The organism is Oceanobacillus sojae, from assembly GCF_007991515.1.
Classification (GTDB): Bacteria; Bacillota; Bacilli; order Bacillales; family Amphibacillaceae; genus Oceanobacillus; species Oceanobacillus sojae.
Map to the genome: position 1 here is coordinate 115,344 of NZ_BJYM01000002.1, position 57,671 is coordinate 173,014.

Sequence of the window (57,671 nt, forward strand, 5' to 3'; positions counted from 1 at the left end):
GCGCTAAGAGTATCCCTTTCATCGTGTTGACCCCCTTTTTGGAAAGCTCATTGCAGCCACAATAATCGTTACAACACCAAAGCTGATCATATAGATAAGATAATTGGCAACATCCTCCAAGCCGCTCCCACGGAGTATTTGGATATAAGCACTCAATCCAGATCCGTTCGGCGTCAAATTACCTAAGCGCGCTATGGTTTCCGATAATTCTCCAATTGGGAAAAAGCTTCCTCCGATAAATGCTAAGATAGAGGTTACTACTCCTGAAAAAAATCCGATGATCGCATCTGATTTAAAACGGTAGCTGATAGCCGTCAATAAAACAGTAATTCCCCCTACAGCAATAGCATAAGAGATGGTAGTAATCAAAAATGTCAGAATGTCATTGAAACTAACCTGGAATACAAAATACGAAAAACAAAAGAGAAATAATAATTGAATAAAGGCAATAATCGTACCCGAAATTAAAATACTAAGGAAATACAGCCACCTTGACATATCGCCGACAATAATACGATCAAATACCTGATCCTGTCTTTCTCTGGTTGCAAAGAATCCAATTGTGGAAGCAACATATAATCCGGTAAAGACAGCCATTGCTATGGTATAATAATCGCGCGAAGAAATCGGCTCCATTTGATCAATTTGTGTTTGCTCCCCGACACTTGCTGCCGCCTGCATTTCTTCCATGTCTACATCAAGACCATTCTGCTGAAGGAAGGTCTGTGTTGTCAGATTCTCATCAAATTGTTCTAAAATTTGCGATAAGACAGATGAATAAATGCCATCCTCCTGATTGACATGCAACGTTATTTCAGGTCTTTCACCGCCTTGTTCAGAGATACTCTGCAACATATCATAGGTGAAGTTTTCCGGAACCTCGATTAGACCTGAATAGGAATCATCTGCAAGCACATCTGCTTTTTCATCTTTATGAATAACATTTAATTCGATCATTTCCTGCAAATCTTCCCCTTGAAAAATATCCTCTCTAAGCATCGTAATCATTTGCATATCTTCACTGTTACCAAAAGTCTCTGCCGGTACACCAAGCGCATCCATTTCATTAATAAATCGCTCTATCTGTTTCGATTCATCCTCATGCTCCAGCCAGGCTACTTTTAATTCAAGTTTTGGACTGCCACTTTCCATAAAGCCAGCCAATGCAATACTTAAAATAAGAATGAGTATAATCGGTAATCCCAAAAGTAAAAAAATTTGGACTGGATTACGCCATAGCAGGAGCAATTGTTTTTTAATTAATTGAAATAACATAGAAACCCCTCCTTTAATCGCGTAATGCTCTTCCAGTTAAGTGCAGGAACACATCTTCTAATGTCGGGGACTTTACATGCAGTGAGCGTAAAGCAATCCCGTATTCTTCCGTCATGGAAATAATTTCGGAAAACAGATTGACTTCCTTTGGTGTAATTAATGTAATCTCATCTTCCTCAACATGAACCTTCGTAATGGATTCATGTCCCTTTAACTGTGCAATAAACATACTGTTCCAACGATCAGCCTGAATGGAAATTGTATTTTCTGAGGAAAGAATCTGCTTAATTTCCTCTTTGGTACCAGAAGCAATTAAATTCCCCTGGTCCATAATGTAAATACGATCACACAGATAATCGACTTCTTCCATGTAATGACTTGTATAGACGACCGTCATTTGGTGCTCCTTGTTCAAACGCTTTACCGTCTCTAAAATATAGCTTCTTGATTGCGGATCAATTCCCACAGTCGGTTCATCCATAATCAGGATTTGGGGATTATGAAGCATCGCAACTCCAATGTTCAAGCGTCTTTTCATTCCACCTGAAAAAGAATCCACAAGTGCTTTTCTTTTCTCTGTTAAACCAATCAGCTCTAAAATTTCATTGACACGCTGTTTTAATTTTGATCCTTTCAATCGATAGATTCTTCCAAAGAAAAGCAGATTTTCCTCCGCTGACAGCTGCGGGTATAGCGCAATTTCCTGGGGAACAACCCCGATGGCTTTCCGTAACGGAGCAGGCTTTTGGATAACAGACTCTTTTAAAAAACGCACGTCTCCCTGTGTTGGTTCAATTAACGTAGAAAGTATAGAGATCGCCGTTGACTTTCCAGCTCCATTCGGCCCGAGCAACCCAACAATCTCCCCTTGTTCGATAAACATATTTAATGACTTTACTGCTTCTATTTTTTTAAAACGCTTTGAAATATCAACTAATTCCAGCACGATATTCCCTCCTCACGAGAATCTACTTATATTTTATAGTCTTTTGAAACAAAGAAACACTACCTCTCGTCACTAATCACTCTGAAAAAAAGTGACTCCAGTCATTTTTTTGAGATAATAGAATAGAAAAACAGCAGAGCTGAAAAATCAGTTCTGCTGTTTTAAAGTTTATAATGCTTTTTCATTCTTAAATTGCCGCTGTGACCAAACCAAAGTAATAACAGATACCAGTGCAATACTGAATAGAAAAATTAAAATCCCCATTTGCTGCTCATAAACCGGGTCGAACGGTAAAAAGCCTATATAAAATTCATCGGGCATCTGCAGGTCAACTGGAATACAGACTTTTAATGATTCCAGAAATACAGCAGGATCATTGTAAGTTTGATAAATACCTGTACTTGCTAATAATCCATAAAAACAATATGGCAGAAAAGCAGAAATTTGTATCGCCATTGCATACCATCTGACACGATTATCCAGCCAATAATAGAAAAATGCAGACCAGAAATTTAAAGCTGCTATAAATAAACCCAGCATAAAGAAATGATTCCAATATAACTCCATACGGGCAATGTCAAACATAAATGGCATATGATAGCTGTAAAAAAAGACAGTCAGTATTATAATAGCTGCTGCCGGTTTTCTGAGATAATCAAGCATTCTCTGCATCCAGCTTATTTTTTGGCTGATCCACGATTTCGGTCTCCAGCCAATAACCAGCAGCGGTGCTGCCACAAACAGCAAGCCGACAATTTGATACATATGCGCCTGCAGTGTCAGTCTGCCAATAATATTCAGCGGACTTCCTGCAGCTAAAAATAGAACAGTCATACCCAATAGGAAAGAGATTGTATGTATCGCCTTGACTTTCCCCTTGGAAGGAATCATAAAAAAGTAACAAATAATAATAAATGCACAAAATAAGAAGATTCCGCCGTTCCACAGTGTAGAAAAATGAAATTCATCTAAAAATATTTCAATCATAAATCCTTCACCAAACTTCAATTAAGATTACTTCAACCTTGAACTACTCGTTATTAAAATCTCAAAGTGTTTCAAATTTCCGATGACAATATAAGTCAACTTCATTCTCATCAGAGCTTAAGACCGGGACGAACCGCCGCAAAACAATCATTGGCAAAACACCCGGCCATCTTGTTCGCTAATACAGATGGATGAGGCGAAACCCGCTGTACCCTCAACACTGATGTTCCTTGTTTCATTATAAAATATGCAACACCTGACATCCGTAGAAAAACGTACAATTTCTTGACATTCTCTTTCAGGAAATGTCATGCGTTACTGCATAAATAGCAAGCTGTGTCCGATCTCTCTGACCTGTCTTTTGAAGAATAACAGAAATATGATTTTTAACAGTTCCTATGGATAGATACAGTTCCGCAGCGATTTCTTTATTCGTTTTTCCCTGTCCAATCCGTTTCGTAATCGCCCGCTCTCTTTCCGTAAGATCAACATGCGGGGCGGCAGCTGCTTTTTTAGATTGCTTCAATAATCTCGGCATTACTTTTGCTGTTACTTCGTCATGCAGCACTACGCCGCCCTTCATCACACTGTAAACAGCTTCAATAAGCTTTTTTCCGTCAGAGGTTTTCAATAAGAAACCGCTCGCTCCTTCGTTAAGCGCTTCCAGTGCATATTCATCATCGTTAAAGGTGGTTAAGATTAAAATAGCTGTTTCTGGCCACTGATCTTTTATTTTTCTCGTTGCTTCAATTCCATTCATATCCGGCATACGGATATCCATAAAAATAACGTCAACTCGATGAGCTGCCATCTTCTCTATAGCCTCTAATCCATTACTTGCTTCACAGCTCACACGGATTTCGTTATCCTGTTCGAGAATCATTCGCAATCCTTGCCGTACAATCTCCTGATCTTCTACAAGCATAACGTGAAACATCCATTATCATCTCCTATTACTGTATGTTATCCGGGAATCCTGCCTGATAAAACAAATTTATCCGGCAATTGAATGATCTCTAATTTACCATCTTGTTCTTCAATACGGCTCCGCATATTTGTCAGACCAAATCCCGGTTCAAAAGCCTTCACCTCATAAATTGCATTCGTTATTTCAAATTGAATTGCTCCATCTGCAGATTTGCTTAATGTCACATGGACTTCACGACTGTTTGCGTGACGCATGGCATTGGTAATCCCCTCTTGAATAACTCTGTAAAGAAGTACACTTTTGACATTCGATATTGGCACAGATAATACACCATTTTTCATTGTGAAATGTACATTCAAATGACTTTCACTTTCTAATTTTCGAATTAGATAGACTACGGTTGCTATTCCTTCCGTTTCTTCCTCTTTTAATGCTTTTACAGCGTCTCTTGTTTCCTGTAAGCTTCTATTCGCTAACCCCTTCATTTGTCCTAATTCTAAATCTGGGTACTTAATAGACAGCATCTCTATTTGCATGATTAATGCGGTTAAATGATGTCCGACAGAATCATGCATATCTCTGGCAATACGTGTTCTTTCTTCTATCTTAGCATTTTCTTCAGCTGTAAGATGAAGCCGCTTCAATTGCCGATAGGAATCACTTAACTTATCATATAAATTTTTATAATATTGATCTTTGCTCCATTGTTTATGCAGGAGAAAGCTTAACGCAAAAACAAAAACACTTCCCAGAAACAGTGCATAGGAGATGGATGGAATAAATGAAAATAACAGACAGGTAATAACGGCCCCCGATAAAAGGATATAGTATGCATTTGTATGTAGCTGTCTGGCGGCTAATAACAAAAGTAACCATACTAAACCAGTAGAAAATAAAACATTTTCAGAGAAAAAGAATCCAGCACATAATATAATAATAATATTTCCGAGTAATAGATACAGCCGTTTTGTACGGAATGACAGCAGGAAAAACGAAGCCAGGCTCAGCGCAAATAAAAAGAAATGATAAGGGATGAACTTACTGCTGAATAGGAGTAAACCAATCCATAATATTGAAAAAAGCACAAATTGCAGCCAGAATAGTTTCATTATATCTCCTCTTCGTAAGACTTTATAACATCTAAGTAATTTGTAATGACACTCCAGGATTCTATTTTTTCTTCGAACGTTTTATTATACTTCCCTGGAACAGGACTTGTGGAAGGGAGCTTGATAACATCGATTTCCTGCTGCAATAGTGGAGAGATAAACTTCTTATACATTTGATAGGCCTTCGTTCCATTGCAGGCAATAAGCTGTATGGTTGGATATTCTTCTAAAAGACCCGCAATATCATTAGGCTCTTCTTCTTCAATATGTATATCCAGGCTTCCCTGCCGGTAACAATACCCAATTGTATCCCATAATGCTATGTGATTTTTCTTAATCAAGTGTATTTTTTCAGCATAAGTTTCAGCTGGCTTATCCTCTAAAATACGATACATTATTGGCCAGAAATGGTTTCTGGGATTTCCGTAGTACTCCTGCTCCTCCAGCGATTTTATGCTTGGCATGGAACCGACAATAAGAACTCTCGGCTTATTGCCGATAACAGGCGCAAACGATTGAAGCTTAGCCATAATGACCCTCCTCACTAATCTTTGACTACAAAAGAATAAACCTGGAATTTTGCAGAACTGCTTCTACAGCTCTACACTTTTAATAAACTTAGCCGGGTTTCCACCATAAATAACATTTGCAGGTACATCCTTTGTCACGACTGAACCAGAGGCAATTATTGTGTTATCTCCAATTGTTACACCGGGATTAATTATTGCTCCGCCGCCGACCCACACATTATTGCCTATAGTCACTGCTTTTCCAAATTCTATTCCAGAATTGCGTTCCTCAGGGTGAATTGGATGAGTAGCTGTATAAATATGTACCCCTGGTGCAAGCATACAATTATCACCAATACGAATCGGACAGATATCTAACATGACACAATTAAAATTTGCGTAAAAATTCTCTCCAACATGAATATTATAGCCATAATCACAGTGAAAATCAGGCTCAATAAAAAGGGATTCTCCTGTTGATCCAAATATTTCTTTCAGACAGCTTGTGCGTCTGACAGTGTCATCCTCTGTGAGCGCATTATAATAACGCATCATTTTCCGGACATGAAGCCGATCTTTTACAAGTTCGCTGTCTGCCGGATCATATAATTCTCCTGCTTTCATTTTCTCTTTTTCTATTGACATTATATCTCCTCTTTCATCTTATTCTTATTTTGTCTCTGCTCGCGATTTTTCCACCAGCGAATTATCCTTTTTATTTTATCGGAAATAAATGTATATAGTTTTTTTAATTCAGGACCAAAGAATATCCAAAAAAGGATATACAGATATCCTAATAAAAGAAAAACACCAATACCGCTTCTTCCTCTGGCCTGCTGCCATATATAAGCTATTTCATTCATACCTTCTGGTCGATTAATACTATATAAAAAGCTCACAAGCGGCAATAAAAGAGATAAAATAATAGCTAAAACCGCTAACACTTCATAACGCCTTCTCACCCATTGAATGATACCAATCAGCAATGCTGTTAATATTATAAGTCCATAGATAAATAGTGTACCATTTGACAAATCAGTCATTCCTGCACTTCCTCCTTCATTAGTTTACATAAAAAAGATATACTTTGATTTTAGCTCAGGTTGCTCTCAAATGCTAGCAATCAAATGAACTACCTGCTTATCCTCCTTAAAAATTTTAAAGCTGCAGTTTATTAGGTGCTCCTTTTCAACCTTCCGTATCTATTTCTCACCATTTACTTTTCTAATCAATCCGATTATTTCCCATTAATAATGCATATTGATACAAGTCCCATTCATAACAATATAAAGTAGATCATTTTTTACAAGGAGGAAATAATGACCGATAATAATCAAAATCCTCAACAAAAAAGACGCATACCTGTGCGAAAAACAGCAGTATCAACAGGAAACAAGCAGCCTGTTCGTCAACCTAAGCAGCCGGATAATCCTGAATTATTATATTCACAGACGGTTGGTAAGGAAGGCCCGGTACTTGAGCAAGATAGTATTTTGCATGAATCGCTGGAAACACTTGTTCACTCGAAGATTGTGGAGCGGCCTTTACATGTGAAAGGGACAGGGGCTTTCGGTTATTTCGAAACATTGAATAGTATGAGCGAATATACCAAGCTTCCCTTTCTGCAGCAGGCTGGTACAACCGTTCCTGTCGCAGTCCGTTTTTCGCTCGGAGCGAGCAATAAAGGCACCCCAGACACGTTACGAAACGTTCGTGGATTTTCAACGAAATTCTATACAGACGATGGAATCTTTGACCTTATTTGCAACCATATCCCTATCTTTTCGTTACGCGATCCTAGACGTTTTGCAGAAAGCGTGGAAGTAATGTCGCCCTCACCAAAGAACAATTTAATGGATCCGAACCGGGTTTGGGAATTTGTCGCCACCACTCCAGAGTCCATTAATTTTTTCGTCCAGCTTTATTCTGATCATGGTACAATCAAAAGTCTGCGGCGGATTCCTGGCCACAGTGTCAGTACGTACGTATGGCGAAATGCACAGGGAAAGCGCCACTACATTAAATACCTTTGGGTTCCATTTGATGGTGTGGAATATATTACAAATGAAGAGGCAGAGAAGCTTGCAGCGATGAATCCGGACTATGCCGCTGAAGATCTCTTCCAGACAATTGCCGGAGGAGAATCCGTAGAATACGGTTTGTACGTTCAAATTTTAGACCCCGAGGATGCAGAAAAACTGCCATTTGATCCGCTTGATGATACAAAAGTGTGGGATGAGGAATTATTACCTTTCCACCCTGTCGGCAAGATGGTACTCAACCGCAATCCTGACAATTACATGGAACAAGTAGAAAAGATTGCCTTTTCACCTTCAAATTTATTAGATGGAGCGGAGTTGTCATTTGATAAGATATTACAAGGGCGGTCGAATATATATTGGGATTCCCAACGTTATCGGATTGGACCGCAATTCCGTAAAGTGCCAATAAATGATCAGAAGCATTGGCAGCCAGATGATTTGCAGACAAGTGGAGAAGGAGAATTTGTAGAAGGGAGACTCGTGCGTTCAGATATACCAAAAGCAAAACAGGATGATTTTTCTCAAGCTGGAGAGTTCTATCAATCGTTATCGCCAACAGGAAAATCTCATCTTGTCTCGAACCTTGTCGCCGCACTGACAGGAGTACGCAGAGACTTACAAACGAAGGTGATTGAATATCTATCTCTTGCTTCCCCTGAGCTGGGTAAACGTGTATCGGAAGGATTACGCCAGTAAATTAAAAAACTACTGATTCATTGAAGAAATCAGTAGTTTTTCTTATCGTTTGTACTTTTTTATTATACTTCTTTTGCCAGTTCTCCAGTTTCCGTTTTACGTCGTGGAGTCATGTTAAATATAATATTTAAAACAATTGCTGTAACACTTCCCGCTACAATACCGTTACTCGTTAAAATTTGTAACGAAGATGGCAGTATATCAAACAATTCCGGTACAACTGTAACACCGAGTCCCATGCCAACTGAACATGCAATAATCATCGAATTTTCCGTCGACTCTGAAATGACTGCACCAAGCATTTTAATCCCCTGTGCTACGACCATCCCAAACATTGCCAGCATCGCTCCGCCTAATACCGAAGTCGGAATAATTGTTGTAACAGCAGCAATTTTAGGGATGAATCCTAATACAACCAGCATAGAACCAGTGATAACAATAACACTGCGTTTTTTTACACCGGTCATCTGCATAAGACCAACGTTTTGAGAAAAAGCAGTATATTGAAATGCATTGAATATTCCTCCGAGTAAAATTGCTAAGCCCTCTGCACGATATCCTTTGGATAAATCTTTTTCTGTTAATTTTTTCTTCGTAATATCACCCAAGGCAAAATAAACACCTGTTGATTCTACGAGAGATACCATTGCTACTAAAATCATTGTAATAATCGCTGACCATTCAAATGTCGGTGTTCCAAAGTAGAAAGGGTGCACCATATGGAAATAAGAAGCTTCTGCAACGGCTGAAAAATCAACTCTTCCCATAAACCCGGCAGCAATCGTTCCAGCACCTAAACCAATTAATATAGAGATAGATTTCACAAATCCAGTTGTAAATCGATACATTAAAATGATAAATAATAATGTTCCAAATCCAAGTGCGATATTAGCAAATGAACCAAAATCCGCTGCTCCTTCTCCGCCGCCTAAATTATTAATTGCTACAGGAATCAGAGTAATTCCAATAATCGTTACAACAGATCCCGTCACTACCGGCGGGAAGAAGCGGACAAGCTTACCAAAGAATCCGCTTATTAAGAATACAAATAATCCAGATACAATAATTGCGCCATAGATAGCGGAGATACCGTACTGTCCTCCGATAGCAATCATTGGTGCAACAGCGGTAAAGGTACATCCTAATACAACCGGCAATCCAATACCAATATACTTGCTGTTCATAACCTGAAGAAGCGTGGCTATTCCGCACATTAAAATATCAATAGCTACCAGATACGTTAATTGCTCGGTAGTCAGCCCTAACTCAGCTCCGACAATAAGCGGTACTAAAATCGCTCCGGCATACATCGCTAATAGGTGCTGTAAACCCAATGCTGCCATTTTCATTACTGATGAGCCTCCTCTTTAAAAGCCACTTGCTTATTTTCCAATGACTCGATAATAGCCAATGACTCTACAGTAATTCCTTTTTCGCGAAGAGCCTGTCCGCCTTCCTGAAATCCTTTTTCTATAACAATTCCGATACCGGCAACAGTTGCTTTTGCCTGCTCAGCAATATCCAATAATCCAAGAGCTGCCTGTCCATTGGCTAAGAAATCATCAATAACCAGCAGGTTATCGCCTTCTTTAATAAAGTCATGAGAAACAGAAACCTTGCTCGTTGTCTGCTTTGTAAAGGAATAAACCTCTGCGGTCAGAAGATTATCTGTTAAAGTCAATGATTGCCGTTTTCTTGCAAAAATCACAGGAACCCCCAGCTCCAGGCCTGCCATTGTCGCAGGAGCAATTCCTGATGATTCTAACGTAAGAATTTTTGTTATTTTTTTATCCCGGAATCGATTCGCGAATTCCTTCCCAATTTCTTGCATTAATACAGGGTCTATCTGATGGTTTAAAAAAGCATCCACTTTTAATACCGCATCTGATAAGACTTTTCCTTCTGCTATAATTTTTTCCTTCAGTAATTCCATGAATGATTCCTCCTAAAATGTAAAAAAGCCCAAAAATCTACTAATGGGAAAAGTAGATTTTCGAGCGTCTTGTCGAATGATCAAGAAAGCAAGTATTGTCTAGTGACAAAACACAAGCTTTTTTTATACTTTTCCATAGTCGGTCTATTTACGGTAAACCGGTAGAAACTTGCAGGCCTTATCCCCGCGATTATATGAAAAATATTCGTTTTGGGTTGAATTAAAAATTAAAGAATGCTTTTAGTATAGCACGTACATTCACAAAAACAAGGATTAGGAAAAAATTAAAATCTTTCAAATAATTTCGATAAAATTTTTTAGTTCTTTATTTTATTTTTCCATTCCAGAAATTCAATCCTGTTACCAAATGGATCATTTATATAGAATCTTTTAGCATTGGGAAGTTTATTATCCCATTTTGTCGAAATACCTGCACCTTCTAAATATGTTTGCAATGCATCGATTCCTGATACCTCAAATGCCGGGTGTGCTTTTTTCAAAGGAGTAAACGGCTCCTCAATTCCTATATGGAGGGCTATTTCACCATTCCTGAACCAGACACCCCCATTCGGTTTTAACGTCTCCGGTTTTTCTTCTTCCTTAAAGCCTAAGATATCTCTGTAAAACCTGATTGCTGTCTCTTCAGAATCTTTTGGTGCAGATAGCTGAACATGGTCTATTCTTTCTAATTGAAATGTCATATTACTTCTCCTCCCTGAAACAGTATTCATATAATAAGCATAGCAGGGATCAGGAAGAAGGAAAAATCGTATTTTATTATCTGTTTCAATTTGTTTTAGTTATAACTGAAACAGCAACTAAAAAGAGACCTATATAAATTAAATTAAAATTTAATCATTTTTATTATGATTAACTCAACTTTCGCACCTGAGAATAAACATCTATACCTTAACTATTCCATGATCATTATTCCGCTTGTATTTTGTTAAATCATCCTTCTATGAAAATGGAAATTGTGCATAGCTCCTGCAACCAACCACTACGCTTTCCATGGGGACGGCTTCAGCTCGCCCTGTTCCCATAGGAGTCTACGTGGTTGGTCTGCGCTCAGTTAGGCTTCTACAGCGAATGAAAGGAATCATATCCAGATGGGATTGGATGAAATAATCGCTTTTTGTTTGATGAAAAGACCATTTTAGTGTTTCAAATGGTTGATTTGGCAATTTAAATGATGATACAGCATGAATAGTAAATATCGGGAATAGCTTTTATGAACAGAAAGTAATGTGACGGGACATTTTTATATGCACCACGAAAAATATGTTCTTTACTGATCTAATTTCTATTGGCTCCGTTGTATTAAACAGTATAGAACCCCCTTCTAGCGAAGACGGACCGTTTTGACTCCTGAGGGAATAGCATCATCTGAAGATCCACTTTTGCCAAGTGCTCTTCTTGGCAAAAGTTAGCTGAAGAGCATGCCCCTAGGAAAGCAAAACGGTCCGCCGCAGCGGTGCCTTATACGTTACCTTCTTTCTAGATAGAGTTTATGTTTTGTCAAGAGATAGATGAAGGAACAATCAGCACCTATCACTATGATAAGCAAGTTATTTTTAGGTGCGAAAGTTGAGTTTCTTATAAATAAAAGTCTCCCGGTATCAGGAGACTTTTCACTGCATTATATACTGGTATAGCCGCCATCAACCAGCAAGCTTGAGCCTGTAATAAAGGAAGCCTCATCACTTGCTAAGAATAAAACAGCATTTGCCACTTCCTCTGGTTTTCCAAGCCGGCCAATCGGGTGGAGATTTATCAGCTCCTGTTTTGCTTCATCCGGAGCATTCTTTAGTAACGGTGTATCAATATAGCCCGGGTTTACATTATTAACACGTATTCCTTTAGCTGCATATTCCGCTGTCGCTGTTTGCGTTAACAGCTTTACACCGCCCTTTGCAGCTGCATAGGCACTTACACCTGCTTTGCCGACAAAACCGTGAATGGAGTCATTATTTACAATTGCTCCGCCACTTTTCTGTTTTAGCATTTGTTCAATTGCATATTTGTTCGTTAAAAATACACCTGTTAAATTCACATCAATCACTTTTTGCCAGGCTTCCAGGGATAATTCATGCAGAATTGTACTATTTCCGATTCCGGCATTTGCAAATACTACATCTAACCGCCCATATTTAGAGACTGTTTCATGCACTAATTTTTTGACGTCCTCTTCGTTTGTCACATCAGTTCTGATAAAGGTAGTTTCAAATCCTTTTTGATTTAGTTTTTCTGACAGATTTTCCCCATTCTCTGACATATCAGAGAGAACTACCCTGGCCCCCTGTTCAGCAAATTTTACAGCAGTCGCCTCTCCAATACCGCTTGCAGCTCCAGTTACAATCACTATTTTTTCATCAAATCGGTTTGCCATTTCCATTACTTCCCTTCTGTTCTTCAGCTAAAATTCATTATGCAGTATTCTTCCCAACTTAGAAAAAGAATACTCATTAACATGCTTCAAACATTAAAATCCCGATAGCGGTTAACGCTATCGGGATTGAGATTAAATTATGTATACAGGCCACATTTGCCGTACCATGCAATAAAAAGTTTTAAACCACCACTTCGCAAAGTGGGTGTCCGCAGAAACCTTCCTGTCTTCCATTCCTTTATGACGGCTCGACATTTCAATTTCGATGTAAAACTCCCTATTCCAACATTAGAGGTTAAAACTTTTATTGATACGAACAATGTAGCTTGTAGTTAATATAATACGCCTTTTTTCTGAAATACGCAATGATAAGGATAGCCTAATTTTTTCTTGTTAAAAAATTAAGAAGCACTATTCCCATTCTCTCATTTCCAGATAAATTAACCGGAAATAATATTGACGTGATATTTTCTTATATAGATTGCCCTGGAGCCCCTTATCAGGATAAAAACAGCTTTGTTGATTCACGGCCTGACTTTCTTTTAGCGCCTGTCTTCGGATAACCGCGGCGTGCATTTGCTTTTGACGAGAGCCATCTTTCCAAAAAGTGTTCGGCATCTCCATCCTGCTGGGCTTCCAATGCCTTCATCAAAATGGATGCAGAAGCCTTCGCATCTTCCAATGCATGGTGGTGAATCAATGGAATATCATGATATGCAGCGACGGTATGCAAACGGTGATTTTCCAGATGTGGCCACACACGCTGCGAAATTTTCACAGTACATAATGAAGCGTAAGCCGGATGTGCCAAATCATATTTTAATAAAGATTGACGCAATACGCTCATATCAAAGCTGGCATTATGTGCGACAATAATATGTCCATCCAGCTTTTCATGCAAGGTCGGCCATAGTTCTTTAAAGCTTGGAGAATCCTCCACATCATCTTTCTTAATTCCATGAATACGAATATTCATACTGCGAAAATCACTTAACGGATTTATCAGCGAATAATATTCATCGAAGATTTCATTCTCATCAAAACGGACAACTCCTATGGAACAGGCGCTGTTTCTTTTTTCATTTGCTGTTTCAAAATCTATTGCTGCAAACTTCATCGGTTATCAGCTCCTAATCACTTATAAATGCTTTTGCAGGAAGGCCATAGTAACTCTTCCCTTTTTTTGTTTTCACTTTAATTTTTGATTGTTTTTCTAAATAGATTAGCCGGGTCAGGGTTGCCATAAATTGACTGGCAAAGGCAAGACTTTTCATCGGTCCATATGCTTTTGACGTTAATTTAAAAGCTGTCATTTCCTCATGTTCCATAATCTCTATTAGTTGTTCCATTCTTTTTTCATGGCGATTTGAAATATCTGTTACTCGCTCATCCAGATGCTTAATCATATCACCATGACCAGGTAACGCCAGGCGTACAGGATATTTCTTCAATACATCCAATGCATAGAAATAATCCTCCATTGGGTTCAGTTCTTCCCCCATCCAAAGCCCAATTACAGGAGACAGATGATTTAATACATGATCACCGATGATCATTATCTCTGTGTCCGGCTGGTAGAAGCAATAATGATCAGGAGCATGGCCTGGTGTCCATATTGCCTGGTAAGAACGATTGCCAAGTGTTATCTCATCATTATCGCAAAAAAATCCATCCGGCTCAAATTTATAAATAGAAGATTCGTCCTTTATTTTTAATGGAATCGGCGGTGCTCCATGCTTTTTGATTAACTCTTTTATCCGGCTTTTACGGGCTTTTGTATCTCTGCCCTTACACATTTCTTCATAGCCGCGCTTAGAAACATACACAGGAATTTTATATATTTCCTGAAACCACCGAGCTAAGCCGATATGGTCCTCATGTGTATGCGTCAGTACAAGCTTCTCTATTTTATAGTTTTTGAAAACGCGTTCCCATAATTCTTTTGTTTCTGATGCATAAATTCCTGTATCAATCACGGTATAGCCATAATCGCCTTTAATTAAATAACTATTCACTTCTCCCATTGCCCCTTTAAAGCGGACAACAAGACAGTAAATGTCATCTGTTATTTGCTCCAGCATGTCAAATCTCTCTTTTCTGTAATCCTTTATACTGATATTCTATCGTTATTTTTAGCATTTGCAAAATTATACAAACTGGCTGGTTAAGATAATTAGGCTAAAGCAGTATAAATCAAGATGTGATAAAGAAATGCCAGCTTTATAATTCATATCGAGAATAGCTTTCATGCACCAAAAATAAGGATTGCTGAGCATGTTTACCATGCAACACGAAAAATTTGTTCTGTCAGGTCTACTTTTTATTTGTTCCGTTATTTCAGTATAGAATATCCTGCTAGCGGAGGCGGACCGTTTTGACTCCTGAGGGATTAGCACCATCTGAAGATCCATTTTTGCCAAGTGATCTTCTTGGTAAAAGTTAGCTGAAGAGCGTGCCCCTAGGAAAGCAAAACGGTCCGCCGTAGCGGTCGCTTTACACTTTACCTTCTATCTTTGTCAACAGATATATGGAAGATGATCACCCCCTGTTCCTATGGGTAGGAAGTTACTTTTTAAAGTGCGAAAGTTGAGTTATTATATTAAAGCAGACCATTCTCTAACTACAATAATTTTCATCAGCATACGAAAATTTCTCCTTTTAAAATAGGCTGTTGAGATATCTCAACAGCCTAAAATAATAAACATTTTTTATTCACGAATCTGTCCGTTTCCGGAAACAATAAATTTATTAGATGTTAAAGCTTTTAACCCCATCGGACCTCTGGCATGCAGTTTTTGCGTACTGATGCCAATCTCTGCCCCAAAACCAAATTCAAAACCATCCGTAAAACGTGTAGAAGCATTATGATATACCGTTGTGGCATCTACTTTTTGTTTAAAAGCTTCCGCATGGTTTTCGTTCTCTGTAATAATGGCTTCAGAATGTTTTGTACCATAGGTATTAATATGGTCGATAGCCTCATAAACATCCTTCACCGTTTTCACACTAATCTCCAGACCAAGATATTCTGTTTCCCAATCCGCTTCTGTTGCCGGCTGAACAAAAGGAATTTCTTCTACAACCCGTTCATCTCCATGTACAGTGATGCCGTTCTCAATCAGAGATGAAATCAAATCATTTCCATTACTGTCAAACCAATCCGACTGAATAAGCAAGGACTCAATAGAGTTACAAACAGAAGGGCGCTGCAGCTTAGCATTTAAAGTGATTTCTTTTGCCATCTTAAGGTTTGCAGTGTCATCAATAAAGATATGGCAATTTCCAGCTCCAGTTTCAATAACTGGCACACGGGATTCTCTAACAACTGTGTCAATTAGATTTTTTCCTCCGCGCGGAATAAGTACATCAAGATAATCATTTAAACGGAAAAGCTCACTCGCTGTTTCTCTGCTTGTATCTTCAATTAATTGAACTGCGTCGGGAATAACCGCACTGTCTGCCAGCGCTTCATGAATTACTTTAACAATTGCTAAATTGGAATGAATAGCAGAGGAGCTGCCCCGTAAAATGATGGCATTTCCTGTCTTTATTGCAAGCGTTGCGGCATCAACAGTAACATTAGGTCTCGCTTCATATATCATACCCACAACACCAATAGGAACTCGTGTATTGACTATTTTTAAGCCGTTATCCTTCTCAATCGTTTCAAGCACTTCACCAATAGGATCAGTCAAATCGATAATTTGCAGGATAGCATCTGCAATATCGTTAATTCGCTCTTTACTTAACTCGACACGGTCAAGGAGTGATTCGGATAATCCTTTCTCTTTCCCGGCTTGAATATCCAGATGATTTGCAGCAAGAATCGCTTTCTCATTAGTTCTCAATCCATCAGCAATTTTTAATAATGCATTATTCTTTTCCTCTGTTGTACATATTCCAATTTGATAACTGGCTTTTTTTGCAAGCCTTCCTTTTTCAATAACTTCACTCATGTCAATTCTCCTTTCATTGTCTCAAATGATACCCATTTGTCACGGTGGATAACTTCGATGGTCGGTACCGCGTGAATATAGGTTGATTCGCGCAATTTCATAACAGCTTCTAATTCTTCTGAGGAGCATTTTACCTGCCCTCTTCCTAATAAGGCAGACGTCCCATAAACCTCGACAACATCCCCTTTTGCAAAATAGCCTTCTACTGCTGTAATGCCAGGAGAAAGCAGACTGCTGCCATGATGCATTAAGGCTTTTTCTGCTCCTTCATCTACTACTAACCTGCCATCAAGATGCGAATGCAGTGAAATCCATTGTTTATTTGCCGGTAAATGTGCTTTTCTTTCACTATCAATATAGGTGCCGTCCCCCTCCCCTTTTAACATCTCTGCCAGCTTCTCTTTCCCGTGCCCGCGTCCAATAAATACTGGAATTCCTACGGAAGAAGCCATTTTAGCTGCCATCAGCTTCGATTTCATACCGCCTGTACCAACTTTGGATCCTGTTGCATCCGTCTGCTCAATTAGTTCGGTACTAAGCTTCATTAAATGGTCATATCGTGTTGCATCTGGATGTCTATTTGGATTTTTGTCATATATTCCATTGATGTCCGTTAAAATAATTAAATGATCTGCATGAATTAAACCGCTCACTAAAGCAGAAAGCATATCATTGTCTCCAAACGTCAGTTCATCAACGGCAATCGTATCATTTTCATTAATAATCGGCATTACCCGGCGCTCCAGCAATTCTTCCATCGTTGCATAAGCATTCCTGTATCGCCCCTGATCTGAAAAGTCACTTCTTGTTAGGAGTATTTGAGCAGCGGTAATACCATATTCTTTTAATTTTTCCATGTATGTTTGAATAAGCAGCCCTTGACCAACGGCCGCTGCTGCCTGTTTCCCTTTTTGTGTAACCGGTCTTGAAGAATATCCTAATTGTTTAAAACCGGCAGCTATTGCTCCAGAGGATACTAATATCACTTCCATATTACTCTTATGAAGCAGTGCCAGCGCATGGACATGATCCTCCAGCTGCTGCATATCAATTTCTCCATTTACATTAGTTAATGAACTGCTGCCTATTTTAACGACAATACGTTTTGCTGCCATTGTTATTCCACCTTTCACTGTCTAAAAACATTCCACAGGAAATGAAAAAACTCCCCCATCCCCAGTAAAAACGAAGGGACGAAAGAGTTTACTTCCGCGGTACCACCACAACTTAAATACAATACTATAAATGCGTGTTCAATAAAACTGGTGACTTTTGAACATCCTTACTAAGAATTGTATTCCACTTATCCCATGATAACGTCTGGGGAACGCTTATGTTTGCATAAGACTGATGAAGGCAGGTTCGGTAAATCAGCAATGAGGAATCTCGCAGCATCGGATAAAAACAAATAACTTATCCTCCGACTCCATCTCTGACATTGTGATGGCTTACTTACTGATCCTTCCATAACGTTCAATGTATTGATATTAATTATTAGCAGAATTTTGCTTCTTGTCAATAGAAAAATACAACTTATTTCTTTGAATACGATAACATTGATTCTAAAATATCAGAAAAGTATACTAAATACAATAATGTCATTTAAATTTATTATAGAGGGAGGGGTTTATACCCCATGTGCTTAATTACCTTTGCTTATCACGCCCATCCAAAATACAAATTAATTTTGCTCAGTAACCGGGATGAATTTTATAATAGGCCAACACTTCCCGCAAGGTTTTGGAAGGACAAGCCTGACATTCTTGGTGGAAGAGATTTGCTGCAGCTTGGGACTTGGCTGGCGGTTTCAAAGCAGGGAAAATTCGCAGCAGTCACAAACTACAGGGACCCTGAACTTCCAGAAGCTAAGACATTTTCCCGCGGTGAACTTCCGGTGGATTTTTTGTTACAGAATATTGACGGGAAAATGTTTTTAGACCAGCTTTCAAAAAATCGTCATAACTATGCTGGATATAACATTCTTTTCGGTGACAAGGACAAATTGTATCACTATAATAATGTGTATAATCAGGGCTCTGAAATAAAAGCAGGTGTTTATGGGTTAAGTAACGATACACTTAATACACCCTGGCCGAAAGTCGAACGTTCAAAAAGTGAGCTGTCGGATTATATACAGTCCCATACAGTAGTACAAACAGAAGATTTATTGCACAGTTTGAAAAACAACACACAGGCTGAGGATATATTTCTGCCCCAGACAGGGATTCGAAAAGATTTAGAAAAAGCATTATCCTCTATCTTTATCGAAACACCTGGCTATGGTACCAGAGCATCTACTATTTTACTGATTGATCACCACAAACATGTAACTTTTATTGAAAAAACGTATGATAAGGAGGATATATTTCAGCAGTATGAATTTTTGATTCAACCTGATTAAATCTTCGTACACAGGGAATGTTAAAAAATATAGGCTAAATAAAAAATTACATAAAGGAGGTTTATCCATGACCTTATTTGAAGATCCGGCATATGCCAGCAGAATGCTGACACTGTTGACATTATCATTTCATATTATTTATGCCACAATCGGTGTCGGTGTTCCCCTGATGATTATGATTGCTCAGTGGATCGGAATTAAAAACAACGATAATCATTATCTGTTGATGGCAAGACGCTGGGCGAAAGGATTTGTTGTTACCGTTGCTGTCGGGGTAGTGACAGGGACCATCATTGGCCTTCAGTTATCCCTGCTTTGGCCAAGCTTTATGGAACTAGCAGGAAATATTATTGCCATGCCATTATTTATGGAAGTATTCGCCTTTTTCTTTGAAGCCATTTTCTTAGGAATTTATTTATATACCTGGGATCGCTTTGATAATCCGAAAAAGCATTTGCTTTTGTTAATTCCGGTAGCTGTCGGCGGCGGAATGTCAGCTTACTTTATTACTGTGGTGAACTCATTTATGAACAGTCCTGCTGGCTTTGATATCATTGGCGGAGAACTTGTCAATGCAAATCCGCTGCTTGCCATGTTTACTGTATCCATGCCGACCAAGGTTGCTCACGTGCTGTCTACAGCCTATATGACCATTGCCTTTATGTTTGCTGCTATCGCGGCATTCCGGTTGCTTCAGAAGAAAAACCAGGAATATCACAAAAAATCCTTGCATATGGCCATGAAGATTGGTTTAATCTTTGCGGTTGCAACAGCTTTAATTGGTGATTTATCCGGTAAATACTTAGCCGCATATCAGCCTGAGAAGCTGGCTGCTGCTGAATGGCATTTTGAAACAACAACTGAAGCGCCACTGGTGATGTGGGGAGTGCTTGGAGAAGATAATGAAGCCAAATATGCTCTGCATGTTCCTTATGCATTAAGTATTCTTGCACATGGGCTGCCTAATTCAGAAGTAATTGGACTGGAGGAGTTTCCGGCTGATGAACGGCCTCCACTTGTTATCCATTATTTCTTTGATACGATGGTAACAATCGGAATGTTTATGATTGCCTTATCCTTGCTTTATTGGTTTGGAATGCGGAGAAAATGGGCTTTCGTTGAAAAAACATGGTATCGCTGGCTGATTGTTGCAGGCGGCCCGCTTTCCTTCTTAGCTATTGAAGCAGGCTGGTGGATGGCTGAAGTCGGCCGTCAGCCTTGGATTCTGAGGGGGCTGATGACGATTGAAGAAGCCGCTACAACAAGTGACTATGTCGGCTGGATGTTTGTGTTATTTGCAGTTCTTTACTTTATTCTCGGGGTCGGCACAGTTGTTGTATTAAGTTACATGTTCCGAAAAAATCCTGTAGAAAAGGATTTGGAGCGCATGCAAGGTGGTGAGTCGTCATGATATTAGAAATTGTCGGTATTTCCGTCCTCTGGTTATTCTTATTCGGTTATATCATTGTTGGATCAATCGATTACGGTGCAGGTTTTTTTAATGCCTATAGTATTGTTACAGGGAGACAGCATATTCTCTCTAAAATCATTCAGCGTTATCTGTCACCAGTATGGGAGGTAACCAATGTATTCTTTGTCTTCTTTTTTGTCGGGATTGTCGGCTTCTTCCCGCAATCTGCTTACTACTTCGGAACCATTTTACTGATTCCGGGAAGCTTAGCATTGATTTTATTAGCAATCCGCGGCTCTTACTATGCATTTGAATCCTATGGAAAGCAGGGGCATAAGGGCTATGCCATTATGTACGGTTTATCCGGTTTACTTATTCCTGCTTCTCTGTCGATTGTTTTGACCATCTCTGAGGGCGGCTTTGTATTTATGGAAGACGGAAATCCAGTTTTAGATTACGGTGCTTTGTTCTATAGCCCATTAACCTGGTCAATTGTTGTTTTGAGCATTGCAGCTGTTCTTTATATATCTGCAGTCTTCTTAACCTGGTACGCAAATGAAACCGGTGATAAAGATGCAACGAATTTAATGAGAAAGTACGCACTAAGCTGGTCTGTTCCTTTGATTATTGCCGCTTCCGGAATCATTGTGGAACTTTATTTTCATAATGAAACTCATTTTGAAAATCTTTTGAGTCTCTGGTGGATGTTCGCTGTTTCCTTTGTTCTGTGGATATTAACCGTTGTTCTAATTTGGAAGCGCCGAAACTACGGAACTGCTTTCTGGCTTCTTACCGGGCAATTTGCTTTTGCATTCTTCGGTTACGGAATTGCTCATTATCCATATCTTTTGTACCCTCATATCAGTATCCATGAAGGGTTTACAAATCCGGCAATGGCAATCTCGCTTATCGTTGTCTTTATCTTAGGTATGGCACTCTTGATTCCATCACTTTATCTATTGTTAAAGCTGTTCCTGTTTGATAAAAACTATATTAAAGGAAAGAAGTGATCAAATGTTAAATCAATTTCTGATTTTCATCGCCCCTTTCATTGTCCTGATTGCAGCAATTGCTTTTGCATTTGTCGCTGCGGCAAAGGATAGATAATTGAAAACTCCGCGATCTATTCTGATTTAGAATGAATCGCGGAGTTTCTATTTAAAATGCTAACTGCTGACTTTCAAGTTCCTTCATCGCCTTAAAATAACCATTTTCTTTTCCCATCAGCTCCGTGTACGTGCCTTGTTCAACAATTTCTCCCTGATTCATGACAATAATCCGGTCCATACTTTCCAGGCCAGTTAAACGATGCCTGATGGTCACAACAGTCTGATATTTTGTTACCTTTTCGATTTCATTCATAATTTGCTGCTCCGTAATCGAATCAAGAGATGACGTCGGCTCGTCCAGCAGCCAAATAGAAGCTTCCCTTAAAAACAAACGGGCAAGAGCAAGACGCTGTTTTTCCCCGCCTGACAGATTTGTTCCCTTTTCCAGCACCTGATCTTCTAAAGAAAAATGAGTCAATTGAACCTTTTCTAAAGCGTCCCGGCATATTTCTGCACTGGCATTTCTATTAGCAAATCGTAAATTTTCATAAATACTCCCATAGAAAAAGTGATTATGCTGGAGCGATACATTCATTTGCTCCCATAAGCTGTCGGGGGCAATGGTATTTATATCCTCACCGTTCACTAAGATATGCCCGGATTTAACTGGTGCAAAGGTAAGCAGTGCTTGCATCAATGTTGATTTCCCAGAACCGCTGGGTCCAACAATAGCAATATTCTTTCCTGGTTTTATTTGCAAGGAGGCATGCTGTACTGCAGGTTTCTTTTCATTTGGATATTGAATAAAAACATCCTTAAAGTCAAAATGAAGCGGGAGATCTGGTTCCAATTCTTGTACTGCCACTTTGGAAGGTTCCTCATTTTCCCAAACTTCAATAAGCCGTTTAGAGGAGGATTTACTTTCCTCTAAATGAGCTGGGAGTACAGCCATGGATGGTGTATCTTCAAATACAGTAATAGCAATCATAAACAGCATGGCTAACAGCGTTCCGGCAAGATTTCCTTCTGCTACATAAAATCCGGCCTGTACTAAAATAATTATCGCGATAAAAAAAGAAAAGAAAATAACAATTGCTTCCCGAATAGCAAGCTGACGATTCTCGCTTGCCTTCATTTCTTCATATTGATTCATCTCATCAAACAACTGCTGCTCTTTTCTTTCAGCTTGTTGAAAGATCGTTAATTCCCGAAAACCATATAGATAGTCTGTAAATTCCGAAGACAGTACACCTCTTTTTTCCCGCATAGACAATGCTGCCTTTTTCTGAATCATATAAAATATTGCTGGAAAAACAATTAGCACCACAATCATACCGGCTGACATTGTAAGTGCCACTCCAGCAGATATATACATCGTAAAGAAAATAGTAGCTATAAAAACAGCTGCTAATACAATAGGTGGATAGAATACACGCAAAAAGAAATGCTGCAAGGACTCGACATCCCCTACAATCCTGGCTAAAATGTCTCCACTTCGGTATTTTTGTAAAAGTCTGCTTGCCAACGGCTCTATTTGATCATAAACCTTTAAGCGGATATTTTTTAAAATGGTAAACGTTCCACGATGGGAAAAATAACGCTCCCCATACCTGCTTATTGCCGATGTAATCCCCAAGAGCTTTACACTTGCTACAAGAATCATCAAAGTATAAATTGGCGGTGCAAAAGCGGCTTGTGAGATTAAATATCCGCTTGCTGCAAACAGGGAGACCGCAGTAATACCTGCTAGAAATCCAAAGAAGACTGAGAAAAGAATATCCTTTTTTTCTTTCAGCATCATTTTCAATACCAGACTGATATCCTTCATGCTTCTCTCCCCCCTTGCTGTGTATTTATCATTTGCTGATACATTTTATTATTTTTATAAAGTTCGTTATGTGTTCCTTCACCAGCTATTTTCCCTTGATCCAGGAGAAAAATTTTATCAGCATTCCGGACAGTATGAAGACGATGGGCAACCGTAACCATTGTGGCTTGATTTTTTAAAGAATCCAATGATCTTTGTAAAATATGCTCTGTTTGAATATCTAAGCCTGTTGTCGGTTCATCAAAGAAAAGAATCTGTGGCTTTTTCAAAAGTGTTCTCGCAATCGCAATCCGCTGCTTCTCCCCTCCTGATAAACCTCTGCCTCCTTCTCCAATAATTGTATCTAATCCAAACGGCAAGTCCGATATCCAATCCCATATCCCGGCACGGTCTGCAACCTCCCGAATCTCCTGATCACTTTGCTTTTCCAGAGAGCCGAGCAATATATTTTCCCGTACAGTTCCAGAAAAAACATATGGCTGCTGTGTAAGGTAGCTGATTCTTTGAAACCAATCTGCTTTTTGTACCTTCTCCTGTGGAATACCGTCAATCAGAAATTTTCCATCTTCAGCAGGCAGGAAACCGGCGAGCAAACCGAGTAGTGTGGACTTTCCTGCACCTGTTTTCCCGATAATTGCAACCTGCTCATAAGGTGAAATCGTCATAGAAGCTGGTTCTAACCGAAATCTCCCCTGCTCATAATGGAATGAAGCTTGTTCAAGTATTATTTCTGGAGCTTTATCTGATTTTAATGGTACAGTGCCCCAAGAAACTGGCTTGGTCTCTTCTTTGAGTACATCCTCAACTCGCGATGCTGCCCCCATACTTGCACGCCCGGAATGAAACGCAGAGCCCAGCTGCTTCAATTGGCTGAACAGCTCTGGTGCAAGAAGTAATACAAAAAAACCGCTAAAAAAGCTGAGATTTTGGAAGATAATCATCCGAATAGCGATTTCCAGTGCAATTAAGCCGATACTTAGCATGGAAATAAATTCCAGTGATAAGGAATTCGTAAATGCAACCTTTAAAACACCCATGGTTGCATCCCGAAAACTTGTGCTGTCCTGATTAATTTTATTTCTCTGTCCATCGGACTGACCAAATAACTTAACCGTCGGAAGCCCCTGCAACGTATCGAGAAAAGTTCCTGAAAAGGCGGCTAATTGTGATAGCTGTTCCTTTGATTTATCTTTTGTTTTCACACCAATAATCATCATAAATATTGGGATAAATGGCGCTGAAATAAGGATAATCAATCCGCTTGTCCAATTTTGAATAAAAATAACAATCCATACAATCAGAACAATGCCAGCAGATTGAATAAGCTGCGGAAGATATTGACTAAAGTATCCATCTATTTCATCTACTGTATCCATAAACAAGCTTGTCTTCTGTCCGGATTGACCTTTATCCGCATCTGTCATTTGCTGACCGTTAAAATGTTGGAGCAGCTTTTTCCGTATAGAGACCTTCGCAATCTGCGCCATTTTAATGCCGGATCCTTTTATCATATACTGAAAAATAGTCCGTAATAAAAGCATACCAATCAATATAAAAACTGCCGGAAGAATAGATGGAAAAGCAGCATTATTCAGAAACAGCTTCTGAATAACCGTAACAACCAGATAGCTCTGCCCTACAATAGCTAACGCCATACAAATTGATGCAGCTCCCATCCACATCGTCCTGTTCCGAAAGTCTTTCATAAATTCCTTTAACAACTGACCACCACCTTCAAAGCTGACATCATAAATATGAATACATCTTATATCCCATTATACAACAGCAGGCTTCCTATAGCTCATCACACAGCCAGCTGACTCAAAGCAAATGAACATTCTATGAACATCAGAATTGTAGAGTTTTTTCATAAAACACATATATTAACCTATATACAACTGTCCCATGTTTATTGAGACAAGAAAATGATTTACAGGAGTGTCATACCATGTCTAATTTCTTCCTTAACACACCCGCAAATTTCAATACGAACGAAAAAGGCCTTGGAGACAAATTACTTTATTATGGCGGAGTAGTTACTACATTGGGAAGTATTATGTCCCTCGTCGGCTCAACAATTTTATACAACGAAGATATAGAAGAAACTGCGTTCGAAGAAAACGCACCTGTTACGAACCGGCAACTTGTTGAAATGCAGCAACAGATTGCGCTGCTGCAGCAAAAAATAGATCGGCTGGAGAATCAAGGGCAGTGAATCGCCAAACTCTGTCCTTGATCTGCCTATTAATATAGTTTTGCTTATTTTTTTATTCCATCTTTTTTTCTCTTCCCATCCTGCAATTCGAAAGCAGCAGACAGTTTTCACATAAAGGCGTCTTCTTACAATATTGTTTTCCATGCTCCACAATTAATGCGTGAAATTCCTGATGCATTTCTAAGTCATGAGGGAATAATTTTTCTACTTCTATTTTAAAAGCATGGTATGTTTTAGGAAGAGGATAGCCGAGTCGCTGAAATAATCTGACCGCATAGTTGTCCGCAATAAACCCGGGCTTCTTAAAAGCATAGAGCATCATTGCATCTGCTGTTTCTTCTCCAATACCATGAACAGCTAATAATTCTTTACGGAGAACAGCCGGATCAACCTTTTGGACTTCTTCTATCTGAAAATCATATTTTTGAAACCATTGCAGCCAAGCTTTAACCTTCTTTGCCTTCATTCGGTAGAAGCCGCTTGGACGTATTTTTTCGGCAAGCTCTGCTTCCTTCATCTGCATTATTTTTCCGGCAGTTATATTTCCCCCTAGATTCCCTAAAGCTAACTCGACATTTTTCCAATTAGTCCGTTGAACTAAAATAGCACTAATCAGCATTTGGAAATCCGAAGCGGCCGGCCACCACCCTTGGGGACCATAGTAATGAAATAATTTACGATACAATTCCGTATAACTTATTTTTTCAATCATCTAAAACTCCTCTATATCTATAATGTGATAGTCTTGTAAAGCTGATTTCTTTTCTAATCAGCCTGAGCGAGATACAATTACAATACATTTACGAAAGAAATGGAGAACAACTATGAAATCTGTTCACACTGATATTATACAATTCCGGGGAAGCCATTATCAATTCGGACTTTTTCAAGCGGATAAACTAAAAAACTCTCCTATACTTGAATCCAGGAAAATATTGCTTAGTAAACGATGGAGAAACTTTCTTGTCGATGAAGAAGAAGTGGAAGCTGTATTCAAAACATTTTCTCCAGCTATTTGGGAAGAGCTGCAAGGATTAAGCGACGGATTAGGTATTCCCTGGAATGACGCTGTTCGGGAATTTGGCGGCTACTATTATGAATACGGCCGCAGTGGCTGTTCTATCAATACAAAGCAGGATTTTCTGGTACGGAATTATGATAACGCCCCTAATTCCTATGAAGGGCGTTATGTATTATACGCACCATCTGATACGGGATATGCCAGTGCAGGCCCTTCCATGCAAATTACTGGACGCACTGATGGGATAAATGAAAAAGGACTGACCATGGGCTATAATTTCGTCAACCGTAAAAAATCTGGTGACGGCTTTGTCTGTAATATGATTGGCAGGCTGATTTTAGAAAACTGTGCCACAGTGGAAGAAGCCGTTCAATTATTACGTGATGTACCTCACCGTAATACCTTCAACTATGTGTTATTAGATACATCCGGAAAATCACTTGTCGTCGAAGTATCTCCTCGCTCTTTCTTTGTCCGGGAAGACAATAGCTGTACCAACCATTTCAATGCATTAACAGAAGAAAACCGGTACCGTTCAGATGAATCAATGGAAAGACTGGAGAGAATAATAACAAAACAGAAGGATGCTCATACACCTTATGAAGCGTTTCGCATGTTAAATGATATCGAACACGGAATCTTTTCTGAAAAATACGGAGCATGGGCAGGAACATTGCATACAGCTCTTTATTTACCGAAAGCACTTTCTGCATGGATTGCATTGGGAGGCAATCGTCAGCCATTTATTTTCTCCTTTAAAAAATGGCTGCAGGGTAATAAATTACATGCAACAAAGATAAAAGGGCTTATCAATGCTACAGATACATTTATTAACACGTAAGAGCCTTTGCTGCAATCATTTCAATGGCTTTACAATTGAGTTAGAAAGGATTATTCTATCTACAAAGGAAAAGTTAATACAAGCAGCCAGCAACCTATGGTTTTTGACACCAACTGGCTATCTATGAGGAGGACAAACAGATGATAATGAAAAAAACATTAACCCTTGCTGGTTCTGATTCTAGCGGTGGAGCAGGAATTGCAGCCGATTTAAAAACCTTTCAGGAGCATAATGTGTATGGTATGACAGCTTTAACGTCCATCGTGACAATGGATCCGCAAGGCTGGAGCCACCATGTCACACCAATCGACGTAGACGTAGTAGAAAAACAGCTTAATACCATTCTTTCTGTCGGCGTAGATGCAATGAAATCCGGAATGCTCGGTTCTGTTGATATCATTAATTTAGGAGCAAGAAAAATTGATGAATACAACATTGAGAAATATGTTCTGGATCCTGTCATGGTATGTAAAGGTGAAGATGAGGTGCTTCAGCCGGAAAATACAGATGCAATGCGAGAAGAATTACTTCCCCGTTCTTTAGTGGTTACTCCTAATCTGTTTGAAGCAGCACAATTAGCCCAGATGGCTCCAATAAAAACCATTAACCAAATGAAAGAAGCGGCTAAAAAAATTCATGCAATAGGTGCAAAAAATGTTGTCGTTAAAGGAGGAAAACAGCTGGAGCATGATAAAGCTGTCGATTTATTCTATGATGGAGCAAACTTTGACCTATTGGAAAGTGAAAAAATTGACACTACTTATAATCATGGAGCAGGCTGTACATTTGCTGCGGCAATCACGGCAAATTTAGCCCATGGAGTAGATGTTCATGATGCTGTTAAAGCAGCTAAAACCTTTGTTGCTGCAGCTATTGCAAACGGCTGGAAATTAAATGAATATGTTGGACCTGTTATGCACGGTGCTTACAACAAAACGGACAGTAAGAAAGTAGAAGTATTCAGCGTATAATAAAAAGACCTTAGAACAAGCGTTCTAAGGTCTTTTTATTATCTATCCCGGTCATGGATAAAGAATGTCAATATCAGCGCAATAATAGAAATAATTCCTGTGACAAGGAAGGAAACATTGACACCATGCACCATACCTTCAATACCCTGTTCAGGAATAGATGCTGTAGACATAATTGTGATAGGCAATGCCGTTCCAATTGCTCCTGCAACCTGTCTCAAAGTATTATTTACTGCTGTACCATGAGAAATATATTTTTCTGGCAATGCATTTAATCCTGCTGTTGTTACAGGCATCATCGCCATGGCCACCCCAAGCATTCTTAATGCATGGATTGTTGCAATAAAGGCAAAACTTGTTTCTGGCGTCAATGTACTCAGCATAAATGTGGTCCCGACAATCAGTACCAAACCAATCATTGCTAAATATCTTGCTCCATAACGATCAAAAAGCCTTCCGGTAATCGGGTTCATTATCCCTTGGATGATGGCTCCTCCCAGCAATGCCAGTCCGGAATGGAAAGCATTGAATCCCAGCATCTGCTGCATATAAAGCGGCAGGATAACAGCAGCTCCGATCATCGTCATAAATGTAACCATACCTAATACTGTAGTAACTGTAAATATTTGATACTTAAATACACGGAATTCAAGTATTGGCGATTTTAAATGCATCTGTCTGATAATAAACCAAGCCAGCATAACTCCGCCAATGACTAAGGAACCAATGACCTGATAACTTATCCAGCCTGCATTTCCAGCAGTACTAAACCCATAGAGAATACCACCGAAACCTAGTGTAGATAATAGAATAGATAACTTATCCAATTCAGGGAAGGTTCGTTTCGTCACATTTTTAAGTAAAAAGTAAGCGATAATTATGTTTAAAATAGCAATTGGCAGTACCATGAAGAATAAAGTCCTCCAAGGGAAATGCTCTACTATATAACCAGACAGCGTCGGTCCAATGGCCGGTGCGAAGGAAATAACTAAACCAAACATCCCCATTGCGCTGCCCCGTTTTTCTTTTGGATAAATCAAAATTAAAATGGTTTGCATCAGCGGCATCATAATTCCGGCGCCGGCTGCCTGCAAAACACGCCCTGTTAAAAGTGATAAAAATTCTGGTGCAATCCCACAAATAAGTGTACCTGCCGTAAACAGAGACATAGCAGTTAAAAATAAAGTGCGTGTCGTAAATGTACCGATTAAAAAAGCAGTTATCGGAATCATAATACCATTTACGAGCATAAATGCGGATTGCAGCCATTGGACAGTATTCGCATCAAGATCTAAATCGGACATAATATGCGGCAATGCTGTTCCTAATAAGGTCTGATTCAAAATGGCTACAAACGCTCCAGATAATAAAACAACTAGAATCGGCACACGGCTTGTACTTTTCGTTTCCGGCAGTGAACCATTATTCTCATCCATTTACAACCCCTCTTTCGTTAAGCATATATTCTGAAAAAATCTATATTCATCCATCAATCGGTGAATCGTCGATTTTCTTATATATAGTTCTTTCCCATTTTCACCTCATCGTAAATCAGTTTTTAAGAAAATTGCTTAGTCTATAAGACTTTAGTGTTCTTGCAAAGGAGATATCCGCCCCAACATTATTATATTCTTTCTTATTCTTTTAAAAAATTATTTTACGAGTATAAAAACAGACAAAACCGGTGACTGTAAAATCACCGGCGTAAAATTATTTCTGTAAAGTATCACACCAACTGACAAAGTTGTGAACAACAGAATCAAGAAAATCAATTGTTTGTTCATCAGTCAGATTCCCTTGCTCATCTACCTTGTTCTGAACGGAACCAATTAATACTTCGTTTCCCGGCAGGGTTAATACCCCAACTCCGCGAGAGTTTAAAATTTGACGAAGCTGTAATTGAGCTTTCACTGTACCAAGAGCTCCCATAGAAGCTCCAACAATCATTCCGGGTTTGTTTACCAGTACTAAATCAACACGTGAGAACCAGTCAATTGCATTTTTTAACATTCCCGAAATAGAACCATTATATTCAGGTGTAGCAAATAAAACTGCATCACTTTCTTTAATACGCTCCCTTAATTCTTTTACAATCTCAGGCGGATTTAATTCTTCATCCTGATTATAAAAAGGCAGCTTTTCTATCGGTAAAATATTAATTTCAATTTTATCCTGATAACGATCCTTCATATATTTAACAAGTTGTTTGTTATAAGATTCTGCGCGATTACTTCCAATCATTGCTGTAACTTTCATCTGTATACCTCCAATATGTCTGCTGTAATTATGTTATGTTTATCACAAATACTTATCGATTGATTTTAAACACAATTAATATTATTACCATAATGATTTATCTACCTCAAGAAATCTGCTCAGGAATTTCCAGCATATATGCAGGATAAATAATAAATCTTTACCAAAAGGCACAAACAACTTTAAGCAAATCGCGCTTCTTCATCAGCAATTACTAAGAGTATTTCATTAAAAGCTTCCATATTTCAATAAGAAAAACTAAGGAAATGACTTGGTCTTTAAAATACTGGTATTCTTGCCAAAAAGATTTCCACTCCAGCATTTTTATATATTCTTGTATAAAAAAGACTCCTATCAAGAAATCCTTCAAGAGAGGATGCTTCTATCCCCTTGGAATGCTTTCTCAATAAGAGTTATTTTATCACATTATTAATAATAGAAGAATAGTGTATCCTCCTACTAAGTGAAATTACATTGTTTAAAAGAACCAATTACGTTTCCGGTTAGAACAGCAAGGACGCTTTCTTTCACATGAACAGTCTCTGGAACCTCTGTTATTTTCTTTCCGACAATGGTTAGAGTGGTTTCCACAATTGTTTCCATTCCCGCCATTGTTAGAACCACCTACTCTGCGACAATTGCTTGAATTGTTTACATCACTGCCACAATCGTAATTCTCAACAACCGTTTCGTTCACATTGGATTCTCTAACTGGATAATAGTTTTCATTTCGAATAATAGTGCGGTGCACATTTTTAATTTCAGTTGGATGAATGTTTTTTACAGTCTTTACACTTTTGCTGTGACGTACCTCATGTCTTGTTGGATGAACACGGACTTCCTCATCCCTGTTAGAATTACGGCAACGGCTGCATTGACAGTTATTTTGGCTCATTTGAACTCCCTCCTTTCCAATGCATAATACATCTTATGAAAAGAAGTGGATTTGTCCTACACAAATAACTATTAAAACAATAAATGTACGTTTTTTCTATATTATTGTACCGTTCCGCTTCATCGTTATAAATTCCATATCTTTATATTGAAATTGGTGCTCTTTGATAAAATTATTCTTTTCATATAAGCGGATTGCCCTTTTATTAAAAGAAGCGACAGTAAGCCTGATTGGCTTTCCATTGTACTCCAGCTCAATAAAGTGAAGGATCCGTTTTAGAAACTGATCTCCATGTCCTTTTCCCGTCAAAACAGGATTCATTCCCAAGCCCAAATCCACACAGTCTTCTATATATACAGCGTTTCTTTCTCCGGCTGGGATTTTTGCTGAACGGCCGGTACAAAAGAAACCAATTAATTTATATGATGAGTCTACTATTGCATAATAGCTGCCGCCAAGCAGTTCAACAATGGCGCTAGTTGTTAATACATTGTTATAAAAATCATATGGCTTTTCGTACTTCCAGCAAAGTGCCTCAACTGCATATTTTTGTGTCATTCGAGCAATATGTATATCCATTAAGCATCCCCACTTTCCCTTTAGCCTACCTTTATTATTCCATAATTTTCTGAAGAGGGGAATATAGAATTTCATCAGCTATATTATTTTCTTTTCAATTCAAAAAAACAAGCAGAAGGATTTCTTCTGCTTGTTTCACGTCATCATCTATAAAATAACTTCTTTTAATGGCATACAACATCATTTCTGTCTGTTAAGCAGTCTTTTGTGGTGTTTTTATAAATAAAGATATTATAAAAACAAGTCCCACAAACACGATAAGCAAGTTAAAACCGTTTTGTATACCAAAAGATTGCGACACAGTTCCAACTACCCAGCCGATAAGTGCTCCTCCAAGGCCGGAAGCTACATAAATCAAACCTTGCAACGAACCGATTTTATCTGTGATTTTCGCTCCAATTCCTTGTGCCGTCGGGAAGAGAACTGATAAAGCAAGTCCAAATATCATTGCTATATAAGCAAACTCGGTGATAAATAAACGTGTAATAATAATCGCAATTAACGCCATCAATGAAAAAGTAACCAAGGTACGTTTTTCTCCAAATTTGTAACTGATATACCCTCCTGCAAAACGTCCTAAAGTAAACAGGATGGAAAAGCTGGCGATAACATAAGCAGCAATTTCCGCTTTTTGCGCAGCGTCCATTCCGCCAATATCCAGAGAAGTATAGAAAATCGGGAAGAAATTAAGAAATCCTGCTTCCGCTGCTACATAGAAAAGAATGAATAAAATAACAAGCATAACCTGTCTATCTGCAAAGAGACTCATAAAGCTTTTTAGGTTTATCTCTTCTCCCTGCTCCACCTTTTCGTTTTCCAATGATAATAGGACAAGAATAATCAATGCCACTAAAACTGCAACCCCAGCATAGAAGAAGCGCCAGCTGATATTATTTGCAAACATCGCATTAAGAATAAGTGGTGTAAAAATCATCCCCATTCCAAACAAAGCATTCGCCAGATTAAAAATGGCCCCCGCTTTACTCTGGAAAAAGGTAGGTATAATCGTAGCAACAGAAACGGTCATAGCACCAATTCCGACACCCACCACCAGATAAAAGCCTAAGAAAAATGCAACAGAGAAAGCAAAGCTTGTACCCGCAAGTCCTATAATCATACTAATTGTACCTGCTAACATCATAAATTTGATGCCTTTTTTATCTACAACAAACCCTGCTATTAAACTGGCTAACAAAAAGCCGATTTGAAAGATAGATACCATTGTTCCTACCTGACCAATATCCAGATTGATATCTGACTGAACCTTTTCTAATACAATCCCTTTCGTATTTTGGATTCCTCCAAGAATAAACATTGTTGTAAATATGAGAATAAATGCTTTCACGCGTTGTCTGCTGTTACTCATTAGCTGTTATCTCCTCTCCGGTATTGGCCAATGGCATGAAATAATTCTCGGTCTGCCCAGCCATAACAATAATAAATCAATTCATCTGCTTCACTTTCATCAGCTGCTTTCACTGCCTCGACCAGCTTTTCGGATTCAATATTCCACATTTGAATACCGCTGAATATATGCGTGTCGGGCTGTGATTTTTTGCGTGCCAGCTTATTTTGCTCAGCAACAAAGCGAATTGGAAATCCCTCTTTTTTAAACTGGCTGTAAGATAAGTCGTCATATAAACCAAATAGTCTGTTAAATGCTTTAAAAGCATTTTCTGATTCATTTGAGTCATCAGCAAAATAGTCTATCATTCCTTGTACATCTGCACCGCCTCCTAATTTGTGATACGGAAAATGCTTGAGGCTCGAGGAATATCTTGTTAATTGGGAATAATCCTGCCCTAAGATCCAGCTGTATGCCGGCGGCCACAAATCAAGCAAAAATGCAAAACGATTATCTACCTGCTTCAAGCGCTGTGTAAGATTTGCAATAAATGTTGTAACACTATTTTGTCTAAAACGATGCCAATCCTTTAAGCTTTGATCTTGAGTTAATATATCTACAACCTGATTAAATTGTTTATCTTTCAATAAAGCTCTTATTTCAGCTAATTTTTCTTTTATATCATCTATATTCAGATTTCTAGCAGACATTTTCTTTTCACAATGAGGGCAGAAGCAAGTTAAAAGTCCCCGCGGATCAACCTTCTCCCCTGCCCAATCAGGATAACGAATGCGGTCAATCATATAGGTGGTATAACCATAACGCTGATAAGTATCTGTAAATACTTTTTCCCAAAAATCAATAACATCTGGTGCATTAGGACACAGCCATTTTTCTACTGCTATTCCTTGATCATCAACCACCAAATTATCTTGAATTGCTGTTCCTGTAAAATCACCATTTAAAATATTTGCCCATGGAATAATTTGAATATCCGTTTCTGTCATTTCATTTTTCAAAATCATTAATGGATCTGCATCAGATGTCAACCCAGTATTTCGCTTTTGATCAATCGCCTCTCCCTTATAGGAAGGCAAAATGACATGCATTTCTCCTTTTCCCTGCACAAATTTATGCTTCGGATTATGTGGAAGAACTCCAATAGGATAAGGATTCCTTTCAAAAATGGTATTCATTTGCGGAAAAATATAATTGATGTCTGTCATTTCTCCTATTAAATTCTTTATTTGCGTCACACCTTCGTCTAAAACATCATGTGGATGAATATGAATTCCTGCCATGTTTTTCTGCCTCCTTATTAATATAGCTGTGCATCCTTGATGAAATTAATAGATGGAAATACAGTGCTCAATCCTAAAACAGCTGCCCCATATAGTGGAGCCTGTTCCTTTAAGCTCGAGAGTTCTACTTGGACCTTTGTATTAGAGAAGGTCTGATTTGCGATTTTTTGATTTACATCCTCCAGGAAAAGCCCTGCAGATTTCGTAACACCTCCCATAAGTAAAACCTTTTCCGGGTTAATCACAGCATTAATATTTAAAATTCCTATTGCTAAATAGTCACTAAATTTATCAACAATATATTTTGCTGTAAGATCGCCCTGTGAAGCTAGCTTAAAAATAGCTTCAGGAGTGATCTTCTCTCCCTTTAACTTATGGTAGCTCTCTTCAATGCCGGAACCTGCACATAATATCTCAAAATAACCTTTATCCGTAGGAGCATACAGCTGTTCACGATTAAAGAGCATATAGCCAACTTCTCCAGCTGCATTATTCGCCCCGCGTATGATTTTCCCATCCATAAATAATGCTGAACCAGCTCCTGTTCCAAGGCCTATTAATACGGCACTGGATGAAGTTTGTGCTTCTTCCTTATACAGCTCACCGATTAAAGCTGCCCGAATATCATTTTCTATAACAATCTCGATTCCTGTTCTTTTATACAGCATTTCTTTTAAATGAAGGTTAGACCATTCAGGTAAATTCGGCGAACCTTCAAGGACGACGCCAGCTTTGTAATCAACAATCCCTGGAGTTGCTATGCTGATAACTTTCATTTTTTCCTTAGGAACTTGTTTTTCTGCTATAAACGCTTCAATATCTTCTGTAAGTGAATCGATAAATGCTTCACTGCTGTCTGTTTTATAGGTTGGCGTCTGATACTGTCCTAATATTTCTGCCTCCAGGTTAAACAGGCAGATATTAATTTTTGTTCCTCCAAGATCAACCGCAACTCCATAAAACGAATCTTTTGCAAAGCTGAGTTTGGTTCCTCTCCGACTAGTATCATCATCTTCTTTTTCATCAGTAACCAGCTGTTCATCTATCAGCTCAGAGACTATTTCTGAAACCGTCGCCTTCGTTATCCCGGACTCCTTTGAAATTTGAGCCCTTGTAAGCGGTCCCTCCTCGCGAATCGTATTCAATACAATTTCTTTATTCATTTTTCTGATCGTACTTGGCATATTTACAGACATAATCCTTCTCCTTGTTTATATTATAAACTTAAATTGTAAATAAAATTACTTTTTAAATTTGTAAGGGCTTTTATATTAGTTTAAAAATAAAAAACCAATCATTAAGTTTATTTTATGAACTTAATGATTGGTTGTCAATCTTTTTTTTATTTATTTTTTGATTAAAAGAAAATGTGTTCAGGTTTTACAGAGTTTTTACCGCCATGATCGAATTATCCTGAATAATTCCTGGTTCTGAAAAACCAAATGAAGCGTATAATGTTTTAGCTTTGATATTATCTGTATGGTAAAAGAGTGCTATATACTCTGCTTCTCCATAAGGCATTGCTTCAATATCCACCAACATTTTTTCAAAGGCAAGCTTGCCGTACCGTTTCCCCTGATAATGCTTGTCAATCATAATATGGTGAATAAAATAACTCTTCTTTCTGTAAAATGCTTCATTTTCAAATGATTCATGATCCAATGTATCATAAGAATACATCAAAAACCCTACCACAACATCATCAGCATAAATGGCGAATGGAATAGTTGGTTCCCCCTCTGCATTCAACACATAAGCATCTGCAATGTATCGTAGGTTAGTAGCCATGATAAAATCCTTTTGGGTTTCCCCCACTTCAAGCGCTATTACTTCGTCTATGTTATCCTCGGTTATTTTTCGTAATTCCATCATTTGTTTCTCCTCTTCACTTTATGACGCCCTTCCTGTATTGTAACGGTTCACATCTAATTCCATCTTGCAGGTATACAAGGTATGTCCGCTAATATTTTCTGTAAATTCAGAAATAATTTGAAATCCTTTTGTCTGGTAAAATGACATTCCTTTTTTATTATCTTTTTCCACATTCAAATGGATGAATGCTGGTGATAATTCATCAATCGCATATTCCAGCAGCTTTGTCCCCATTCCCTTTCCCTGCGTATCCGGGTACAAATAAATCGCATACAATATACTGACGCCCTCTTCTGACACAGGGCTGAAATTGGCAAATCCCTCAATTCGTTTATCAGATTCCATCACGTAAAGATGAGAATACTCGATTCGCTGCTGCATTGTTTTATTACTGTAGGATGAGTTTAAAAATTCATCCTGGATATCTCTTGGTATAATCCCCTCATATGTATCGTGCCAGCTTGTGTAAACAACATCTTGAATTGCAGTAAAGTCCTCTTTCTTCGCCGATCTCACTTTATAATCCAATCCCATCTCCCCTTTCAATACAATTTAAAAATATCCCAAGGTTCCCTATTTATTTTTTCTTCTTGGCATTCTCCTGCTCTACCATACCTCTTAAAATTGCTTTACCTGTCTCGGAACTGTCAATACCTCGTTTAACTCCTGCAGCTACAACAAAAAATAAAATAATAAACGGAAGAATAAATGCGATAAAGCTTAATAAGAAATCCAAAATACCATCTCCTTTTTCTTTTTATACTTATATTATAAAACTCATTTCCACTTAGTGATAGTTTTGTTATTGTGCTCTACTTGTCTCTATCGCTACAGAAGAAGGAATTTTCCGTTCAAAAAAATCTGTAAAACAAGGTAATGGTAATAATGTTACAATATTCACTATGATTGGGTATTTCAGTGACAAAATAAGGAAGGAATTTTAAAATATTACGGCTTATTTTTAATGGTTAACGGGCTGCTGATTATTGCTGCAATTATTTTATACATTGTTTACTCTTATTTTTATATGTAAGCAGGGCCAGTCCATTTATAAAAGAAATACAAACCAAGCATTTTGGCTGACTTGATTTGTATTTCTTTTTATATAAAGTGAAATTTCAATCAGGAGGTGTTCTCTTTTCCTCACTGATTGTTAGTACCAAAAGGCATGCACCTTAAGGTATGAACAAAAAGCGGCCTTCCTTAAGATCTCTGGGTCAGTCAGGCTATTACTGGCTGTTTGATCTCCCACTTAGAAGTCTTGATTTTTCTCCATCCTTGGAGCGGGCGTCATAAAGTCCGTTACACTGCGATAAACAGATGAAACATTCTCTCTACTGCACCTGATAAACCACTTCCAATCTTGCTTCTACCGATTGATTTCCCGGCTCAATTGGTGTAGATACCATTTTAAATACCTGTGCCGGTCCGACACCAGGTGATGAGGTCTGTTCGTTTATCTTTAATGGAACTGGGCTTAAATTTGCACCCAACTGTTCTGCTAAGCTTTCCGCCTTCTTTTTTGCATCTGAAAGTGCAAAGCTTAATGCTTCCATATAAAAGTTTTCCGGATTGTCTACGGAAAATTCAATCGAAACAACCTCATTCACTCCATTCTCAGTAACACGATCAATAATTTCTCCTATCCGGTCCATATCTTCTGTAACAACCGTTATTTCATTCCGTACCTCATACCCCTGCAATGTCTGATTACCATCTTGATAACTATAAACAGGTCTTGCGGAAAAGCTGGTTGTCTGGATTCGCTCTCTTGGAATACCGATTTGCTGCAAAACCTCCAGAACCTGGTTCATTCGTCTTGCATTTTCTTCCTGCGCTTCCTGCAAAGAAATATTGGTTGTTGAAACAGCTAATTGAATACGAGCAATACTTGGTGAAACAATAACGGTACCGACACCAGTCACTGTAATCGTACCTTGCTGCTGATTATTCTGGCGCTCCGGCATTCTATGCCCATAATTAGGCGGTCCATAAGTATAATACATTGCAAACGTCCCTCCCCTCATACCATCCTATGTTGTATAAGGGTCGTACCATTCAAGAATTCTCCGGCTAATTCCAATAATTCGGGTCCTGCATTTGCAGCTCCTGCACAATATCATCTAAATCCTGAGGAGTAATCGTAAAAATGGGGTACTCTTTAGATGTCCGCTTGGTAGCATCATAAAAAAATTTGACGCTGCCAGGATATTCATCATCGACAAGAAGCAAGGCGGCATCGCTTTTATCAATCAGCCACAGATCCTTCGCCCGAAATTGATAAGCTCCCTGATACTCCCCTTTATAGAGAGGCTTAAAAAAATCGGCAGTCATCATTAACTCTTCGTATTTTTCCTTGATAGGATCAGGCCAACGCTGATCCTGGTTTTCAAATGGAGGGAAAACACCTATTTGCACATCATACTCCTCTTTTAAATCCATAATTACATCCGCTGTCCATTGCTCAATACCCATTTGTCCAGAAATAATAACCCATTCTAATCCTTCTTCTATAAATGTACGCAGTCTTTTTTCCAAAGCCGCCTTAATAAAAACAATCCTTGGATCATTTTCTTTGAAGATACCCAATTCTGTTGGTTTATAGCCTGTTACATGTAATATTTTCACTTTACTATCCTTTCCTGATAAAACATTATAGCTCTTATATGGTTTTAATTCTTTATTCATTTATTAGTATTATATGCTACATACCATTCTAACGCAGGAATACTTGTTTTGAAAGCCCGTCCACCCCATCACAATAAGGCAGTCCTTTGCTGCCTTATTGTTACCACATTCCCGGTCTTCTCCATGGAGGAGCACCCGGATGCCTTCCCATTTCTCCATTGAGTCCAGGGGGTATTTGTCCCGGTAACCCCATTGGCGGAGAGAGGAATGGCGGTCGCGGTCCTGAATGCTGCCTGCCCATAAATACTTCTTTCCCATACGGCTGGCGATATTGATTTTTTATAGAATGATGATTCACATAGGTTGTGTGCATGGGATGAATATGATTAACAACGGCTTCTGATGACGTATGAACATATTGATGCTTTGTCGGATGAACAATGGTCTTTTCATTAGGACGCTGCTGATTAAATTGTCCTCTACCTTGCATACGCTCTGCCTCCTTTTTCTTCTCTCTTTCAATGTATGTTATAAACGTACAGGTCGAATAAGACAGATACCCAATTTCTTTTATAATTTTAAATCAGCAGTAGAAACCTGTTTCTACGGTTTTTTAAGATCAATAACAAATAGCGAAATAGTTCCAAAAACACATTAAAATAATCTTTTAGCAACTTTTTTTCGAAAAAAGTTGGCATTTTATTATAGGTGTGTGATATACTATAGATAATTATTTAAGTTCGTTAGAAACACAGGATGAGATACAATAAAAGAATTGATCTTTCGTCTTGAGATTCAACTTTGAACTAAATAGTAATAAACAGTGCAACAATTGCACGTGGAGGTAAAAGAATGAACACAGGTTCTGTAAAATGGTTTAACGCTGAAAAAGGCTTCGGTTTCATCGAAGTAGAAGGTGGAGACGATGTATTCGTACATTTCTCAGCAATCCAAGGCGATGGTTTCAAAACTTTAGAAGAAGGTCAAACAGTTACTTTCGACATCGAAGAAGGAAACCGTGGACCACAAGCTGCTAACGTTGTAAAAGGCTAATAAGCAGATAGAAAAAAAGCTGATCAATATTGGTCAGCTTTTTTATTTATATTAAATTGATTTAAAACTCGTGTTTTTATCGCTTTAGAATTAAAACTTCATTATCCTCCAACAACTACTGCTCTCCAATACCAGTGAACCTATATTTGGACTTCACAGACTTCTCAGGCAAACAGGATTGCTATTCTCCTTCATCATGAAATAACACTAAAAAATCAATATGGATTTTTACCTTTCTTTATTCCGTAAAGATAGCAAGGTTCTTCAGTGTAGACCTTAACCCTGTATCATGATCCTCTTTTCGTATCCCTTCAGGCACATTCTCACAGACGATAGTAACCTTTGTCCCTTCTGAAACAGCTTCAAAAAACCATTTTTGTATCATTTCTCCCGAGAATGCCGGATCCTCAGAATCGAAGTTTACGGTTTGTACAATTCGTTCATTTGGAACCAACTCCAGGAACCTTCCTTGTGTTACATCTGTGTTTTCTGTAGTTTTGCCCTGATGTAAGTTATCCATTTCGTACATTAGAATTATCCTGTACTCTCCGCCTTTTTTAGGATCAAAGTTTTCAATATGACCCGACATTCCACTTGGCGGCAGCCATGAAATTAATGCTTTCGGACTTACGAATGCCTGATATATGGTTTGCGGTGATGCCATAATCAACCTTGATGCAGAATCTATCCTTCTGTTACTTGATTCCTTTGCCATGATAGAGACCCCCCTTCCTTTTTAAAGTTTAACAAACAGGAATGCAATAAACTTCTTCTCAATTGCGCAAAAATAATTCTATTGATGACAAACCAAGCAAAATTCTCTCACGAGTCAGACAAGCAGATGTTTCTATCTGTAAAAATTAATGCTTCTATTCTATTTCTACAGGGTATAAAAAACCCTTCTACTCATGTGATATAGAAGGGTTTCTCTGTATGTTTTACTTAAGCATTATATCTTCCTTAAAACTGCTCTGTTAAGGCTGTAACAATTTGTTTTTTACGGGAAACAACACCTTTTAATAAAGCACGGTCATTTCCATCTAAAGCAGCACGAAAGGCTGTTTCTACTTTATCCTTCGCAGGGCCGACTGCCAGAACCTCTGAATCATTATTCAGGATATCTGTTGCAACAAACAGGAATAAGTCTAATCCTTTTTCATTAACTGTTGCTGTAATTTCACTTACTAGCTCATCATGAAGCTGATAGATTTCGCTGACATCCACTGCATTTACTTGAGCAATTTCCACCTTTGCATCACCCATCGCAAATTCCTTGGCATCCATTGTAATCAAATCTTTCACAGTTTTATCACTGATATCTGCGCCGGCTTTCAGCATTTCTAAACCGTACTCTTTTAAATCCACACCCGCTTTTTCAGCTAGTTCATGTGCTGCTTTCACATCTTCCTCTGTACAGGTTGGTGATTTTAATAATAGAGAATCAGAAATAATGGCGGATAATAATAACCCAGCAATATTTTTGTCTAATGCAACATTATTTTCTTTGTACATCTTGTTCAGGATGGTTGCTGTACAGCCGACTGGCTCTGCACGGAAATACAGCGGCTCCTTTGTTTGAAAATTAGATACGCGGTGATGGTCAATGACTTCACGGATAACAGCATTCTCAATGTTATCAGCACTTTGCTGGAATTCATTATGATCTACTAAAATAACCTCGGCACCATCTTCAAGTCCTTGAACAAGCGGGGGCGCCTCTACATCAAATTGGTCTAAAGCAAATTGTGTTTCTCCATTTACTTCACCTAAACGGGCCGGGCTTACCTCTGCCCCAAGTTTTGTTTTTAAATCAGCATAAGCTAAAGCGGAACAAATTGTATCCGTATCTGGATTTTTATGTCCGAAAATGAGTGTTTTTGACATCTTTTATTTCCTCCCTCGACAAACTTTCCATATAGAAGATGTTCATAAAGTCCAATAAAAATGACATGGCGATAAAAGGAACTTCTACTAAGAACGCCCACGTCGTGTGGGCAACACTGAAGTCATCACATCCTATGATAGTCCGTTCGAAAAAAGCTCGTCGCCTTGAACTTCTTGATCCTTTTCATCGTACTTTTTGAACGCATATATATAGATTATCATATTTAACCTCTAATGCTCCAGCCCTAATCTTTTTTCTTTAAAAAATACCGGAAATATTTTCATTCTGCCTCAAAATACTGTAAAAGTAATCATTATTAGATTATAATTAATCTCATTGGAGGGATTTATGAAATGACAAGAAAACAATTTAACTTAACGCGTACTGCTTTACTCGCCTACGCTTCAGAATTGGACGATTCTGTTATTGATGTACAAGCAGATTATTTTAATAATACAATCCGCTGGCATTTAGGTCATGCGCTTGTAACAATGGAAAAATTCTTATTCCGCTATCCTAAGAAATCAGAAAATATACCTGCGAGCTATGCCCAGCTGTTCAGTTCTGGAACAAGCCCTAAGGATTGGCAGGAGGAACCGCCAAGCTTAGAAGTGTTATTAGAAGCGTTAGAAGTACAGCAACAGCGCATTAATGAATTTAATGAGTTATTCTGGAAATCAAATGTGCAATTTAAAGTCCCATTCGGCAGTGTCGAAACACAAGGCGATCTGCTGATTATGCTTTCCTTCCATGAAGCAGAGCATCTTGGTAAAATCAAAGCAATGCATCAGGTTGTTGCAAAGGATAAAAATGAGTAAACCCTATGTTATTATTGGCGGTGGCATTTTAGGTGCCAGTACCGCCTTTTACCTTTCTAAACAAGGTACAGAGGTCATTCTTATTGACCGGCATGATAAAGGTCAGGCAACGGATGCTGCTGCTGGAATTATCTGTCCATGGATTTCTCAGCGCCGTAATAAAAAATGGTATCACATTGCCAAAAATGGTGCAGCAATATATCCATCTCTGATAGCTGATTTAGAGAGTCTAGGCGAGAAAGATACCGGTTATCGGCAAGTTGGAGCATTAAGCTTACATACTGATTCTAAAAAGTTAGATGGTATGGAGGAAAGAGCACATAAAAGACGGGAAGACGCTCCAGAAATTGGTGATATTACCAGGCTTAACGCTGAAGAAACACACAGCCGTTTCCCTATTCTGGACAAGGATTATCAAGCTGTCTTTATCAGCGGTGCCGCACGGGTTGATGGAAGAAAATTATTAAAAGCCCTAAAGAACGCAGCCGAGGCTAACGGAGCTGTTCTTTTATCCGGCAATGCAGAGCTGTACGCATCAGAAAATACCATAACAGGTGTGAAATATAATGGTGAAATAATAGATGCTGAAAAGGTTATTTTAGCAAGTGGTGCCTGGATGAAGGAAACCATTGAGCCTTTGGGAATCAGATTGGATGTCTCCTTTCAACGTGCACAAATTATGCACCTGGAAATCCCAGCTTTGCAAACAGCAGATTGGCCCGTTGTAATGCCGCCTGGAAGCAAATACTTACTTTCACAGGATGACAACCGCTTTGTGATTGGTTCAACCCATGAAGACAAAATCGATTTTGATTACCGTGTTACCGCTGCTGCTGTACATGAAATTTTAGATCAGGGACTTGCGATTGCGCCAGATTTAGCAGAAGCAACAATTTTAGAGACTCGTGTAGGTTTCCGACCATACACCCCCGGGTTCTTACCCGTTATCGGAGAACTGCCCGGGTATCAAGATGTACTGCTTGCGAACGGACTTGGTTCATCCGGGCTGACCATGGGACCATATCTTGGACAGCAGCTTGCAAAATTAGCCTTAAATGAAAAACTTGATATCGATTTAAATCATTATGATGTAACATCTGCATTAATAACAAACGAAGCTTAACATTATGATAAATGATGAAAAGAGGTGAATCCCATATGAAGGGATCATATATCGTTATCATCATCCTTCTTCTAATTATCCTGACTGCCTTCTTTGTCTGGTTATGGCTACAGGGTTTTGAAGGCAACCAAGAAAGTATAGCTGCATTATTCAATAGTTTGGTTTATCCTGCAGAAAAAGGGCCGGTTCACTCATACTCCTGAGAATCGGCCCTTTTTCTTATCCAGGTTAAATTTTCATACCGTCTACTGCATTTAATTTGCTTATGTTTATCTCAGCTTTTATGAGACATCCCTTTTCTTTCTATTCTCATTTTGTTTATATTCTATCTTTAATACAAAATCCCCCAGTTTTAGATATGTAGCCTGAAATATAGGACTTTGAATGAAGGTAAACACAAATGTAAAGATAAATACCGGCCCGCCAATAATTAATCCTAACACCAGTACGCTGCATTCTGTTATAATTCTCACTCTGCCAATAGGTGCTCCTAATTTATCTGCAATAGAAAGCATAAAGCCGTCACGTGGCCCAGAACCGACACCGGCGGCATTGTACATTCCCCCGCCAAAACCCATAATACAAATACCAATTAACATGAAAATAACATCCAGCCATGTATTCGTTGCTGTCGGAAGGATTCCTGTCCAATGATAGAAATCAACAAAAGATCCTATAAGCACAGCATTAAAAAAAGTACCTATTTTTATGTATCTTCGGTCTAAAATTAAGCATACACCAATCAGTATAAAAGAAATAATAATATTCCATGTTCCAACCGTAAATCCAATTTTATCAAACATAGCAACATTTAAAACGTCCCATGGATGCACTCCTAAATGCTGCATATTAATAGTCAGTGATATTCCAGCGCTAAAAACCAATAATCCGAGCAAAAAAAATAACCATCGAAATGATTTAGCCAAAGCCAAGAACCTTCTTTCTATAGAAAACTTTGTAATTCAGGCCATTTCCAGGCTTGGATTACCTTAGTTACACTTATATTTAGTACTTAAAATTTTCACTATGTCGAAATATTTCTATGATAAAATTTATAATCTTCTCCCCACAATGAGACAACCTTATGGAAACTGATTCAATTATACGCTTTTTCACAGCAAATAAAAAGAGGGCTCCCGTTATCTTTAAAAAAGTATATTCCAATGATAAAAGCAGGCTTATAGAATCTATCTATTCCATAAACCTGCCTTACCCTATATTATAAAACTTTATTTAAAAAGTTCTTCGTCCGTTCCGAAGCTGGATTTGTAAAGATAATTTCCGGTGTATCTTCTTCCATAATAATACCCTCATCCATAAACATTACCCTGTCAGCAACCTCTCTGGCAAATCCCATTTCGTGTGTCACCACAACCATGGTCATTCCCTCTTTTGCCAATTGTTTCATTACCTCCAGAACTTCTCCAACAAGCTCCGGGTCAAGTGCTGAAGTCGGTTCATCGAAAAGCATCAGTTTCGGTTCCATCGCAAGTGCACGCGCTATTGCTACACGCTGCTGCTGTCCCCCTGATAATTGTGCCGGATACTGATCCGCCTTCTCTGCGAGACCTACCTTTTTCAGCAACGCTTCTCCACGCTCCCTTGCCTCTTGTACAGAAATCTTACGGACTTTCCGAGGAGCAAGCATTACATTTTCAATCACAGTTTTATGTGGAAATAAATTAAATTGCTGGAATACCATCCCCACTTCGGTGCGAATCATATTAATATCTGTTGTCTTATCCTTTAAATTATAGCCATCAACAATAACATTTCCGCTTGTAATATCCTCTAATAAATTTAAACAACGTAAAAAAGTACTTTTACCTGATCCACTTGGACCAATAACACATACTACTTCTTTTTCTTCTACCTCACAGTTAATTCCCTTTAAAACTTCATTATCTCCAAAGCTTTTGTGTAAATCCTGTACAGTTATCATTAGTAATTCAACCTTCTTTCTATATAACGCAGTAATAAGGACAGGCTAAAATTAATTACTAAGTAAAACAAAGCTACTGTTGTATAAATCTCGACTGCATTAAAATGATTCGATGCAATATATCTGCCCTGGAACATTAATTCTGGAACTAAAATAACGGACAATAAGGAGGTATCCTTAATACTAATAATAAATTGGTTACCAAGCGGCGGTATCATCCGCTTAAAAGCCTGCGGCCAAATAATATAGCGCATAGTCTGGTGCTTATTCAATCCCAGAGAACGTCCCGCCTCCATCTGGCCCTTATTAATGGAATCAACAGATCCGCGTACAATCTCCGCAATATACGCTCCAGAGTTTATTGCGATAACAACAATCCCCGCAGTAATCGAAGCCATTTGGAATTGCAGAATAATTGGTAGTGCGAAGTAAAGCCAAATAGCCTGAACAAGTACTGGTGTGCCTCGAATAACTTCTACATAAATAGATGCGATAATAAAAAAGAATTTATTTTTAGATATTCTTCCCAGACCAAATATAGCCCCCAATATAAATCCAATTAACAAACCAACAATTGAAATTAATAAAGTATAATATAAACCTTTACCTAACTGCGGTAAAAAATCAATTACCTGACCAAAATCAAACATTCTCTCACCTCTCTAATCAATAAAATAAGGAGCCGTGCATGGATTGCCAGCTCCTTATCCCATCCTGCAAAGTCAAATGTATCAATAATTTTCGGTTAGCAAATATTTCTAAAAAAATTTTATTTAACTGTCATCACATCACAATTTTAAATTAAATTTTTTATTATGTGTGAAGAAGCAATTAACTCCTATAGAAAAGCTACCTTTCATTCTTTTAATAACCAGATAGTTATCTTTGATATTACTCTGAAGAACCAAACCACTTATCATAAATCTCATCATATGTCCCATTTTCATGTAATGTAGCTAAAGCATCATTAATCGCAGCTACTAAATCTTCATTCCCTTTTGCAATTGCAATCCCATAATCTTCTGCCTGATATGTTTCACCAACTGCTTTTAGCCCATCACCCGTTGTGGCAATATAGTACTCTACATTAGGCAGGTCATATACTGCCGCATCGGCATTACCATTTTCAACAGACATATATACCTGATCCAGCTGTTCATAAGGGTCAATTTGCTTCTCCTCTAAATTTTCCTCCAAAAATTGTGCACTGGTAGATCCTAACCTGGTTGCAATCGTTTTACCTTCTAAATCTTCCAAACTATTAATATCCTCATTATCCTCTGGTACAGCTATAGTAATCCCTGATTCATAATAAGGATCACTAAAATCAACTGTACCTTTTCTTTCTTCCGTAATACTTATTCCAGCAACCGCAATTTCAAATTGGCCAGTCTGCAAACCTGGAATAATACCATCAAAATTCGTTGTTTGAATCTCGCCATCAATTTCAAATCCAGCCTCTTCTGCGATTGCAGTAATTAATTCAATATCAAAGCCTACCAGCTCTCCATCCTCCATAAATTCAAATGGTACGAAAGAGTTATCGCTTACAACAGTGTACGAATCATTTAAATCATAATCACCATTGTCTGAATCTGCGTCATCCCCTGCAGAATCATCACCACTGCCACATGCAGCTAAAACTAATAATGAAATAAGTGCCAGCATAAAAATCCAACTTTTCTTTTTTCTAAACATCAAAAATTACCCCCTGTTATTTGATTTTAATTCTGTGGATAACTCTAAGTATAACAAAATTCCATTTTTATTAAAAATTCACTTTTAACCCATATTTCTGAAAATATAGGGGAATTCTGTGATTTTAAGTCTTTACCCATCACTTACTGTCTTTAAACTCGGAAATCTTCAAAAATTCTTTCCTTTTCACATAGTTATGGCAAAAGTTAGGTTTTAAAGTAAAAATAAATGAAATCTGTTAAACTGTTTCTATGGATTTCAATTACAGATAAATCAAGATTACAGGGGGCGTTGTATCAATATGCAGGATAATATCTCTATTCTGGAATGGAAAGTATTTGTTGAAAAGAAACGTAAGAAGAAAATGTTAGTGAAGTTAATCTGGAGTGATACAGATAAATTAACATTGATTATCTCTCCAAATATCAAGGTCAATTCTTTTATAATTGATGAAAAGGAAGGTTTTCTTTTTTATGATATAGAGGGTAAGCAAATAACGGATCCAATCCCCTCTATTATTCCTGGCAGCGCATTAATAGATGGACAAATCCCTGTAAAAGCTATATCAGATGGGAATGTAACGCTTTATGGGAAAAGTTTATCCAACCAGGAAATAGATGAATTAAATCAATCAATACATTAAAAAAGTCTCTGGCAGATAGCTTTTTCTATCTCCAGAGACTTTCTTGTTAAGTATTATTCTTTTTCTCGCCATATTTTGACCAGTACGTTGCAAGGATTGGCCCTGAAATATTATGCCATATGCTGAAGATAACACTTGGTACGGCAGCAATTGGTGTAGCTGAAAAGAATGTCAAAGCCAATGTAGAGGCCAGTCCAGAGTTCTGCATACCAACCTCGATGGATACCGCCTTTTGATCTGAAAAGTTTAGTTTAAAGAGTCTTGCTGTAACAAACCCAAGTAACAAGCCTAGTATATTATGCAGCACAACAACACCAAAAATGAGTAACCCTGATGTTGCAACTGCATCCTTATTTACGGATACTACTGCTGCGGCAACTGCAACAATACCAATAACGGAAACAAGCGGAAGTACAGAAATACTTTTTTCTACCTGTTTGCTGAATAATAAGCGGATGACAAAACCTAAAATAATTGGAAGAAGTACAACCTGCAATATCTGAATAAACATTTCCTTAAAAGAAACCGGCATCCATTGATTCGCTAATAAAAGTGTTAAAGCAGGCGTTAAAACTGGCGCAAGTAACGTAGAAACGGTTGTTGCTGATACAGACAAAGCTGTATTCCCTTTTGCTAAGTAAGTAATTACATTAGATGCAGTTCCGCCTGGTGCACACCCTACCAGAATCACACCTACTGCGACCTCCGGGGGCAATTGAAAAGCAATAGATAATCCATATGCCAACAGCGGCATAATAATATATTGCGCAAGCACAGTGATAAATACACTTTTGGGAGCTTTTAATACTTCCTTAAAATCTTTGGGCGTAAGCGTTAACCCCATTCCAAACATAATAATTCCTAATAAAATACTTACATGTGGTGCAATCCAGGTAAACCCGCCTGGAAACAGGAAACTGACAACCGCAAATAGAATTACCCAAGCAGCAAATGTATTTCCTGCAATACTACTGATTCTTTCTAAAACCTTCACTTCCAAATCCTCCTAAAGTAATTTTTCTGACAGCTCTGTTGTCAGAAAAATCAAAACAATCTAATATTACAGAAGGACGAAATCAATAGAATTCGCTTTTAATTTCTATCCTTTTAAAAATAAGAGATGTTCTATATCATACCAAAACTCTGATAATTATGTCTATATTAAATTGAAATATTTTTACATTTATATAATATTATCCAACAGTCTATTTATGTTAAAAATGCTTGAAAACAGCTGTTAAAATTTTTTTAATTAAAAATAAGATTCAACCCACCAAGAGTGGCGAGAACCAAAATTAAAATAGTAAATACGCGCTGTGGAATATATTTCAGTACTCTTGCTCCTGTAAACGCTCCAATTAATATAATTGGTATCAGCATCATATTAACAGAAAGTGTATTCAGTGTAATAATTTCCAAGTGAACATAAAAAGGAAACTTAATCAAATTCACTGTTAAAAAGAACCAGGCTCCTGTTCCAATCAGCTCTTTCTTCGGCAGCCCTTTTACTAACAAATAAATGGTCATAATTGCACCAGCAGCATTTCCGACCATCGTCGTAAAACCGCCAAGCACCCCAATAAAAACAATAAATAGAAACGAATTTGGCAGTATCTCGTTAAAACGGGCTCCAAGCTTTTGCCGAATTAAATTTAGTGCAATCATCACTAATACAATCACACCAATCATCGGCTTCAACCATCCATCTCCAATATTTTGCAAAACGAAAAAGCCGCTGATAATTCCTATTAGCACCCATGGAATGAGACTTATTAAATATTTCCATACAACATTTCTTCTGTAGTATGTAACTGCAAATAAATCACCAATCAAAAGCATCGGCAGTAAAAACCCGACTGATTCTCTTGCCGGAAGAACAAACATAATTAACGTAACTACTAAAATAATCATGTTTGGCAGCCCGGATTTTGAGAAACCAATCAGTAAAGCACATAAACCGATTATCAGCCAATCCAGTAATTCGAGCTCTAGCATCTTTCTTCTCCTTTAAATTCTATTATTCCCGTCTCAATCCTATCTATTTAACAAATAATAAAAAGGGATTAATTCTATGAACATATATAAACACACAGAAAAGGTATACACACAATCTATGAGGCTATACCTTTTCTACTATGCTATTATTGATAATCAAATCGATTTAAACGAAAGCTCTCTAAACTTACAGCAGGCTCTTTATCCATCAGCATTTTTGCTAAGCTTTCCCCAATACCGCTGCTGAATTTAAAACCATGACCGGAGAACCCGCAAGCAACAAGAACATTATCATATCCTGGTAAATAATCAATAATAAAATCTTCATCTGGAGTAAGTGTATACGTACACACTCTTCCCTCCTTCAGCTCGATATCCTCAGAAAAATACTTATGTGCAAAAGAAAGTGTTTCTTGTTCATCTTCTGGAAATGTGCTAAATGGCTCCAGTTCTTCATGATTCTTTAAGAGATGACCCCCGTCATGCCTGCCGATTTTTATACCAGCTCCATCAATACTTGGAAAACCATAATATGTACTTTCCTCATCAATATATCCCCAGCCGGGAAACAATCCTTCTTTATAATTTGATTCCTCTGCCTTGAACCAGGAAAACGTCTTACGAACTGGAGTAAGAGGCAAATTAATACCGAGCATACGCGTTACTTGATTAGTACCCTTACCGGCGGAGATAAGCAGCTTCTTCCCTTTGACTTCACTATTTGTTAATTTCACTGTAACTTGATCAGCTGTCATTTCGACACCTTGTACATAACTGTTTGTATATAAATCTGCACCATTTTTTTCTGCCAATACCCGATAAGCCCGAACAATATTTTCACTGAACAGTACACCAGAATTTTTCTCAAAATAACCAATCATTCCATCCTTTAATTGGAACCCCTGCCAGCGTCTATTAATTTCTTCTGCTGTCATCACTTCTAAAGAAAGATTATATTCCTCTGCTGATTTTCGTACTGTTTCTAAAAATTCATTTCCTTTTGAGCCAAAGTTAAGAATGCCTGTCTTTGAAAATATCCTTTCTTCCGTTTTTTCTTCCAACTCTTCCCATAGTTTTTGTGAATATAAAGCCAAAGGAACATAATTACCGCCTTCTCCATAGGCATGCCGAATCAGTCTTGTTCCTCCATGATGCGAACCTTCATTATGAGGAGGTTCATAAGAATCAATCAATGCCACCGTCTGACCGGATTCCGTTAAATAACAGCCGGCTGACATCCCCATGGATCCGGCACCAATAATAATAACGTCATATATCATCTTTACCATCTCCCTTCACTCATCTCTGCGGTTTTTTCTACTCAGCAATTCTTTTAATTTGTTCGTAAATCTCTGGATGATTCTTGCGAAGCTTTACAGGCTTCCATGCTTCATTCACCCACATATGCGTTGTTTTTCCTGTTGTCAGCAACTCACCGTAAGGCTCATCTGCTGTAGCGCTCCGCATCCCATTTGCTTTCCAATCCTCTTCCGTAATTCTTCTGGCCTCATATTCAAAAGCAAGACGAATTGGTGAATACTGCTCAATACGTGTAAACAATACAACCAAATCATCAAATCTTGCAGAACTTTTATAAACAGCACTTGCATCCAATACCGGTAAAAGCAGGCCCTGTTCTTCAAGAGCGTGATAGGACATTTCAAAGTGTCTCATCCACTCTGTTCGCCCAACCTCAAACCAGGTAATATAATTTCCGTGATGAACTACTCCCATTTGATCGGTGTCCTTGTATTGTACGCGCATTTTATACTGATGCCATGCTTGTGTCATTTCTATTTCCTCCTGTTTCTTAAAACTAGCAATTTAAATTGATGTATAATAATTCTCTATATAAATTATAGCATTAAGTATTCGGTAAATTAATTTGCAAGGTTTATAAAAACTAAAAAATTCCTATCATCATAATTCGTTGACAATAGGAATTTATCTTAGTTAATGCTTGTTGTATTGAAAAAAAGATTTTAATTTATTGGATATCCGCAATACTAGTAACCTTGTATTACATCAACAATATTAATCATATCTTTACTATTACTTTTATATTTCTTAAAGTTCTCAGAAAATATCTCTAATGCTCTGTCGAAATAATGCGGAGAAACCCCTGATAAATGAGTAGTTACGGTAATATTTTCTTCCTCCCAAAATGGATGATTCTTTGGAAGAGGTTCTTGTTCAAATACATCTAATACTGCATGGGATATTTCCTTTTCACACACAGCTTTTAGTACATCTTCCCCGCTGACTGCATCTCCTCTTCCTATATTTACAAATACTGCATGTTCAGGCATTAATTCAAAATGTTTATACTGAAAGAAGCCTTTAGTCTCTGGAGTACTTGGAAGTATAGAAACTATAAAATCTGCTTCATTCAAATACTTATTCATCTCTTTAAAAGCAATGTTCTTATCAAAATACTCTATTTGTCTCCCGCTTCTTGAAACTCCAATAGTTTTCATTTGAAAAGCTTTTGCTATTTTTGCAATTTCTCTTCCTAAGACTCCAGTTCCAGCAATCAACATTGTTTTGTTCGTTATCTCTTCCATATGAATATCTCTTGTCCAAATTTTATTTTTCTCATTTTCTATTAATACTTTTCCTTTTCTATAAACCAACATTAATACAAAGAATACATATTCAGACATTGGCGCTTTATGGATGCCTTTAGCACTTGTAACCAGGATACCCCTTTTATTTATCTCTTCAAATGGAAGCTGGTCAACACCAGCGGCAATAACCATTATCCACTTTAATTTAGATGCTTTTTGAATTAGAGGTTCTGTTAAATCATTACCATAGGTTATTAAAATCTCAACATTTGAAAGGTAAGCTTCCGCCTCTTCCATATTGCTACAAAAGATGAATTCATCCTCTGGGAACAAGTTTTTTAACTTCAGTCGGTTTTCTTGCGGTAATTCAGCCGTTGCTAATATCTTCAAGTGAATTCCTCCTGTCAATTTTTGGTTCAGCTTATTTTCCTAATACTGCATTTACCTCATCTCTTATTTCTTGTAATCCCATTGTTTCATATACACTGTCGGCCAGTTCTTTAAACTCCTCACGGTCTACCTCATGAAACTCAACACCCGCTTCTTTCATTAACTCTTCATACTCTATAGAAGATTCCAAACTCATTTCAGAAGCCCTCTCTCCCGCAGCTTTGGCTTCTTCCAACACAATCTCTTGATACTCTTCCGGTAAACTATCGAACCACTTCTCACTGACAATTAGTGCTGAAACTAACTGGTAATGATTTGTTTTTGCAATATGATTGATTACTTCATACATACTTGACTCATAGATAGCTGTATTGTGAGCCTCTACTCCATCAATCACTCCCTGTTCTAAACCAGGATAAGCTTCCGTCCACGGCATACCAGTAGGTGATCCTCCCATAGCTGATATGGTAGCGTTTACAATTTCTGCCCCACTTGTTCTTATTACAGAGCCTTTAAAATCAGCAGCGTTTGTAACTGGATGCGTTGTTGCTAAGTTTCTTTCTCCTAATTGAAAATTAAATGAAAGAATTCTAATTCCCTGCTCAGTAAATTCTTCTACCCATTCCTGATATAAGTCAGACTCCACAAAACGTTCAATATCACTAGTATCTTCGAACATAAAAGGAGACTGTATAATAGAAAATTCTTTTTTCAAATCACTTAATTGAGCTGCATCCGAAACTGTTCCCACATCAGCTCCTATAGAAGCTTGTTCAATTAAATCCGGAATATTCGCTAATTGATCACTATGATAGGTTTCTACTTCAATTGCTCCTTCTGTCCTTTCTTCCACAGCTTCTTTAAATTGAAATATTGCCTGGTACTCAGCATTCTGTTCATTTTGCGTGACTCCCAGACGTAACGTATACTCTGCATTACTACCCTCCGTTGATTTCGAACCACAAGCAGCTAAAATACTTAGACTAACAGTTAACAACAAAAAACAATACAATTTTTTCATTTTAAAACACCCCTATTATTTAATTCATTACGTGTTTATAGAATTTGTATTTTTTTTATCATTTCAACAGTATCCATATAACTTTACTAGATTTGTTAAAGCCATTCCTATATATGGATTTTATTTTAGATAAACAAAAATCTTATACTACTTAAATATTCAATACAATTATCTTCAGCTTCTTTTTGTTACTATACCTCCATGCAGCGAATAATTTATGATCGCTGCATGGGATACTTAATTTTTAAATTCTTTCTTTATATACATACGTTGTATACAACTTAAGCCTACTAAAATATTTATATTTATTATCTATGGACCCAATAACAAATTCGGTAAAAATAATACTACACTTGGGAACATCGCTAATAAAATGATAACTGTCAAAACTGTTAATATAAAAGGTAAAGCACCTTTTGTGTACTCAACTACTCCAGTTTTAGTTATTGATAATACAGCAAACATAGTGACTCCCAGAGGTGGTGTCATACCTCCAAATGTGATAAGAACAACCAAGATTACACCGAAATGAACGGGATCAATTCCTGCCATTTCTGCAATTGGAAGAAATATAGGAGTTAACATTAAATTATTTGCAGTAGCCTCCATAAACAGACCAGCGATAAATACAAATAATAAAATTAATAAAAATAACAACTGTGGATTCTCAGTAATACCAGTAACGAATTGAGACATTGTCCTTGGGAAATTTTCAAAAGCTATAACATAACTAAAAATGGAAGCAGATGCTATAATTAACATAATCATACTGTTATCTGTTACTGCATCTTTTAAACATATTTTTAGTTTTTTCCAAGTCAGTTCCTTATGAAATAAAAATCCTACAGTCATTGCATAAACAACCGCCACTGCTCCACCTTCTGAAGCAGAAAATAAACCGAATCGAATCCCGATAATTAATAATATCGGAAATAAAATTGCCCATATACAATCCTTAAAACTAATTACAACTTCTTTTAATGTGGGCGGATTAAATTCATTATCCTGATCATAATTATTCTTTTTGGCAACAAAATATACACTTATCATTAATACCAGTGTCAAAATTATTCCAGGTATAATACCCGCAATAAAAAGTTTATTAATCGAAACTCCTCCAATAAATCCATATAGGATTAAACCAATACTTGGAGGAAATGTAGCCGTTATAATTGAACTCACAGAAATTAATCCTGTTGAAAAGCCTTTTGAATAACCTCTTCTCAACATATCATTAGTCATGATTCTACTTTGCATTGCTGCATCCGCAGTAGCAGATCCGGATATTCCACCCATCATTGCACTCAACAAAACAGAAGCTTGTGCTAGTCCACCAATCATATGACCGGTTAAATCATTTGCAAATTTTATTAATCTGCTTGTTATTCCAGAAGCATTTAAAATATGACCGGCTAATACAAAGAATGGAACTGCCAGTAATGGGAATGACTGTGTACCCGTAGCAAACTGTTGAATAGCCAGCGAATTAGGGATATCTGCTAAAAAGAAATAAGCAACACCTGAAATTCCGATTGCAAATGCAACTGGCATATTCAAAAAAAGTAAAACAAAAAATATAATTAACATGATAGTCATATCTTTATCTCCTTCGCTCTTTACCTTTATTCAACTTTGCCCTGCATCCTTCTCCATTTCCCCCAAATTTGTCCCAATGTAGTCAACAACATCAGAACACTACCTATAGGAATGGCTAAAGTTACTGTCCAATAAGGTATTGATGTTCCTGTGATAAGGCGACCTGTTGATGATATAACCATATCACTGCCATAGTAAATAAGAAAAAATAAAAACAGTATCATCAAAACATTCATTATCATTTCTGTGATTAATCTCAATTTAGGCTTTAAAAAGTAATTAATTGCATCAACACCTACATGAGCATGGTTTCTAAGAGCTTGATTAGCTCCCAAAAATATAACCCAAATAAAGACTAACTGAGCTAATCCCACTGACCAGGTTGTTGGACTGCCAAATGCACGAACAACAACTTCCATAAATACCAAACCAACTAGCAGTAATAATAACCATGTTGTTAAGCTCTCTTCTATTTTAATCCAACCAACTCTTATCTTTTCTACAATCATTGGTTCAACACCTCTAGCACTTCCTCCCTAATCTCAGTCATATCAAGCTTTTCATATACTTGTTCTGTTAACTCTCTAAATTCTTCTCTGTCTACTTCATGAAACTCAACTCCATATTCGCCCATGAGCTCTTCATACTCTCTTGATTGCTCTAAGGCTAATTCAGCAGCTGCTTCTCCGGATTTTTCAGCTTCTTCTATAACAATTTCCTGATATTCTTCAGGTAAATTATCATACCAATCTTCACTTACAATCAGTGCTGATACGAGTTGATAATGATTCGTTTTTGCAATATGATTGATTACTTCATACATACTAGATTCATAAATCGCCAGGTTATGAGCTTCTACCCCATTAATAACCCCTTGTTCTAATCCAGGATAAGCTTCTGTCCATGGCATTCCACTTGGAGAGGCTCCCATTGAAGAAATAGTCTCATCAACAATTTGTGCTCCACTGGTCCGGATAACATTACTTCTTAGATCAGCAGCAGATGTAACCTCACTTGTAGTAGCTAAATTTCTTTCTCCCAAATAATAATTAAAAGAAAGGATACGAATTCCCTGGTCGGCAAAGTCTTCTACCCATCCTTGATATAATTCAGATTCTGTAACTTTACCTATTTGATCATAACTATCAAACATATACGGTGACTGTAAGATATAAAATTCTTTTTTTAGATCTCCAAGCATTGCAGCATCTGAAATCGTACCCACACTATTCCCCATGGAGGCCTGTTCAACTAAATCCGGTACATTTGCTAACTGATCACTATGATACAATTCAACAGTAACCTCTCCTTCAGTTCTCTTTTCAACTCCCTCTTTGAATGTTTCCACTCCTTTAAATTCTGCATTCTGATCATTTTGAGTTATTCCTAATCTCAAAGTATAATCGCCAGCATCTGCATCATTATCAGAACCGCAAGCAATTAGTAAAAGTATCATACTTAACATGCTGATCATTAATAAATTCTTTGTCATCGTTCCACTCCTCTAATTTACGGTTTAACAGAAGTTCCATCAGGCGTTCTCGCCAATGTCCATTC

At 37.8% G+C, this 57,671-nt stretch carries 61 protein-coding genes, 1 other RNA gene, 1 pseudogene and 1 riboswitch (2 of these 64 cut by a window edge); of the genes and pseudogenes, 12 read left to right on the plus strand and 51 right to left on the minus strand.

Features of this window, described 5'->3' with window-relative positions; translation table 11 throughout:
* The 9 genes from OSO01_RS02345 to OSO01_RS02385 form a co-directional block, all read right to left on the minus strand.
* Positions 1-22: the 5' end (the start) of an ABC transporter permease gene (locus OSO01_RS02345; RefSeq protein ID WP_147208249.1), read on the minus strand. Its footprint begins 1,091 nt before the window's first position; 22 of the gene's 1,113 nt are visible here — the first part of the coding sequence; its start codon is at positions 20-22; its stop codon lies off the left edge, out of view.
* The gene (locus OSO01_RS02350; RefSeq protein WP_147208251.1) at positions 19-1,275 is read right to left on the minus strand and encodes an ABC transporter permease; all 1,257 of its coding nucleotides are present in this window, start codon (positions 1,273-1,275) and stop codon (positions 19-21) included. Before OSO01_RS02350 ends, OSO01_RS02345 begins: the two co-directional genes overlap by 4 nt.
* Before the next feature lie 13 nt (positions 1,276-1,288).
* On the minus strand, positions 1,289-2,221 hold the full coding sequence (locus tag OSO01_RS02355) for an ABC transporter ATP-binding protein (protein ID WP_147208253.1): 933 nt from the start codon (positions 2,219-2,221) through the stop codon (positions 1,289-1,291).
* Positions 2,222-2,389: 168 nt separating this feature from the next.
* Positions 2,390-3,208 (minus strand): cytochrome c oxidase assembly protein, encoded by an 819-nt coding sequence (locus OSO01_RS02360; RefSeq protein WP_147208255.1) that lies wholly within the window; start codon positions 3,206-3,208, stop codon positions 2,390-2,392.
* Between the two features lie 298 nt (positions 3,209-3,506).
* Positions 3,507-4,145: a response regulator transcription factor gene (locus OSO01_RS02365; RefSeq protein ID WP_147208257.1), complete on the minus strand. Its 639-nt coding sequence runs from the start codon at positions 4,143-4,145 to the stop codon at positions 3,507-3,509.
* 26 nt (positions 4,146-4,171) lie between these two features.
* Positions 4,172-5,245, minus strand: coding sequence for a sensor histidine kinase (locus OSO01_RS02370; RefSeq protein WP_147208259.1), 1,074 nt, complete (start codon positions 5,243-5,245; stop codon positions 4,172-4,174).
* A complete protein-coding gene (locus tag OSO01_RS02375) occupies positions 5,245-5,775 on the minus strand; it encodes a DNA-deoxyinosine glycosylase (protein ID WP_186813521.1) in 531 nt (176 codons plus the stop codon). The genes OSO01_RS02370 and OSO01_RS02375 overlap by 1 nt, the downstream gene beginning before the upstream one ends.
* A gap of 63 nt (positions 5,776-5,838) precedes the next feature.
* Positions 5,839-6,399 (minus strand): maltose acetyltransferase domain-containing protein, encoded by a 561-nt coding sequence (locus OSO01_RS02380; protein ID WP_147208261.1) that lies wholly within the window; start codon positions 6,397-6,399, stop codon positions 5,839-5,841.
* A complete protein-coding gene (locus OSO01_RS02385) occupies positions 6,399-6,797 on the minus strand; it encodes a hypothetical protein (protein ID WP_147208263.1) in 399 nt (132 codons plus the stop codon). The genes OSO01_RS02380 and OSO01_RS02385 overlap by 1 nt, the downstream gene beginning before the upstream one ends.
* A gap of 276 nt (positions 6,798-7,073) precedes the next feature.
* On the opposite strand from OSO01_RS02385, the gene OSO01_RS02390 reads away from it, so the two are divergent.
* Positions 7,074-8,492, plus strand: a complete 1,419-nt coding sequence (locus tag OSO01_RS02390) for a catalase (RefSeq protein WP_147208264.1) — start codon at positions 7,074-7,076, stop codon at positions 8,490-8,492.
* A gap of 62 nt (positions 8,493-8,554) precedes the next feature.
* Here OSO01_RS02390 and OSO01_RS02395 read toward each other — a convergent pair whose 3' ends face one another.
* From OSO01_RS02395 to proB, 9 genes are all read right to left on the minus strand, one after another.
* A complete protein-coding gene (locus tag OSO01_RS02395; protein ID WP_147208266.1) occupies positions 8,555-9,841 on the minus strand; it encodes a nucleobase:cation symporter-2 family protein in 1,287 nt (428 codons plus the stop codon).
* Entirely contained in the window at positions 9,841-10,425 is a 585-nt protein-coding gene (locus OSO01_RS02400) for a xanthine phosphoribosyltransferase (protein ID WP_147208268.1), read from the minus strand. Before OSO01_RS02400 ends, OSO01_RS02395 begins: the two co-directional genes overlap by 1 nt.
* A 116-nt stretch (positions 10,426-10,541) precedes the next feature.
* Positions 10,542-10,643, minus strand: a riboswitch (purine riboswitch).
* Positions 10,644-10,742: 99 nt separating this feature from the next.
* Positions 10,743-11,126: a VOC family protein gene (locus OSO01_RS02405; protein WP_147208270.1), complete on the minus strand. Its 384-nt coding sequence runs from the start codon at positions 11,124-11,126 to the stop codon at positions 10,743-10,745.
* A gap of 938 nt (positions 11,127-12,064) precedes the next feature.
* The gene (locus OSO01_RS02410; protein WP_147208272.1) at positions 12,065-12,814 is read right to left on the minus strand and encodes an SDR family NAD(P)-dependent oxidoreductase; all 750 of its coding nucleotides are present in this window, start codon (positions 12,812-12,814) and stop codon (positions 12,065-12,067) included.
* Between the two features lie 143 nt (positions 12,815-12,957).
* Positions 12,958-13,145, minus strand: a non-coding RNA gene (ssrS, locus tag OSO01_RS02415) — 6S RNA.
* A 168-nt stretch (positions 13,146-13,313) separates the two neighbouring features.
* Positions 13,314-13,931: a 3'-5' exonuclease gene (locus OSO01_RS02420; protein ID WP_147208274.1), complete on the minus strand. Its 618-nt coding sequence runs from the start codon at positions 13,929-13,931 to the stop codon at positions 13,314-13,316.
* Between the two features lie 13 nt (positions 13,932-13,944).
* On the minus strand, positions 13,945-14,895 hold the full coding sequence (locus OSO01_RS02425; RefSeq protein ID WP_147208276.1) for an MBL fold metallo-hydrolase: 951 nt from the start codon (positions 14,893-14,895) through the stop codon (positions 13,945-13,947).
* A 627-nt stretch (positions 14,896-15,522) separates the two neighbouring features.
* Positions 15,523-16,770 carry a glutamate-5-semialdehyde dehydrogenase gene (locus OSO01_RS02430; protein ID WP_147208278.1) on the minus strand — a complete coding sequence of 416 codons (1,248 nt, stop codon included), beginning with the start codon at positions 16,768-16,770 and terminating at the stop codon, positions 15,523-15,525.
* Positions 16,767-17,885, minus strand: a complete 1,119-nt coding sequence (gene proB / locus OSO01_RS02435) for a glutamate 5-kinase (protein WP_147208280.1) — start codon at positions 17,883-17,885, stop codon at positions 16,767-16,769. Before proB ends, OSO01_RS02430 begins: the two co-directional genes overlap by 4 nt.
* A 521-nt stretch (positions 17,886-18,406) precedes the next feature.
* Between proB and OSO01_RS02440 the strand changes: the two genes are divergently transcribed.
* From OSO01_RS02440 to cydS, 4 genes are all read left to right on the plus strand, one after another.
* Positions 18,407-19,171 carry an NRDE family protein gene (locus OSO01_RS02440; RefSeq protein WP_147208282.1) on the plus strand — a complete coding sequence of 255 codons (765 nt, stop codon included), beginning with the start codon at positions 18,407-18,409 and terminating at the stop codon, positions 19,169-19,171.
* 67 nt (positions 19,172-19,238) lie between these two features.
* The gene (locus tag OSO01_RS02445; protein ID WP_147208284.1) at positions 19,239-20,582 is read left to right on the plus strand and encodes a cytochrome ubiquinol oxidase subunit I; all 1,344 of its coding nucleotides are present in this window, start codon (positions 19,239-19,241) and stop codon (positions 20,580-20,582) included.
* Positions 20,579-21,592: a cytochrome d ubiquinol oxidase subunit II gene (locus OSO01_RS02450; protein WP_147208286.1), complete on the plus strand. Its 1,014-nt coding sequence runs from the start codon at positions 20,579-20,581 to the stop codon at positions 21,590-21,592. Before OSO01_RS02445 ends, OSO01_RS02450 begins: the two co-directional genes overlap by 4 nt.
* Positions 21,593-21,596: 4 nt before the next feature.
* Complete coding sequence (gene cydS, locus OSO01_RS24050) at positions 21,597-21,689, plus strand: cytochrome bd oxidase small subunit CydS family protein (protein WP_371863279.1); 93 nt, start codon at positions 21,597-21,599, stop codon at positions 21,687-21,689.
* 51 nt (positions 21,690-21,740) lie between these two features.
* Here cydS and cydC read toward each other — a convergent pair whose 3' ends face one another.
* Positions 21,741-23,459, minus strand: coding sequence for a thiol reductant ABC exporter subunit CydC (cydC, locus tag OSO01_RS02455; RefSeq protein WP_147208288.1), 1,719 nt, complete (start codon positions 23,457-23,459; stop codon positions 21,741-21,743).
* Positions 23,456-25,180: a thiol reductant ABC exporter subunit CydD gene (gene cydD, locus OSO01_RS02460; protein WP_147208290.1), complete on the minus strand. Its 1,725-nt coding sequence runs from the start codon at positions 25,178-25,180 to the stop codon at positions 23,456-23,458. Before cydD ends, cydC begins: the two co-directional genes overlap by 4 nt.
* Positions 25,181-25,407: 227 nt before the next feature.
* On the opposite strand from cydD, the gene OSO01_RS02465 reads away from it, so the two are divergent.
* Entirely contained in the window at positions 25,408-25,674 is a 267-nt protein-coding gene (locus tag OSO01_RS02465) for a hypothetical protein (RefSeq protein WP_147208292.1), read from the plus strand.
* Between the two features lie 52 nt (positions 25,675-25,726).
* Here OSO01_RS02465 and OSO01_RS02470 read toward each other — a convergent pair whose 3' ends face one another.
* Positions 25,727-26,386 (minus strand): endonuclease III domain-containing protein, encoded by a 660-nt coding sequence (locus tag OSO01_RS02470; RefSeq protein ID WP_147208294.1) that lies wholly within the window; start codon positions 26,384-26,386, stop codon positions 25,727-25,729.
* A 112-nt stretch (positions 26,387-26,498) separates the two neighbouring features.
* Between OSO01_RS02470 and OSO01_RS02475 the strand changes: the two genes are divergently transcribed.
* Together OSO01_RS02475 and pdxK are read left to right on the plus strand one after the other, a co-directional pair.
* On the plus strand, positions 26,499-27,536 hold the full coding sequence (locus tag OSO01_RS02475; RefSeq protein ID WP_147208295.1) for a C45 family autoproteolytic acyltransferase/hydrolase: 1,038 nt from the start codon (positions 26,499-26,501) through the stop codon (positions 27,534-27,536).
* A 140-nt stretch (positions 27,537-27,676) separates the two neighbouring features.
* Positions 27,677-28,507 (plus strand): pyridoxine/pyridoxal/pyridoxamine kinase, encoded by an 831-nt coding sequence (pdxK, locus tag OSO01_RS02480; RefSeq protein ID WP_147208297.1) that lies wholly within the window; start codon positions 27,677-27,679, stop codon positions 28,505-28,507.
* A 38-nt stretch (positions 28,508-28,545) separates the two neighbouring features.
* Here pdxK and OSO01_RS02485 read toward each other — a convergent pair whose 3' ends face one another.
* The 14 genes and pseudogenes from OSO01_RS02485 to OSO01_RS23880 all read right to left on the minus strand — a co-directional run bounded on the left by OSO01_RS02485 (position 28,546) and on the right by OSO01_RS23880 (position 39,873).
* Complete coding sequence (locus OSO01_RS02485; protein ID WP_147208299.1) at positions 28,546-29,943, minus strand: DHA2 family efflux MFS transporter permease subunit; 1,398 nt, start codon at positions 29,941-29,943, stop codon at positions 28,546-28,548.
* Positions 29,944-30,217: 274 nt separating this feature from the next.
* On the minus strand, positions 30,218-30,763 hold the full coding sequence (locus OSO01_RS02490; RefSeq protein WP_147208301.1) for an NADPH-dependent FMN reductase: 546 nt from the start codon (positions 30,761-30,763) through the stop codon (positions 30,218-30,220).
* Positions 30,764-31,222: 459 nt separating this feature from the next.
* Complete coding sequence (locus OSO01_RS23615) at positions 31,223-31,375, minus strand: hypothetical protein (protein ID WP_246145020.1); 153 nt, start codon at positions 31,373-31,375, stop codon at positions 31,223-31,225.
* 49 nt (positions 31,376-31,424) lie between these two features.
* Positions 31,425-31,658 (minus strand): annotated as a pseudogene (locus OSO01_RS23620) (CotD family spore coat protein); the annotation flags it as partial.
* A 96-nt stretch (positions 31,659-31,754) separates the two neighbouring features.
* A complete protein-coding gene (locus OSO01_RS02500; protein WP_147208305.1) occupies positions 31,755-32,237 on the minus strand; it encodes a GNAT family N-acetyltransferase in 483 nt (160 codons plus the stop codon).
* A 193-nt stretch (positions 32,238-32,430) separates the two neighbouring features.
* Positions 32,431-33,603 (minus strand): MFS transporter, encoded by a 1,173-nt coding sequence (locus tag OSO01_RS02505; RefSeq protein ID WP_147208307.1) that lies wholly within the window; start codon positions 33,601-33,603, stop codon positions 32,431-32,433.
* On the minus strand, positions 33,603-34,883 hold the full coding sequence (locus OSO01_RS02510; RefSeq protein WP_147208309.1) for a hypothetical protein: 1,281 nt from the start codon (positions 34,881-34,883) through the stop codon (positions 33,603-33,605). The genes OSO01_RS02505 and OSO01_RS02510 overlap by 1 nt, the downstream gene beginning before the upstream one ends.
* Before the next feature lie 17 nt (positions 34,884-34,900).
* Positions 34,901-36,079 carry an ROK family transcriptional regulator gene (locus tag OSO01_RS02515; RefSeq protein WP_147208310.1) on the minus strand — a complete coding sequence of 393 codons (1,179 nt, stop codon included), beginning with the start codon at positions 36,077-36,079 and terminating at the stop codon, positions 34,901-34,903.
* Between the two features lie 184 nt (positions 36,080-36,263).
* Positions 36,264-36,755: a GNAT family N-acetyltransferase gene (locus OSO01_RS02520; protein WP_147208312.1), complete on the minus strand. Its 492-nt coding sequence runs from the start codon at positions 36,753-36,755 to the stop codon at positions 36,264-36,266.
* Between the two features lie 18 nt (positions 36,756-36,773).
* Complete coding sequence (locus tag OSO01_RS02525) at positions 36,774-37,283, minus strand: GNAT family N-acetyltransferase (protein ID WP_246145009.1); 510 nt, start codon at positions 37,281-37,283, stop codon at positions 36,774-36,776.
* Between the two features lie 49 nt (positions 37,284-37,332).
* The gene (locus OSO01_RS23185; protein WP_186813522.1) at positions 37,333-37,491 is read right to left on the minus strand and encodes a hypothetical protein; all 159 of its coding nucleotides are present in this window, start codon (positions 37,489-37,491) and stop codon (positions 37,333-37,335) included.
* 598 nt (positions 37,492-38,089) lie between these two features.
* Positions 38,090-38,761: an SIMPL domain-containing protein gene (locus tag OSO01_RS02530; protein ID WP_186813523.1), complete on the minus strand. Its 672-nt coding sequence runs from the start codon at positions 38,759-38,761 to the stop codon at positions 38,090-38,092.
* Between the two features lie 67 nt (positions 38,762-38,828).
* Positions 38,829-39,383, minus strand: a complete 555-nt coding sequence (locus OSO01_RS02535) for an SLOG family protein (protein ID WP_147208803.1) — start codon at positions 39,381-39,383, stop codon at positions 38,829-38,831.
* Positions 39,384-39,543: 160 nt separating this feature from the next.
* Positions 39,544-39,873, minus strand: coding sequence for a CotD family spore coat protein (locus OSO01_RS23880; protein ID WP_147208316.1), 330 nt, complete (start codon positions 39,871-39,873; stop codon positions 39,544-39,546).
* Positions 39,874-40,235: 362 nt separating this feature from the next.
* On the opposite strand from OSO01_RS23880, the gene cspD reads away from it, so the two are divergent.
* Complete coding sequence (cspD, locus tag OSO01_RS02545; protein WP_077603415.1) at positions 40,236-40,436, plus strand: cold-shock protein CspD; 201 nt, start codon at positions 40,236-40,238, stop codon at positions 40,434-40,436.
* Positions 40,437-40,674: 238 nt separating this feature from the next.
* On the opposite strand, the gene OSO01_RS02550 is transcribed toward cspD, so the two are convergent.
* Both OSO01_RS02550 and OSO01_RS02555 read right to left on the minus strand, forming a co-directional pair.
* A complete protein-coding gene (locus OSO01_RS02550) occupies positions 40,675-41,151 on the minus strand; it encodes an SRPBCC domain-containing protein (RefSeq protein ID WP_147208318.1) in 477 nt (158 codons plus the stop codon).
* A 245-nt stretch (positions 41,152-41,396) separates the two neighbouring features.
* Positions 41,397-42,320 (minus strand): manganese-dependent inorganic pyrophosphatase, encoded by a 924-nt coding sequence (locus OSO01_RS02555; protein WP_147208320.1) that lies wholly within the window; start codon positions 42,318-42,320, stop codon positions 41,397-41,399.
* Positions 42,321-42,674: 354 nt separating this feature from the next.
* Here OSO01_RS02555 and OSO01_RS02560 point away from each other — a divergent pair, with 354 nt between their 5' ends.
* Positions 42,675-43,139 (plus strand): DinB family protein, encoded by a 465-nt coding sequence (locus OSO01_RS02560; RefSeq protein ID WP_147208322.1) that lies wholly within the window; start codon positions 42,675-42,677, stop codon positions 43,137-43,139.
* On the plus strand, positions 43,132-44,262 hold the full coding sequence (locus tag OSO01_RS02565; RefSeq protein WP_147208324.1) for an NAD(P)/FAD-dependent oxidoreductase: 1,131 nt from the start codon (positions 43,132-43,134) through the stop codon (positions 44,260-44,262). The genes OSO01_RS02560 and OSO01_RS02565 overlap by 8 nt, the downstream gene beginning before the upstream one ends.
* 281 nt (positions 44,263-44,543) lie before the next feature.
* Here the strand turns inward: OSO01_RS02565 and OSO01_RS02570 are convergent, their stop codons facing one another.
* The 4 genes from OSO01_RS02570 to OSO01_RS02585 form a co-directional block, all read right to left on the minus strand.
* Positions 44,544-45,188 carry a YczE/YyaS/YitT family protein gene (locus OSO01_RS02570; protein ID WP_147208326.1) on the minus strand — a complete coding sequence of 215 codons (645 nt, stop codon included), beginning with the start codon at positions 45,186-45,188 and terminating at the stop codon, positions 44,544-44,546.
* A 293-nt stretch (positions 45,189-45,481) separates the two neighbouring features.
* Entirely contained in the window at positions 45,482-46,204 is a 723-nt protein-coding gene (locus OSO01_RS02575) for an amino acid ABC transporter ATP-binding protein (RefSeq protein WP_147208328.1), read from the minus strand.
* Entirely contained in the window at positions 46,204-46,854 is a 651-nt protein-coding gene (locus tag OSO01_RS02580; RefSeq protein ID WP_147208330.1) for an amino acid ABC transporter permease, read from the minus strand. Before OSO01_RS02580 ends, OSO01_RS02575 begins: the two co-directional genes overlap by 1 nt.
* A gap of 241 nt (positions 46,855-47,095) precedes the next feature.
* Entirely contained in the window at positions 47,096-47,902 is an 807-nt protein-coding gene (locus OSO01_RS02585; RefSeq protein WP_147208332.1) for a transporter substrate-binding domain-containing protein, read from the minus strand.
* A 301-nt stretch (positions 47,903-48,203) separates the two neighbouring features.
* Here OSO01_RS02585 and OSO01_RS02590 point away from each other — a divergent pair, with 301 nt between their 5' ends.
* Positions 48,204-48,545: a hypothetical protein gene (locus OSO01_RS02590; RefSeq protein WP_186813524.1), complete on the plus strand. Its 342-nt coding sequence runs from the start codon at positions 48,204-48,206 to the stop codon at positions 48,543-48,545.
* Between the two features lie 46 nt (positions 48,546-48,591).
* Here OSO01_RS02590 and OSO01_RS02595 read toward each other — a convergent pair whose 3' ends face one another.
* The 10 genes from OSO01_RS02595 to OSO01_RS02640 all read right to left on the minus strand — a co-directional run.
* Positions 48,592-49,539 (minus strand): bile acid:sodium symporter family protein, encoded by a 948-nt coding sequence (locus tag OSO01_RS02595; protein WP_147208334.1) that lies wholly within the window; start codon positions 49,537-49,539, stop codon positions 48,592-48,594.
* A gap of 254 nt (positions 49,540-49,793) precedes the next feature.
* A complete protein-coding gene (locus tag OSO01_RS02600; RefSeq protein ID WP_147208336.1) occupies positions 49,794-50,540 on the minus strand; it encodes a sulfite exporter TauE/SafE family protein in 747 nt (248 codons plus the stop codon).
* Between the two features lie 146 nt (positions 50,541-50,686).
* Complete coding sequence (gene solA / locus OSO01_RS02605; RefSeq protein WP_186813525.1) at positions 50,687-51,820, minus strand: N-methyl-L-tryptophan oxidase; 1,134 nt, start codon at positions 51,818-51,820, stop codon at positions 50,687-50,689.
* A 37-nt stretch (positions 51,821-51,857) separates the two neighbouring features.
* Entirely contained in the window at positions 51,858-52,331 is a 474-nt protein-coding gene (locus OSO01_RS02610; protein ID WP_147208337.1) for an acyl-CoA thioesterase, read from the minus strand.
* Between the two features lie 215 nt (positions 52,332-52,546).
* On the minus strand, positions 52,547-53,497 hold the full coding sequence (locus OSO01_RS02615; RefSeq protein ID WP_147208339.1) for a D-2-hydroxyacid dehydrogenase: 951 nt from the start codon (positions 53,495-53,497) through the stop codon (positions 52,547-52,549).
* A gap of 31 nt (positions 53,498-53,528) precedes the next feature.
* Positions 53,529-54,518 (minus strand): C4-dicarboxylate TRAP transporter substrate-binding protein, encoded by a 990-nt coding sequence (locus tag OSO01_RS02620; protein ID WP_147208341.1) that lies wholly within the window; start codon positions 54,516-54,518, stop codon positions 53,529-53,531.
* A 312-nt stretch (positions 54,519-54,830) separates the two neighbouring features.
* Positions 54,831-56,114, minus strand: a complete 1,284-nt coding sequence (locus OSO01_RS02625; RefSeq protein ID WP_147208343.1) for a TRAP transporter large permease — start codon at positions 56,112-56,114, stop codon at positions 54,831-54,833.
* A 26-nt stretch (positions 56,115-56,140) separates the two neighbouring features.
* Complete coding sequence (locus OSO01_RS02630; protein WP_147208345.1) at positions 56,141-56,623, minus strand: TRAP transporter small permease; 483 nt, start codon at positions 56,621-56,623, stop codon at positions 56,141-56,143.
* Positions 56,620-57,606, minus strand: a complete 987-nt coding sequence (locus tag OSO01_RS02635) for a C4-dicarboxylate TRAP transporter substrate-binding protein (protein ID WP_147208347.1) — start codon at positions 57,604-57,606, stop codon at positions 56,620-56,622. Before OSO01_RS02635 ends, OSO01_RS02630 begins: the two co-directional genes overlap by 4 nt.
* Positions 57,607-57,623: 17 nt before the next feature.
* Positions 57,624-57,671, minus strand: the 3' end of a protein-coding gene (locus tag OSO01_RS02640; RefSeq protein WP_147208349.1) for an enolase C-terminal domain-like protein. Its footprint extends 1,206 nt past the window's final position; the window shows 48 of its 1,254 coding nt (coding positions 1,207-1,254); its start codon lies off the right edge, out of view; it ends in the stop codon at positions 57,624-57,626.

Excerpts from the sequence above, each read along its gene's own strand:
- OSO01_RS02350 (WP_147208251.1), bottom strand. The coding sequence starts at position 1,275 with ATGTTATTTCAATTAATTAAAAAACAATTGCTCCTGCTATGGCGTAAT.
- OSO01_RS02360 (WP_147208255.1), bottom strand. The coding sequence starts at position 3,208 with ATGATTGAAATATTTTTAGATGAATTTCATTTTTCTACACTGTGGAAC.
- OSO01_RS02365 (WP_147208257.1), bottom strand. The coding sequence starts at position 4,145 with ATGTTTCACGTTATGCTTGTAGAAGATCAGGAGATTGTACGGCAAGGA.
- OSO01_RS02370 (WP_147208259.1), bottom strand. The coding sequence starts at position 5,245 with ATGAAACTATTCTGGCTGCAATTTGTGCTTTTTTCAATATTATGGATT.
- OSO01_RS02375 (WP_186813521.1), bottom strand. The coding sequence starts at position 5,775 with ATGGCTAAGCTTCAATCGTTTGCGCCTGTTATCGGCAATAAGCCGAGA.
- OSO01_RS02380 (WP_147208261.1), bottom strand. The coding sequence starts at position 6,399 with ATGTCAATAGAAAAAGAGAAAATGAAAGCAGGAGAATTATATGATCCG.
- OSO01_RS02385 (WP_147208263.1), bottom strand. The coding sequence starts at position 6,797 with ATGACTGATTTGTCAAATGGTACACTATTTATCTATGGACTTATAATA.
- OSO01_RS02390 (WP_147208264.1), top strand. The coding sequence starts at position 7,074 with ATGACCGATAATAATCAAAATCCTCAACAAAAAAGACGCATACCTGTG.
- OSO01_RS02395 (WP_147208266.1), bottom strand. The coding sequence starts at position 9,841 with ATGAAAATGGCAGCATTGGGTTTACAGCACCTATTAGCGATGTATGCC.
- OSO01_RS02400 (WP_147208268.1), bottom strand. The coding sequence starts at position 10,425 with ATGGAATTACTGAAGGAAAAAATTATAGCAGAAGGAAAAGTCTTATCA.
- OSO01_RS02405 (WP_147208270.1), bottom strand. The coding sequence starts at position 11,126 with ATGACATTTCAATTAGAAAGAATAGACCATGTTCAGCTATCTGCACCA.
- OSO01_RS02410 (WP_147208272.1), bottom strand. The coding sequence starts at position 12,814 with ATGGCAAACCGATTTGATGAAAAAATAGTGATTGTAACTGGAGCTGCA.
- OSO01_RS02420 (WP_147208274.1), bottom strand. The coding sequence starts at position 13,931 with ATGAAGTTTGCAGCAATAGATTTTGAAACAGCAAATGAAAAAAGAAAC.
- OSO01_RS02425 (WP_147208276.1), bottom strand. The coding sequence starts at position 14,895 with ATGCTGGAGCAAATAACAGATGACATTTACTGTCTTGTTGTCCGCTTT.
- OSO01_RS02430 (WP_147208278.1), bottom strand. The coding sequence starts at position 16,770 with ATGAGTGAAGTTATTGAAAAAGGAAGGCTTGCAAAAAAAGCCAGTTAT.
- proB (WP_147208280.1), bottom strand. The coding sequence starts at position 17,885 with ATGGCAGCAAAACGTATTGTCGTTAAAATAGGCAGCAGTTCATTAACT.
- OSO01_RS02440 (WP_147208282.1), top strand. The coding sequence starts at position 18,407 with ATGTGCTTAATTACCTTTGCTTATCACGCCCATCCAAAATACAAATTA.
- OSO01_RS02445 (WP_147208284.1), top strand. The coding sequence starts at position 19,239 with ATGACCTTATTTGAAGATCCGGCATATGCCAGCAGAATGCTGACACTG.
- OSO01_RS02450 (WP_147208286.1), top strand. The coding sequence starts at position 20,579 with ATGATATTAGAAATTGTCGGTATTTCCGTCCTCTGGTTATTCTTATTC.
- cydS (WP_371863279.1), top strand. The coding sequence starts at position 21,597 with ATGTTAAATCAATTTCTGATTTTCATCGCCCCTTTCATTGTCCTGATT.
- cydC (WP_147208288.1), bottom strand. The coding sequence starts at position 23,459 with ATGAAGGATATCAGTCTGGTATTGAAAATGATGCTGAAAGAAAAAAAG.
- OSO01_RS02465 (WP_147208292.1), top strand. The coding sequence starts at position 25,408 with ATGTCTAATTTCTTCCTTAACACACCCGCAAATTTCAATACGAACGAA.
- OSO01_RS02470 (WP_147208294.1), bottom strand. The coding sequence starts at position 26,386 with ATGATTGAAAAAATAAGTTATACGGAATTGTATCGTAAATTATTTCAT.
- OSO01_RS02475 (WP_147208295.1), top strand. The coding sequence starts at position 26,499 with ATGAAATCTGTTCACACTGATATTATACAATTCCGGGGAAGCCATTAT.
- pdxK (WP_147208297.1), top strand. The coding sequence starts at position 27,677 with ATGATAATGAAAAAAACATTAACCCTTGCTGGTTCTGATTCTAGCGGT.
- OSO01_RS02485 (WP_147208299.1), bottom strand. The coding sequence starts at position 29,943 with ATGGATGAGAATAATGGTTCACTGCCGGAAACGAAAAGTACAAGCCGT.
- OSO01_RS02490 (WP_147208301.1), bottom strand. The coding sequence starts at position 30,763 with ATGAAAGTTACAGCAATGATTGGAAGTAATCGCGCAGAATCTTATAAC.
- OSO01_RS23615 (WP_246145020.1), bottom strand. The coding sequence starts at position 31,375 with ATGGCGGGAATGGAAACAATTGTGGAAACCACTCTAACCATTGTCGGA.
- OSO01_RS02500 (WP_147208305.1), bottom strand. The coding sequence starts at position 32,237 with ATGGATATACATATTGCTCGAATGACACAAAAATATGCAGTTGAGGCA.
- OSO01_RS02505 (WP_147208307.1), bottom strand. The coding sequence starts at position 33,603 with ATGAGTAACAGCAGACAACGCGTGAAAGCATTTATTCTCATATTTACA.
- OSO01_RS02510 (WP_147208309.1), bottom strand. The coding sequence starts at position 34,883 with ATGGCAGGAATTCATATTCATCCACATGATGTTTTAGACGAAGGTGTG.
- OSO01_RS02515 (WP_147208310.1), bottom strand. The coding sequence starts at position 36,079 with ATGTCTGTAAATATGCCAAGTACGATCAGAAAAATGAATAAAGAAATT.
- OSO01_RS02520 (WP_147208312.1), bottom strand. The coding sequence starts at position 36,755 with ATGATGGAATTACGAAAAATAACCGAGGATAACATAGACGAAGTAATA.
- OSO01_RS02530 (WP_186813523.1), bottom strand. The coding sequence starts at position 38,761 with ATGTATTATACTTATGGACCGCCTAATTATGGGCATAGAATGCCGGAG.
- OSO01_RS23880 (WP_147208316.1), bottom strand. The coding sequence starts at position 39,873 with ATGCAAGGTAGAGGACAATTTAATCAGCAGCGTCCTAATGAAAAGACC.
- cspD (WP_077603415.1), top strand. The coding sequence starts at position 40,236 with ATGAACACAGGTTCTGTAAAATGGTTTAACGCTGAAAAAGGCTTCGGT.
- OSO01_RS02550 (WP_147208318.1), bottom strand. The coding sequence starts at position 41,151 with ATGGCAAAGGAATCAAGTAACAGAAGGATAGATTCTGCATCAAGGTTG.
- OSO01_RS02555 (WP_147208320.1), bottom strand. The coding sequence starts at position 42,320 with ATGTCAAAAACACTCATTTTCGGACATAAAAATCCAGATACGGATACA.
- OSO01_RS02560 (WP_147208322.1), top strand. The coding sequence starts at position 42,675 with ATGACAAGAAAACAATTTAACTTAACGCGTACTGCTTTACTCGCCTAC.
- OSO01_RS02565 (WP_147208324.1), top strand. The coding sequence starts at position 43,132 with ATGAGTAAACCCTATGTTATTATTGGCGGTGGCATTTTAGGTGCCAGT.
- OSO01_RS02575 (WP_147208328.1), bottom strand. The coding sequence starts at position 46,204 with ATGATAACTGTACAGGATTTACACAAAAGCTTTGGAGATAATGAAGTT.
- OSO01_RS02580 (WP_147208330.1), bottom strand. The coding sequence starts at position 46,854 with ATGTTTGATTTTGGTCAGGTAATTGATTTTTTACCGCAGTTAGGTAAA.
- OSO01_RS02585 (WP_147208332.1), bottom strand. The coding sequence starts at position 47,902 with ATGTTTAGAAAAAAGAAAAGTTGGATTTTTATGCTGGCACTTATTTCA.
- OSO01_RS02590 (WP_186813524.1), top strand. The coding sequence starts at position 48,204 with ATGCAGGATAATATCTCTATTCTGGAATGGAAAGTATTTGTTGAAAAG.
- OSO01_RS02600 (WP_147208336.1), bottom strand. The coding sequence starts at position 50,540 with ATGCTAGAGCTCGAATTACTGGATTGGCTGATAATCGGTTTATGTGCT.
- solA (WP_186813525.1), bottom strand. The coding sequence starts at position 51,820 with ATGATATATGACGTTATTATTATTGGTGCCGGATCCATGGGGATGTCA.
- OSO01_RS02610 (WP_147208337.1), bottom strand. The coding sequence starts at position 52,331 with ATGACACAAGCATGGCATCAGTATAAAATGCGCGTACAATACAAGGAC.
- OSO01_RS02620 (WP_147208341.1), bottom strand. The coding sequence starts at position 54,518 with ATGAAAAAATTGTATTGTTTTTTGTTGTTAACTGTTAGTCTAAGTATT.
- OSO01_RS02625 (WP_147208343.1), bottom strand. The coding sequence starts at position 56,114 with ATGACTATCATGTTAATTATATTTTTTGTTTTACTTTTTTTGAATATG.
- OSO01_RS02630 (WP_147208345.1), bottom strand. The coding sequence starts at position 56,623 with ATGATTGTAGAAAAGATAAGAGTTGGTTGGATTAAAATAGAAGAGAGC.
- OSO01_RS02635 (WP_147208347.1), bottom strand. The coding sequence starts at position 57,606 with ATGACAAAGAATTTATTAATGATCAGCATGTTAAGTATGATACTTTTA.